The sequence below is a fragment of the Actinomyces minihominis genome (assembly GCF_900187855.1).
In the GTDB taxonomy this organism is placed as follows: domain Bacteria; phylum Actinomycetota; class Actinomycetes; order Actinomycetales; family Actinomycetaceae; genus Scrofimicrobium; species Scrofimicrobium minihominis.
On record NZ_FYEG01000003.1, the window covers coordinates 173,015 to 230,685 of the forward strand.

Sequence of the window (57,671 nt, forward strand, 5' to 3'; positions counted from 1 at the left end):
CCGAGTGGAACCCCGCGAAGGAGGGGCGCTGGAACGGGCGGCTTCGTAGTGGTAAACATCAGCCTCGGTTCCTAGAGAAGTTCCAAAACCTCTTGGCGCCTACCGGTTTCACGCAGCTCACCGGAGTAGTGCGTTGTCACCGTCTCCGAGCCACCCTTGCTGACGCCCCGCATGGTCATGCACATGTGCTCCGCCCTGATGATGACCGCCACGCCGCGCGGTGCCAGAGCCGCCTCCACCGCCTCGGCAACCTGCCTGGTCAGCCTCTCTTGTACCTGGGGTCGGCGGGCAAATCCCTCGACGCAGCGAGCCAGCTTCGACAGTCCCGTCACTCGACCACCCGCGGGCAAATAGGCGACTGAAACCGTGCCGAAGAAGGGCAGCAGGTGGTGTTCGCACATTGAGAAGAATTCGATGTCCTTGACGATCACCAGACCGTCAGCATCAACCTCAAAGGTCTTTTCCAAGTGCTTGGACGGATCCTCGCCCAAGCCACTGAACAACTCTGCGAATGAGCGTGCCACACGCTCTGGCGTCTCCACGAGGCCATCACGAGTCGGATCCTCACCAACCCCGCTTAGGAGCTGGCGGATAGCGTGTTGTACCAGGGCGGCATCGAAGTTTGCGCCGCCCTCAGCCGAGCTGTCCCGTCCGCTCACAACTGTTCTTCCAAGGGTGCGGGAGGGTCAATATCCTTCGGATTCAGCCCGATGGGGTTACCGAGGACTGCCCCCTCGACTGCGCCGTGGTGACCGTAGTTCCACACCTCACGCTTGGGCTGCTTCTTAATATCGACAAAGATCTCTGCCAGACCCTTCTCATCTATCGTCTCAATATCGAGAAGCTTCAGAGCGAGGGTATCGAGGACATGGCGGTTGTTGGTTAGAACCGTCCACGCCTCACGAATGGCGTTGTCGAGCAGTTCACGAACCTGGTCGTCAATCAGGGTGGCCTGGTGGTCTGAGATGTTCAAGCCGCGGCCCTGGCCCATCTCACGACCCACGAACGGATCGGTATCCTGGTGCCCCAGTTTGACAATGCCGACGCTGCTGGTCATGCCGTAGTCGGTGACCATGGCCCTCGCAGTCTTGGTGGCCTTCTCGATGTCATTCGAAGCCCCGGTTGAGGGGTCCCGGAAGACGATCTCTTCCGCAACTCGACCGCCCATCGCATAGACGAGGTCGTCGAGCAGCTGGTTTCGCGTCCTCGAGTAGCGGTCTTCCGTTGGCATCACCATGGTGTACCCGAGGGCGCGCCCGCGGGGCAGGATCGTCACCTTCGTCACCGGGTCCGTGTACTGCAGGGCCGCCGCCGCAACGGCATGACCGGCTTCGTGGTACGCGGTGACGTACTTGTCGTGCTCATTCATGACGCGAGTGCGTTTTTGCGGTCCGGCAATCACCCGGTCAATGGCCTCATCAATCGCCCGCATATCGATGAGGTCGGCATTCGACCTCGCGGTGAGCAGGGCGGCCTCGTTCAGAACATTGGCCAGGTCAGCGCCGGTAAAGCCGGGGGTTCGCTTAGCAATCTGGTGAAGGTTGATGTCATCCGTGAATGGCTTGCCCTGGGAGTGAACCCTCAGGATGGCCTCGCGTCCCTTGAGGTCGGGGGCCTCAACCGCAATCTGGCGGTCGAAACGGCCCGGCCGCAGCAGGGCCGGATCAAGAATATCGGGCCTGTTGGTCGCGGCAATCATGATCACGTTGGTGCGGGCATCGAAACCGTCCAGCTCAACAAGCATCTGGTTTAGTGTCTGCTCACGTTCGTCATTGCCACCGCCAATGCCGGAGCCGCGGTGGCGGCCAATCGCATCAATCTCATCGACGAAGATGATGGCCGGGGCTGCCTTGCGAGCCTTGGTGAAGAGGTCACGGACCCGGGAGGCGCCAACACCAACGTAAAGCTCCATGAACTCGGAGCCAGAAATGGAGAAGAACGGCACCTTAGCTTCACCTGCAACAGCCTTGGCCAGCAGGGTTTTACCGGTTCCGGGTGGGCCGTAAAGAAGAACACCGCGGGGAATCTTGGCCCCGACCGAAGTGAACTTCTCCGGGGCAACCAGGAACTCTTTGATCTCTTCCAGTTCCTCAACCGCCTCGTCCTCACCCGCCACGTCGGCGAAGGTGATCTGCGGATTCTCCTCATTAAACTCTTTGGCCTTAGAAGCAGAGAACGAACCCATCATGCCACCGCGGGTGGAGCGAGACATGAGGAACCAGAACGCACCGAGGATCAGCAGCATGGGGATCATCAGCTGCAACATGGCGCTGAACGCAGAGGACTGCGGGTACATCGCGTTGTAGCCGAGCTTCGGTTCAGCCTTCTCAATCAGGCCCAGAATCTCATCGGTTTGGGCGCGAGCATATGTGAAGGAGATGTTCTTGCCGAGCTCCTTCTCAGGGTCCTCAACCGAGGTGGACTCATGGGTGTAGGACTCTTCCAATACCATGGTGACCTGCTGCGAGCCATCGTTGAGGACGGCGCTGTTGACCGTCTCGGTACGAAGAATCTCCAGGCCCTCAGAGGTGTTGACGACTCCCGGCTGAAGGAGGCGCCAAACCATCCACCCGATCACTAAAAGTGCGATCAGTGGTATGACGATGTAGGGCCAGACCTTTGCCTTCTTGGTCTTCTTCTCCCTGGGCTGAGCTTCTGCCATCGGCTATTCGCCCTCCACTTCATAGACGTGACGAGCCAGGGTCCCGATGAAGGGCAGGTGCCTGTACTGCTCTGCGTAGTCGAGGCCGTATCCGATCACGAACTCGTTTGGAATATCAAATCCCACGTAGTCGACATCAACGTCGACCTGGGCCGCATCGGGTTTACGCAATATCGTTACGATACGAACGGAGTTCACGCCGCGATTGATCAGGTTTTCCTTCAGCCACGCGAGTGTCAGTCCCGAGTCAATAATGTCCTCAACGATGAGGACATTGCGCCCGTGAACGTCAGCATCGAGATCCTTGAGGATGCGAACCACCCCGGAGGTCTTGGTCCCCGCCCCGTAGGACGACACTGCCATCCAGTCCATCTCAATTGGCCGGTGGATCTTCCGAGACAGGTCAACCATTGCCGGTGCCGCCCCCTTGAGGACACCCACCAAAAGCAGGTCGCCGTCGGGGTAATCGCGGTCAATTTCAGCAGCCAGCTCCGTGAGACGCTGGTCAATCTGCTCAGCTGAAATCAGGACTTTCTCGAGGGCGTCGCCCATATCGTTTGCGTCCACACCGCTCCCTTTCGATGTCAGTGGCAAGGTGCCTGGAATTTCGGGGGCTCTAAGGGGTGATGGCCTACGAAATTGCTGCCCCCACTCTAGCGCGTGACCACGGCTTTCCCCCACGCGGTCAAAGAAAAACAGTCTTCTGCGACGTGCAATTGCCCGGAGTTCTCAACCCTAAAGTCGTTCCAATACTAGGGTTTCACGGGTTCTCCGGGCCCGCCAACCCCCCGGGAGTGCAATGCATTTACCCGTTGGCGAACGGGGTCCAGACCGGGCTGCGGTGACCAGTTGGTCGACTGCTTCGACCTGCTCGGCCGTGATCATCCCCTCAGCCAAATCATCCCAGTGCAAGACGAGGACACGACGCCGCAGTGCCGGGGGGAGATCGGCGAGGGGGGTGAGCTCTAGGTGGGCTCCATCGCGCACTCTCGCAAGTTCTTTTTGCGCCAGATCTGCAAGAAGGTCCTCGTCCTCACCTAGCATCTGGGCAACCCGCGCCAGGGCTGGCACCGGGTCCTGCCCCAGCGCCTCGCGCAGGGCCGGCAACACGCTGTGGCGCAGGGCAGTCCGCGGAAGCGGCCGACCAGATGCACCAAGCCAGGACCCCTCGGCAGAGTTGCTGGGATCATCAACCCACTCCAGACCCAACGCCCTGCAGAACCCCTCTGTATCCCCACGACGAATCGTCAGCAGGGGTCGTCCGCGGTAAAGGTGAGGTGAGCTGTGTCCCGTATCTACGTGCTGACGAATCGCCGCAAGCGAACGCGGACTAGCTCCGCGCCCAAGACGCATGAGTACGGTTTCGGCCTGGTCTTCCATGGTGTGCCCGTAGAGGATTTCCACGCCCTCAAGTCCGGAGCTCTCAGCCCACGAGAGCGCGTAATCATCTAGAAGTCTGTGGCGTAGTTGGCGTGCTTCGCCCTCAAGGGGATGCGAGACCTCTGTTTCACCACCCTGTCCCCCAAGGATGACTACCTCCGGTAATCCAGCCGCGCGGAGTCGCCGCTCTACCAGCAGGGCTTCCTGCGCAGACTCGGGCCGTAGGCCATGATCGACGATCGCAGCGGTGTACGGAAGGTTCATCCGTTCGGCGTGGTCGGCCGTCGCAACTGCCAGCGCCAGCGAGTCAGCCCCACCGGACACCGCAAGCACCAGGCCCCTCGCCTCGTCATGGTTACGTCCCAGGTAGTCGCGGATCGCCAGGGAAACCGGTCGCGCCGCTCGAGGTGGGGTTGCTCCCACCACCGCCGAGGGCGTCATCCCGCGACTCAATCCGTCCACCCCGGTCAGCTCTCTGCCAGCGCAGTTACAAAGTCGTCAAGGTAGCTGCGATACCATGCTGCGCCGAAGTCCGGCACCTCATCCGCTCCGACAGCGAAGACCAGCGTGTGTCCCGACTCGGTGGTCACCAGTCCCGCCAGGGAGGCTACGCTGCCAAGCGAGCCGGTTTTAGCCGTCACATTGCCACTGGCGCTTCCCTCTTGGAAACGCTCTGAAAGCGTTCCGTTGACGCCTCCTACGGGAAAGAATCGGGTGAGCGAAATGGCTCCCTGCTCGGTTGAGTTCATGATGGTGTCAGTCAGTGTTTGGGCCTTAACCTTCGTTCTCGAGTCAAGGCCGGAACAGTCGTAGGCCTTGAGCTTTTCACTATCGACCGGGGACTCACTGAGGAAGGACGAGAGTGCTGCGACAGACTCGGCCAAACTAGCCGAGGTTCCCAGGTAGCTGGAGGCTGCAAGGTGGCAGTATTGCTCCGCCAGGGTGTTATCCGAAGTTATGGCCATGAACTCGATCTGGTCGAGGACGGTGGCCGACTCAACCGAGGCAATCCAGGTGGCCGTTGACGGTTGTAATCCCGGTGACACGGAGGTGACCTTGATCCCGCGACTTTGCAACGAGTCTGCAAATGAGTCTGCCACCGACTTGGCTGAGTCCGCGACGAACTCCCACGCCCCGGGGTAGGTCCGTCCTGTATCGATGGCGAACGCCGTGACGTCTCCACCGAAGTCCGTCACCTCCTGCTCCACCCAGCCCGGGGGTCGCAGCGGACCCTCGAATAGCGCCTCCTGGTAGGAGAGGCTCACTTCGGTGACTGCCGCCTGCTTCAATGCAGCAGCTGCCTGCTCGGCCAGATCGTCGAGGCCAGCGCGGCCGTTGACGGCCCCCGCATCCCCCGCTCCGGCGGTGAGTAGCAGATCGCCCTCGCCCCAGAGAAACAGGTCCGAACCCGCAAGTGACACGCCCGTTTTCAGCGTCTGGGCTGGATCCAGCATCGAGAGGGCAAAGAATGTGGTGAGGATCTTCATGGTCGAGGCCGGGGTGTGGGCAGACCCGTCGTTCGCGGCCAACACCACCCGGCCCGTTGAGGTATCAATCACCCGCACCCAGGGGGTCCACTTCCCCGCTTTAGCGACCTCCTCGACCTCCTGCCAAGCCGTGGCGATCAGGGCCTGATCCAGGGGTTGGAGGCTTGGCTCGGCTCCGCTCTGGCCGCCCTCATCAACCGCAATGGTCGGGATGGGGGGCGGAGAAACGGGCGCAGAAAAACCCGAGGTAACCACAAATGGAGTCCAACGACCCACTGTTAGAACAAGCAAAACCAGCACAATGACCAAAATGCTGATGGTTACCCCTACAATTGCGGGAAATGCACGGCGTCGCACTTCGCCTCCTCCAGGTAGGGTGACCGTCCTACATTACTTGAGGGCGCTGGGGCAGCCCATGCCTAACACTCGCAAAGAAGGGTCGACAATGGAGTTCGATGTAACGATCGAGATTCCCAAGGGAAACCGAAACAAGTACGAAATCGATCATGAAACGGGGCGCATCCGCCTTGACCGTCTTCTGTTCACCTCAACCAGGTACCCGGACGACTACGGTTTCATCGACAACACTCTGGGCGAGGACGGGGATCCACTGGATGCCCTGGTCCTTCTTGAGGAACCCACCTTCCCCGGCTGCGTGATTCGTTGCCGCGCCCTCGGCATGTTCCGCATGAAGGATGAGATGGGTGGCGACGACAAGGTCCTCTGCGTGCCCGCCGGAGATCACCGCGCCGCCTGGCGGACAGAGATTGAGGATGTCTCTGAGTTCCACCGCCTTGAGATCCAGCACTTCTTTGAGGTCTACAAGGACCTCGAGCCCGGCAAGTCTGTTGAGGGCGCCCACTGGGTGGGCCGCGAAGAGGCAGAGCGTGAAATCAAAAGGTCGTTCGAACGACTGAAGCACGCTGAGGCCGAAGGCAAGAGCTGGCACTAGTCAGATAGCAAAGAACCGGACCCCCTTTTGAGGAGGTCCGGTTCTTTGTGTTTGGATCAGTTTCGATCAGATACGCACGGCGTTCGGCATGATGCTGGAGACGTGGTAGAGGCCGACGATCTGAACGTTGGAACCCGGCTGGGGTGCGTGCAGAATCATCCCACCCCCCAGGTAGAACGCCACGTGGTAGATGCCCGACTGGGTTCCGTTAGACGACCAGAAGATCAGGTCACCGGCCTGGGCCTGAGAGAACGGAATGTGGGTGCCCCCGTAGTACTGCGCGGATGAAACTCGAGGAATGGTCTTCCCCAGGTTCTGGTAGGCGCGGTAGATGAGGCCGGAGCAGTCGTAAGAGTTTGGTCCAGATGCTCCCCAGACGTAGGGCTTACCAATCTGCGTCTTCGCCCACTCCAGCGCACTTGATGACTGACCGGTTGTGGGCGGCGGGGTCACCGTGACCGGGGGGTCTGGAACGTAAACCGGCGGCGGGGTCACCGTAACCGGGGGATCCGGGGTGGTCACAGGCGGCGGGTTGGTGCTTCCTCCGTTACCCGAACCACCGGAGTTACCCGTGTTGCTGGAACCACCCGAGCTACCCGAGTTACTAGAGCCTCCCGAGTTACTCGAACCACCAGAGTTATTTCCGCCGCCCTGGTTGAGGAGGTCGTCGAGCGCCTCCTGCTCACGCTGCTGCTCAGCCGCTTCGATGCGAGCGGTCTCTAGTTCAACTGAGGTCTGGCGCTTTTCTGCCAGCTGCACGATCATCTGCTGACGCGAAGCATCAACCTCTGCGACAACCTGCTGGGCTGAAGCAGCGGCCGCACTGGCCTGGTCCGAAGCGGCTTTCGCATCTTCGAAGGCAGCTTCCTGCTTCACCTTGGCTTCATCGGCTGCCACCTGCATGAGATCGGCAACCTGCTTCAGGGCCGCAACCTGCTGCATCTGGTTGTCAGCGGCCAGACCGAAGGAGGAGACGGCGTTGCGACGCTGCTCCAGGGTCTTCAGTCCGTCGGCTTCCAGGTAGGGGGCCAGGGCATCCAGGGCTCCGGTGCCGCCTCGCGAGGCCACCTGGGCCACGCTGGCGAACTCCTTCAGACCCACCTCAAAGGCTTCGTAGGACTTCTTAGCTTCTTTTTCTGCGGTCACCACCGCAGCGCTTGCCTCATCCAGCTTGACCTGGGCTTCGTTAGCGGCCTCACCGGCAACGGAGGCAGCCACCTGGGCTTCCGCTGCTGACTGCGCCGCAGCCGCCAGCTGGATCTCAAGTTGCGCCACCGACATCTCGGCGTAGGCAACCTCCTGTTTAGCCCGGTTGACATCTTCTTGCGAGGGGGCCGCGAAGGCGGACTGGGCGCCAAGTGCCGCCCCGAATGCAAGCGCGATCGAAGCGATCAGCCCTGCAGCCTTCTTTGGTTTTGAGGCACCAATGGTTGCAGCTTTTGACTGTGCCAACGTGACCATCCTGAATCTCGACTTCCATTTACCTGCGGCAGTGGAGGCCGTGTCGCATGAACTGAGCATCGACGCAGATACACCAATCCTCACGGCAACCTTTGCAACATTCGCAACACTAGCAACATTCATCCCAACTGCACCAGGTTTTTCGACCGTAATCTCGATCTCTGGAAAGAGATCGGGGGCCTCCTCTACCCTTGGATCATGCGAAACCGACCGAATAATCCCCGTTTGGGAGAGGTTCGAACGCGCCGCAGCCGAGGGCCCGCTTCGAATGAACCATCCGGGCAGTCCGCCCTCACTGATGAGGCCCTGCTCGATGAAGCTACTTTTGATGAGGCCGAGGCCCGACTGACAGACATTGAGGACAGGGGAAGTATCGACGTCCTCGCGCCGTGGGAAGAGTTCGGCCCCCCACCCACCGGCAGCTGGGGTCCCGACGTCCTCGGGGAAGGATTCGAAGCCCAGACCATCCCGCTGCAGCCCGACGAAGAGGGTGAGCTGGTGGCAACCCTGGTGCGGCAGAAGCCCCATGAAGAGCCTGCGGGAAGCACCCAGACCAGGTCCTGGATGCAGGCACTGCACGTTAAAGCGGCGAAAAAGTCCAAGCCCAAGTTCGTCATGCTGCATGTCCACGGCCGCAACGACTACTTCTTTCACCCGGACTCAGCGCAAAAGTTCTCCGAGATGGGCGCTGCTTTCTATGCCCTGGACCTGCGCAAATACGGACGCTCCCTTCGACCCTGGCAGACCATCGGTTACACCCTCAACCTCGCTGACTACGACGAAGAGATCAACGCTGCCCTCGACGTGATTCGACAGGATCACCCCGGCCTCCCAGTTTTCATGATCGCTCACTCCATGGGCGGACTGGTTGCAACGCTGTGGGCGTGGAGGAACCCGGGGGTTCTCTCGGGACTGATCCTGAACTCCGCCTGGCTTGAGCTGCAGGTCCACACCGGTATGCGCAACGCCATTCACCAGGTTGCTAAGCGCGTGGCCCGGATTCGCCCCCGGGCCGCCATCATGGGTGTCTCCAAGAACGACTACTACTTCAGGTCGCTTGCCAGTGGATGGGGTGGCAGCGGGTTCGACGCGCCCGACTACTTTGCCGAGAACCTCGAGGACCGCGCCAACGTGGGTTGGAAGATCATTCCGGAATGGAAACTCCCCTACTCCTACCCGGCCCCGGCCGCCTGGGTGGTAGGGATCCTTGAGGGCCACGAACTGGTCCAGGACCACGTTCACCTCGACTGCCCGGTTCTGGCGATGGCATCGACGAACTACGACCCCTCGGAAGAGTGGACCGAGGCGGTGTTCAACAGTGATGTCGTCCTCGACGCAGATGTCATCACCGAACGCGCCGGGAACCTTTCCGATTCCGTCACGATTGCCCGTTTCCCCGGCAAACACGATCTGCTGCTATCAGACCCACCGGTTCGCCGCGACATCTTCACCACCATTTCCCGGTGGATGAAGTTCATTGGCGAGGACGACTAGGCGCCCCGGTTGACCTCATCGATCGACTCTCGAAGGGTCGGTCCGGCCTCATCTCCAAGGTGCCAGGCAGTCCACCCATCCTCACCGTAGATTCCGGCGGCACGAAGGGCCTGGGTGGGATCGGAGAACGCTCCGGCTGGAACCAGCACGCGACCCTCGAGTGTGAGGACGGCGCCCTCGGGTGTGCGGTGCGCCGGGCGCAGGGACAGCGGGGTATCCGTTCCGAGCATGACTGCAAGTGATCGCAGGCCAACGGGATCCATCCGCACCTCCGCCATAGCCGCCCGCTGCATCTGTGCGCGACGGGCCCTGCGACTGGGCAGGGGGCTGACCGGTTCGGCGACGGCCTGTTCCTGAGCTCGACGACGCGCAAAACGACTGGCGCGGGTCGGCATCCCGCCGGGGGCGGTGGTGGTTGGAACCGACGGCTTGGGAACGGGAACCTGTTCGGCAACTGGAGCGGACTTTTCGCCAGCCTTCTCTGCCTCACGCCGGACCTCGGGATCACGACGACGCGCCATCACATCGGGCGCCGGTTCGCCCTCAACCGAAACGCTTCTGCGGGTGCTGCGCCCCGAGGACTCCAGTGTGGCAACCAGGTTGCCGCTCTCAACCACCGGGGTGAAGCGGTGGTTGTACAGCCTCTGACCGACCGGGTCCACCTCGAGGAAGGCGCGACCGTTGCTGGTGCGCCGCAACGACATCTCGTGAACCTCGACGCCGGAGGAGGACAGGACATCAAGCGCTGGACGTACCTCCGGGGTGATCTCAGCCGCCACGAGAACCATGCGCGGACCGTTGGGAGGCGAGGTCGGCATCGACTCGCGGAAACGAGCCCAACCGGCCTTGAAACCCTCGATACCATGCGGATAGTGGCGGGCCAGATCGGTCCACGACATCGCGGCTGAGTCAGCCAGGCGTGAAAGGGCATCAATCAGAATGTCGGCATCAAGCAGCCGAACGACCTCGACTGCCACCACCTGGCCCGCTGCATCCAGTGCTGTTAGACGAGGAGCATCGCTGGCTTCATCCGAGCCACCCTCCCAGGTGATGGGGAAAAGTGGACGCGAAACTATCTCAAGGACCTGCGAGCGAACCGCCTGCAAGACATCTTCACTGAACCCATCGGGGACCACGTGACCAAACTGAGCTGGGACAAGCCGACCGTTCTCAAGCTCAAAAAGTGCCATCGTCTACCCCTAAAAAGTGCGTAACTACCCCCTATTGTGTCACGCGGAACGCGGCCGTAGTGGCACAAGGGGGCATCCCGCGCAGTGGAGCGCTACCTGGGGCGAGTCGCCACCGCTGCAGGCACCCAGTCCCGAGGCGCAGAGGGACTCTGCCTGACTGGCCAGTCCTCGCCTCTCTAGATCGTCGACCAGGATCTCCACCAGCACCGGACTGACGCCCTCGGCTCCCGCTATGGACGAAACTGTGGCCCCGGTTCGAAGGTGGGCACGGACTCGCTCGGCAAGGGAGAACGGCGCGGTACTCACAGGAAAAGCCGTCCGATCTGGAAGAAACCAACGGAGAGCAACCACGCCACCACCAGCTGGACACCCACAGCCGCTACCGTGAGGCGACCACCGATCTGCCGCACCTGTTCCGCGACGGTGGCGAGGCACGGCGTGTAGGTGAGGACGAAGATCAGGAAGGCCAGGGCTCCGAGCGGGGCCGCGGATCCCGCCGCCTTCTCAAATGAACCCGTCACGAGGGCCGGGAGTGCCCCAAGATCTTCGCCTCCCTCTTCGGCATCGCCAGCATCCTGAACGTCCATGTTGTAGGAGACAACGATCGAGGAGATGACAGTTTCCTTAGCCACGAACCCGGTCATTAGTGCGCCGGTCATGTGCCACTCACCAAAACCCGCAGGTTTGAACACCGGCACCAGCATCTGGGCGGTAGCTCCGTAGGCGGAGTCTTCCATCGGCATCTCGGGGTCGGCGAATCCATATCCCGAGGCCGTGGGGATAGAAGCGAGGAGCCAGACCACCATGGTCATGACCACGATGATCTTCCCGGCCCCCTTGACGAAGGACCACGAACGCAACCAGGTCTTATGCACCGTCGAGAGGATCCTGGGCACACCGTAGGGCGGCAGCACCAGCATCAGCGGTGCCTCGGTCTGGTTCTTCGTGAAGATCGGCCTGAGAGCCAGAGCCCCCAGCACCACCATGGCAATCGACAGCATGTAGAGGCCGAAGATGACGGTCCCCGTGTTCTCCGGGAAGAAGATGCGGGCAATCATCAGGTAGATGGTCAGCCGCGCCGCACAGGAGGTGTAGGGAGTGATCAGGACGGTGACGATGCGCTGGCGTGCGTTTGGTAGGGAACGCACCGCGGCCAGGGAGGGAAGGTTGCAGCCAAACCCCATGATCAGCGGCATAATGACCCGACCGTCGAGGCCGATCTTGCGCATCAGTCGATCACCGAGGAATGCCGCCCGCGCCATGTAGCCAGAGTCTTCCAACAGCGAGATCATCAGGAAGATGATGAACATCAGGGGCACGAAAGAGGCCACAACACCCAGTCCGGTGAGTAGTCCCCCAACCAGGAAACCCTGCACCCAGGTCTGCTCCCAGCCGATCGAGGTGAGGAGCGAGTTGGTGAGGTTTGTTAGCGAGGCGGTCCCGGGAACATCCGATGTGAAAAGACCGTCGAACAGGTCCATGACCGGCGCAACCCACTCCCCCGCGATCTTGAACAGCAACCACATGAGGGCGAAGAAAATGGGCAGACCCAGCCACGGGTTGAGCAGAACGCGGTCGATACGATCGGAACGGGACATCCGGGGTTGATCGAGGACGAGGTGACCCAACTCCTTTTCGACCCCGTCGACCCAGTCAAACAGCTCTTCGGCCTCATCAATCAGCTGCCCGCTCCGGAGGGCCGAGGTCGAATCAACGGCCGCGTGGGCACAGACGCCGGTCTCTTGGCAGTGACAGCTGACCTGACCGACCAGGTGGGCCGGTGTCGAACAGTTCTGAGTGGCGAGGGCGGCGGCCGCTGCGACCTGGTTGTAACCCGGAGCCGTGGGCTGCGGTTGCACCCCCCGCACCCGAGGTCGTAGCTGGAGTCCCCGGGCGAGGAAGTCTTCGACCTCGTCTCTCTGGCGAGAGTTCCTTGAATCCACGGCCATGACGGGAACCCCGAGGGTCTTCTCAAGAGCTTCAATCGAGATGTGCTCGCCCTCGGCCTCAGCCACATCTGTGAGTGTCACCATGGCGACTATGGGCCTGCCGGTGCGAGCCACCTGGGCCAGCAGGTACAGGGAGCGTGTCAGGGCTGTGGCGTCGAGGACGCACACCACCAGGTCGACGGAGCGCCCACTGGCCGGATCGGTGAATGATCCGGCTACCCCCGCCAGGGTGTCGACCACTACCTTCTCATCAGGGGACTGCGCCACCAGCGAGTAGGTTCCCGGCATATCAACAATGCGCGCCCCACCCCGAACCGAGCGTCCCACCGCGACCTCTACGGTCGTGCCCGGAGCATTGACCACCGCCTGGCGCGAACCGGTAATCATGTTGAAAAGCGTTGACTTGCCGACGTTGGGGTTACCCGCCAGGAGAATGGTGGGTTCGCCGGACTCGTCCTTTATTCCAGCGGTTCCCGAAAGTGCAATGGAGTGGGGGCCCGAGGTCGGGGAGCAGTGGGAGCAGCTCACCGGAGCGAACCCGACGGCGCGATGTCCTCAACCAGGATTCGCTGTGAACTGCGGTGGTCAACCGCAATGCGTGTGCCCGCAATGTTGATGACCCGGCCGCCAAAGGCCGCCCGATTTACCACGGAGAGTTCCGCACCCACCCGAATACCCAGTTCCCGAAGGCGCAACTCAAACTCTCGGTCCACGTCGACACTGAGAATCCGCGCCCGACTGCGCACGGGACACTTCGCAAGCTTCATACCCCTATGGTAAGCCTCACCTAAGCTCCCGTATAGATATTTCGTGCAGGTTATGTTGCGTAAATGGGGGATCTCCCCCACACCCCGACTCGTTTGGGCCCTTGGTCCCAAGAATCGCTTGGGAGCAAAGACAGGGGCCCGACCCCCACCTTGCGGCGGAAGATCGGGCCCCAAACTACTGGCTTACTCGCCCTGCATTACGACGGCGCGGCCTGCCTCAAGGCGAGCAACCGGAACGCGGAACGGCGAGCAGGAAACGTAGTTCAGACCCACCTTGTTGAAGAAGTGGATGGAAGCCGGATCGCCACCGTGCTCACCACAGACACCGAGCTTCAGCTCAGGCTTGGTGGAACGGCCGCGCTCTGCGCCCATCTCAACCAGGCGACCCACACCGTTGACATCGATGGTTTCGAACGGTGAAACCCCAAAGACACCGGCTTCGATGTACTCGTCGAAGAAGGCGCCCTCAACGTCGTCACGTGAGAAGCCCCAGACAGTCTGGGTCAGGTCGTTGGTGCCGAACGAGAAGAAGTCGGCTTCACGAGCCAGGTCCATGGCGGTAACAGCCGCGCGGGGCAGCTCGACCATGCAGCCGATCGGAATGTCCAGCTTGACGTTGAACTGCTCCTCAACAGCCTTCAGCTCGGGCTCCAGGAAGGAACGAACCAGCTGCTGCTCACGAATCGAAGCCACCAGCGGAACCATGATCTCCGGGCGAGGATCCAGTCCCTCTGTCTTCAGCTCGGCGGTTGCCTCAGCAATCGCGCGGGCCTGCAGCTTGAAGAGGCCGGGCAGGTAGAGGCCCAGGCGGACGCCACGCAGACCCAGCATCGGGTTCGCTTCGTGGAGGCGGCGCACCTCGGTCAGCAGGCGCTCGTCCTCAGCCGAGATCTCCTCGCCCATTGCCTTGGCAACGGCCGACTTAACCTCGAGGCTGGTGAGGTCCGGAAGGAACTCGTGGAGCGGCGGGTCAATCAGGCGGATGGTCATCGGCAGACCATCCATGGTGCGGAGCATCTCGAGGAAGTCACCCTTCTGGAGAACCTCGAGGGCATCCAGTGCTTCCTGCTGGTCCTCAGAACCGGCTTCGGAGAGAATCACACGCTCAACCAGCGGACGACGGTCACCGAGGAACATGTGCTCGGTACGGCACAGGCCGATCCCCTGGGCGCCAAAGTCAATGGCGTGGCGGGCATCCATCGGGTTGTCTGCGTTGGCACGGACCTCCATGCGACGAACCTCGTCGGCGTGGGTGAGGATACGGTGAACCGAGTCGATCAGCTCAGCCGTCTCAGAGTCATCACCCGCGGCTGCCAGTCCGGCCTCAAGGCCCTCGAGAAGGTAGGTGGTAACTGCAGAATTCTCAACCTCAACCTCTCCGAGGAAGACCTCACCGGTTGAACCATCAATGGTGATGACATCTTCGGTGGTGAGGATGTAGTCGCCGACGCTCACGGTGCCTTCGGCAGCGCGAATGTCGAGGTCGTCTGCACCAACGACACAGGTGGTGCCCATGCCACGGGCAACAACGGCGGCGTGCGAGGTCTTACCACCGCGGGCAGTCAGAACGCCCTCGGCTGCAACCATGCCCGGAAGATCCTCCGGGTTGGTCTCGCGTCGAACCAGAACGCAGGCAATGCCGGCGGCGGCGTAGGCCTCAGCCTGGTCGTTGTTGAAGGCGATGCGGCCAACAGCGGCACCCGGTGAAGCAGCCATGCCCTTGGCGATCAGGGTCTTCTCAGCGGTAGCTGAGATCTGCGGGAACATCAGGTGGGTCAGCTGCTCACCGGTGACGCGCTCCAGAGCCTCATCACGGGTAATCAGCTTCTCGTCGACCAGCTGGATGGCAACGCGGAAGGCGGCGCCAGCGGTGCGCTTACCAACACGGGTCTGCAGCATCCACAGCTTGCCCTCCTGGATCGTGAACTCGATGTCACAGAGGTCCTGGTAGTGGGTCTCAAGCTTGCGCATGATGGCGCGCAGTTCCTTGTACGCCGCGGGATCCTGATCCTCAAGTGCCGCCAGCGGCTCGGTGTTACGGATACCCGCAACAACGTCCTCACCCTGGGCGTTCATCAGGTAGTCACCGTAAACGCCGGAGTGGCCGGTGGAGGGGTCACGGGTGAAGCAGACACCGGTACCCGAGGTGTCACCCAGGTTGCCGAAGACCATGGTCTGAACGTTGACAGCGGTTCCCAGGTCCTCAGGGATCAGCTCGCGGCGGCGGTAGATCTTGGCGCGCTCGGTGTTCCAGGAACGGAAGACGGCCTCAACGGCCATGTCCATCTGTTCGCGGGGATCCTGGGGGAACGGCTTACCCGTCTCCTTCTCAACGATCTCCTTGTACTTGGCGACCAGCTTCTTCCAGTCGTCAGCGGTGAGGTCGGTGTCGGCCTCCTTGCCGAGCTCTTCCTTCAGATCCTCCAGGGCATCGCCAAACAGATCGCCATCAACGTCGAGGACGGTCTTGCCAAACATCTGGATCAGGCGGCGGTAGGAGTCCCATGCGAAACGCTCGTCGGCGTCGCGTGCCAGACCCTTGACCGACTCATCATTGAGTCCGATGTTGAGAACGGTTTCCATCATGCCGGGCATGGAGAACTTTGCGCCCGAGCGAACCGAAACCAGAAGCGGGTGCTCCGAGTCACCGAGTTCGCGTCCCATGGTCTCTTCAACCTTGCGCAGTTCCTTGGTGACCTCGGTCGACAGCTCTTCGGGAACCGAGCCGGACTCAAGGTAGACGCGGCATGCCTCAGTCGTGATGGTGAATCCGGGGGGAACGGGAAGGCCCAGGCGCGTCATTTCTGCGAGGTTGGCACCCTTACCACCGAGAAGATCCTTCTGATCCTTGTCACCCTGGGAGAAGTCATAAACGTATTTGACCATTTGTCGATCAAGCCTCCGTGCTAGTTCGTCGGCGCCGGGAGCGGCTGCCAATTCGTCACAACATTGCGACGCACGAGGGCCAGTTTAGCAATCATTCCCCCCGAGCTATTTGCTCACTTTGTGGCACAGGCCTCTAATCGGGGGACTTTCGCCCTAAACGTACGCAACCCGCGTCAGCTAAGTCATGGAGTCGCAAAGGTTACTTATGGGCATAGAAAAACGCGAGGGGTGGAACCAATCGACTCCACCCCTCGCGCTGACAGGCTGCTAGCCCTCAATCAGCATTTCTACGTCCGGGAAGACCGGATTGACCTCTCCGTTGAAGGAGAACTCGGGCTTGCCATCGACCTCCTGAACTCCAACGGTGACAACGTCACCGGGCTTGATGGTTCCGAAGAGAATCCTCTCAGAGACGGCGTCCTCAATATCGCGCTGGATTACGCGACGCAGAGGACGGGCTCCAAGAACCGGATCGTAACCACGATCAGCCAGAAGCTCGCGGGCCTCATCCGTCAGCTGCAGACCCATGTCCTGCTCCATCATGCGCTTGCGCAGACGGTCGATCATCAGGTCCACGATGGTCCGGATATCCTCGCGGGTCAGCGGCGGGAAGATCACCACTTCGTCTACGCGGTTGAGGAACTCGGGGCGGAAGTGCTGCTTCAGCTCTTCGTTGACCTTGGCCTTCATCCGGTCATAGTCGTGGGTCATTGCGTCGCCGGACTGGAAGCCGGTGATGACACCCTTATTAATGTCGCGGGTACCGAGGTTGGTGGTCATCAGGATGACCGTGTTCTTGAAGTCAACCTTGCGTCCCTGCGAGTCCGTCAGGTGACCTTCTTCAAGAATCTGCAGCAGCGAGTTGAAGATATCCGGGTGGGCCTTCTCGACCTCATCGAACAGCACCACGGAGAAGGGACGACGACGGACCTTTTCAGTCAGCTGTCCACCCTCGTCGTAGCCGACGTAGCCCGGAGGCGCACCGAAGAGACGCGATGCTGTGTGCTTCTCCGAGTACTCGGACATATCCAGCTGGATCAGCGCGTCCTCATCACCAAAGAGGAACTCGGCCAAGGTCTTGGCCAACTCGGTCTTACCGACACCGGTGGGTCCGGCGAAGATGAACGAACCACCGGGACGCTTCGGGTCCTTCAGACCCGCGCGGCTGCGACGAATCGACTGCGCCAGGGCCTTGACCGCCTCATACTGACCGACGACGCGCTTGTGCAGCTCGTCCTCCATCTTGATCAGCTTGGTGGTTTCAGTCTGGGTCAGCTTCACGACCGGAATGCCGGTGGACATGGCCAACACCTGGGCGATGTCTTCCTCTGTGACCTCAAGGATCTCGGTTTCACCAGCTCCGCGCCACTGGGCCTCACGTTCCTGGCGACGGGTGGAAAGCTTCTGCTCCTCGTCACGCAGGCTTGCCGCCCGCTCAAAGTCCTGGTTGTCAATGGCCGACTCTTTGGCCTGACGAACCTCGGCAATCTTGTCATCGAGCTCGCGGATTTCCGGCGGCGCAGTCATACGACGAATCCGCAGTCGGGCTCCGGCCTCATCCATCAGGTCGATCGCCTTGTCGGGAAGGAAACGGTCCGAAATGTAGCGGTCCGCAAGCGTCGCCGAAGCCTCAACGGCCTCATCGGTGATAACCACCTTGTGGTGGGCCTCGTAGCGGTCGCGCAGACCCTTCAGAATGCCGACGGTCTCTTCCATCGATGGCTCATCGACCTTAACCGGCTGGAAGCGACGCTCAAGTGCGGCGTCCTTCTCAATGTGCTTGCGGTACTCATCCAGCGTGGTGGCGCCAATGGTCTGCAGTTCACCTCGGGCCAGCATGGGTTTCAGCATCTGGGCGGCGTCAATCGATCCCTCAGCGGCGCCCGCACCCACCAGGGTGTGGATCTCGTCGATGAAGATGATGATGTCGCCCCGGGTGCGGATCTCTTTGAGGACCTTCTTGAGGCGCTCTTCAAAGTCACCGCGGTAGCGTGAACCTGCCACCAGCGAACCCATGTCGAGGCTGTAGATCTGCTTGCCCTTGATGGTCTCGGGAACATCTCCGTGGATGATCGCCTGCGCCAGGCCCTCTACTACCGCTGTCTTACCCACACCGGGTTCACCGATGAGGACGGGGTTGTTCTTGGTGCGACGTGAGAGGACCTGCATAACCCGTTCCATCTCAGACTTACGTCCGATGACGGGGTCGAGCTTGCCCTCACGGGCCGCCTGGGTGAGGTTACGGCCAAACTGCTCAAGGAGGGCGGAGTTACCGCGCTCCTTATCGCGCACCGGCGCACCGCTGGTTCCCACGGCCTCACGGCCATCGCCCTGGGTCTGGTAGCCCTGCAGTAGCTGCATGACGGCCTTGCGGATCTTCTGGGGATTGGCATCAAGCTTGTGCAGAACCTGGGCTGCAACGCCATCGCCCTCACGCAGCAGGCCGAGCAGGAGGTGCTCGGTGCCGATGTAGTTGTGACCGAGCTGCAGTGCCTCGCGGAACGACAGTTCGAAGACGCGCTTGGCACGCGGGGTGAAGGGAATGTGCCCCTCAACAGGCTTCTCGCCCTCACCGATCAGTTCGGTGACCGCCGCGCGGGCGTCCTCAAGCTTGATACCGGTCATTTCCATCGCCTTGGCAGCCACCCCGTCGGCCTCATGAATGAGGCCGAGGAGGAGGTGCTCCGTGCCGATGTAGTTGTGCTCCAGTCCGCGCGCCTCTTCCTGGGCGAGGACGATGACACGGCGGGCCCGGTCGGTAAATCTCTCGAACATGGCAACCCCCTTGGGATGGTGTGGCCGGTATTTCAGGGCGCTCCGGATATGGTGCGCCGACTACTGACAGAGTAGAGCGCCCCGGTGGTGACGGGGGGAATGTTCGCTGAAGGCGTGGGTTCAGCGGGTATCAACAATAAGCGTGACGGGGCCGTTGTTGATGAGGGCAACATCCATCATGGCGCCGAATCGACCGGTGGCGGTCTCTATCCCGCGCTGACGGAGGGCTTCGACCACGGCCTCGACCAGGGGTTCGGCGACCGGTCCGGGCGCGGCATCGGACCACGAGGGGCGCGTCCCCTTCTTCGTCCTGGCCTGCAGGGTGAACTGGGAGATCACGAGGACGGGAGCTCCCACCGACTCAAGGGACTGCTCGTCCTCGAGGATCCGCAGTGTCGCGATGCGCCGCGCCAGCTTCTCTGCATCCTCAACGGTGTCTTCCCTGTGAACACCAACTAGGGCAACCAGTCCGGGACGATTGATTTCACCGACCACCTCGCCCCCAACTGTTACGGAGGCGCGCAGGGCCCGCTGCAGAACCGCCTTCACTCACTCACCCTGCGCAGTCGATAGGGAGAGACGCGTCCCAGGCCACGAAGTTCGGTGGAGGGGAACTCTTGAATCTCGTACTCGCTGCGAACCGAGGACGAGTCGATGGCGGTCGCAGTCTTGGCATCGGTGAGGATGCTCCAGCGGGGGGCGATATCAACCAGGCGTGCAGCGAGGTTCACCGAGGGGCCAAAGACATCGCCGCTGCGAGAGAAGACATCGCCCTGGATGAATGAGGCACGAACCGGAAGGATGCCCTCCGCCATCTTGAGGCTATCGATAAGACTGGTGACGACTTCGAGGCCTGTTTCGAGGTCATCGGCAATGAAGAACACGGAGTCACCAATCATCTTGACGACCCGTCCCCCGGCAGAGGTGACCACGGTGCGACAGAGGTACTCGAAGCGCTCCACCAGCCCGACCAAATCGGCGCCCATAACCGAGGCGGTGTGGGTGTAGGAGGACATGTCGACAAACCCAAAGGAGCGACTGAGGGGGAAGCGGCGCTTCGAGTGGTCGGTTCCCCGGGCTGCGATCTCTCGCGTCATACGTTCGATGAGTGAGTACATCCGGCGACGCCAGGCGTACACCATCTGTTCTTCCAGGGGCTGCACCATCTGCTGCATTTCATCGATGGCGACGACGCGGGCGGAGGTGTCATCAAGGCCGAGTCGGCGCTCAACCCCCTCAACGAGAGCCTCGATCTCCCAGAGGGCGAGCCGGTCTGTGAGGTGGGCCTGGGCTCGCGCCAGGGAGGCGGCGGTGTTGGGGGCAAGTTTGGCGCGGAGAGTCGCGCTAAACCAGTTCTCAAACACCTCGTAGTCGCGCTCGGTGAAGCTGACCTGGTCGTGTTCACTGGGCGCAAAACCCATCTCTAACAGGTAGGTATGCACCTCTTCGAGAGAAATTCCCGATCGCTCGGCAAAGTCATTGGCAGTTAGGGTCGGTTCGCCTCCGAGCAGGAGATCCCGGTACTCATCCAACGTCCTCGACTCAACCTCGCGGCCCACAAGCTCTCCATTTCCAGCAACCATTCCGAAGTCATCGACCCCACTGCGCATCTCGAGCAGCTCCGGTAGTTCGTGCGCGCGCATCACTTCCGAGGCATCCTTGATGCCCCGATCAACCAGAGGGTCAAGTGTGGCGTGGGTCACTTGCAAAGTGTAACCCTCGTGCTGAGATTCGCCTAGTCAGCCTACCGCCGGTGTCTGGCCATTTACCCCGTAGTGACAGTCAAATCTTCAGGACATCAGCTTAGAACGGAAAAATGGCGGCCCTGACACTTCTTGCCGTCATTGCGCCACATCCCACCGCTCCCCATCCGGGCTGGCCTCACAACGTAGGGTTGATCTATGGAAAATCCAGAAACACCATCACCTCAATCGAACCAACGCAACTGGAGCGAACTGGATCGGGCGGCTAACCGCTATATCCACGACATCGTCGACCTTGATCCAATCGCCGCAACCGACTGGGGAATGGGAGATGATCCCAGCGCCCTACCCGACCTCTCCCCCGAAGGTTTCGCCGCTCGCGCCGCACTCGACGAGAAGTTCTTGGCTGAACTTCCCAACATCAAACTTGAAGATGAGGTCGACCGCATCACCGCCGATGCCCTGATCGACCGCCTCACCCTGGCTCAGCAGTTGCACGCGGGCCGGGAGGATAGCGGCGAACTGAACAACATCGCCTCCCCCCTGCAGGGTGTCAAGGATGCCTTCTCACTCATGGCCACAAAGACAGCTGGGGACTGGGAGGCCGTTTTCGAACGCATGCGTAATGTCCCGCGGGCATTGCGGCAGTACGCCCACTCACTTGCCTACGCAGCCGAGGGAGGCCGGGTGGCAAGCCGCCGTCAGGTCGAAATCGGGATCAGGCAGGCCGCGGCGATCGGCACCCCCGGCTCAAGTGGTGCGTTCTTCGAGCAGCTGGGGCGGCAGTGTCCGGCCGGCATGGCCCGACAGATCGGCGAGAAGAAGATCGATGAAGCCGTCGCTGAAGCCTCCCGTTCATATCTTTGGCTCAGCGGTTGGCTCAAGGACAACCTGCTTCCACTGGCTCCAGAAGAGGACGCTGTCGGCCGTGAACGCTACGAACTGTTCTCCGCCCTGTTCGTCGGAGCCCGAGTCGACCTCGACGAAACCTATGAGTGGGGTCTCGCGGAGCTAGCCGACATCGTCGCGGAGCAGCAGCGCATTGCGGACACGCTCTACGGCAGTGGCACCCCGATCCTTCAGGCTTTCGACAATCTCAATGCCGACTCCCGCTACCAGCTGCACGGTGAGGCCGAACTGCACGCCTGGCTGCAGAGCACCGGGGACCGGGCCATCGCGGACCTCAACGGTAAGCAGTTTGATATTGCCCCTGAACTGCAGGTTCTTCAGGCCCGCATCGCACCCTCTAAGGAGGGTGGGGTGTGGTACACGGGACCGTCAGCCGACTTCTCACGTCCCGGGCAGATGTGGTGGTCCATTCCCGAGGGCGAGGACGTGTTCCACACCTGGCAGGAAAAGACCACCGTCTTCCACGAGGGTATTCCGGGCCACCACCTGCAGATCGGGCAGGCGATGTACGAGGCCGGTTCGCTGAACCTGTGGCGCCGCCTCGGCTCCTGGAACTCCGGGCATGGCGAGGGGTGGGCCCTCTACGCCGAGCAGCTCATGAAAGAGCTGGGCTACATGGCTGATCCGGGCGACCACATGGGCATGCTGGACGCCCAGCGTCTGCGTGCGGCTCGCGTCGTCCTCGACATCGGAGTCCACCTCCGTAAGCAGCGTCCGGATGGGGCCGGAGTCTGGGATGCGGCGTATGCGGAGGCATTCCTGGCCGACAACTGCGCAATGTCACAGGGCCAGCGTGCCTTTGAACTGGACCGCTACCTCGGCTGGCCGGGCCAGGCGCCCTCGTACAAGATTGGCCAGCGCCTCTGGGTCAACCTGCGACGCGACTACATAGCCGCACGCCCAGAGGGTGAGATCTACAGCGACTCCGAGAAGAAGTTCCACACCCTGGCACTCTCGCAGGGCTCCCTACCCATGGATACCCTGCGACGCGCGGTCCTAGGGGGCGCCGCTTGAGCCGGTCGGACCGGGTGCGCCTGGTTCTTGGCTCCAGGTCTCCGGCCCGCCTCTCCACCCTGCGCAATGCGGGGGTCGACCCGATCGTGGTGGTTTCCAACCTCGACGAGGACGCCCTGCTGGCAACACTGGACCCCGCCGCGACTCCCGAGCAGATTGTCGGGGCCCTCGCCCTCGGCAAAGCGATGGAGGTAGCGGAAGGGCTCTCCACCGAAATCAAGCGCGACAAGGTCGACGACAGGACACGCCTGGTCGTCCTCGGCTGCGACTCCATGCTGCACATCAACGGGCGCATGGTGGGCAAACCCCACTCTCCCGAGGTGGCGAAGGAACGCATCCGCGAAATGCGCGGCGGTGACGCGGTGCTGTGGACGGGACACGCTGTAGTTGAGGTTTCCGAGGACGGCGCAGTTGGCTCACCCCAGGTAGCCTCCGCCTCAACCATCGTTCACTTTGGGGACATCTCTGATGAGGAGATTGACGCCTATGTTGCCAGTGGTGAGCCGCTGGAGGTGGCGGGTTCCTTCACCATCGATGGGCTGGGCGGCCCCTTCATCAGGGGTGTGACGGGCGACCCCCACTCCGTCGTCGGAGTTTCGCTTCCCCTGCTTCGCGACCTGGTGTCGAGGCTCGGCATCTTCTGGCCGGACTTCTGGACCAGCAAGTGACCTGGGTCCCACACGGCTAAGGTAGTTACATGAGTGAAATGTTGGCATGGGGCATTGGCCTCGCGACCGTTACCGACTCGGGTAAGACACTTGACGTCTGGTATCCCGAACCACACCTGGGCCCCGCGCCGGAAGGCGGGGATCCAGATCTGCTGGCCAAACTGGCCAGCCTAGAAGCCCGGGATGAAACGCGACGGGTTCACACCTCCGTCGTCCGTGTCACCTCGGATTTGCGGGATCAACCGACCTCAACCGCGGACGCCTACCTGCGCCTGCACCTGCTGTCGCACCGGCTAGCAGCCCCAAACACCATTAACCTCGACGGGATCCGCTCGCGACTGCCGGTGGTGGCGTGGACCTCTGCGGGACCATGCGCGGTAGAGGACTTTGAGGAGACACGGTTCCGCCTGCGGGCCCACTACCAGCACCCAGTTATCCTCACCGGCGTCGATAAGTTCCCGCCCATGGTGAACTACGTGGTTCCCGAGGGCGTACGCATCGCATCGGGTGCCAGGGTTCGCCTCGGCGCCCATCTCGCCGCCGGAACGGTGGTGATGCACGCGGGATTCGTCAACTACAACGCCGGGTCAGTCGGACGCGCCACCATCGAGGGACGCCTCTCCCAGGGCGTAGTCGTCGGAGAGGGAACGCATGTCGGTGGCGGCGCCTCGACCATGGGCCGCGTTATCGGCGCGGCTGACGAACGGGTCAGCCTGGGCAGCAACTGTGTCCTCGGCTCCAACTCCGGCCTCGGCATCCCCCTCGGGGATGACTGCGTGGTCGAAGCCGGTGTCTTCGTCACCGCCAACACCCGCGTCTCACTTCTTCCCGGCGGTGGTGTGGTCCCAGACTCTAACGGTTCCTTCATCAACCCCAAGCTGGTTCCGGCCTCACGCCTCGCCGGGGCCTCAAACGTCCTCTTCCGCCGCAACTCACTGACCGGTTCCATCGAGGCACTGGGACGCGGAGGTTCAACCATCATCCTCGCCTCCGGAGAAGGGGCTTAGCCGCAGGCCCCAGCACCAAAAGGGGCTGTCAGCAACCGATTCCTAGTGGTTGCTAACAGCCCCTTCAGTCTGTCCGAAAAACTAGCCGTCGCGACGGGCCCGTGCGCGCAGCGGCACGTAGTCCCGCATGACCTCACCGCGGTAGACCTGGCGCGGACGTCCAATCTTGGTCTGCGGGTCGTTGATCATCTCTCGGTACTGAGCGATCCACCCGGGCAGGCGGCCGAGGGCGAACAGCGGGGTGAACATCTTCGGCGGGAAGCCCATGGCCGAATAGATGAGTCCCGTGTAGAAGTCAACGTTCGGGTAGAGCTTGCGCTGAATGAAGTACTCATCCCCGAGGGCGATCTCTTCGAGTTCCATCGCAATATCAAGCATCTGGTCCTTCTTACCCAGCCGGGAGAGGACGTCGTGAGCGCTTTCCTTAACGATGGCGGCGCGAGGGTCATAGTTCTTGTAAACGCGGTGACCGAAGCCCATGAGCTTCACTCCGGCTTCCTTGTTCTTGACCCTATCGACGTACTCTTTGACCGAACCACCGCCGCTAACGATCTGGTTCAGCATCTTGAGGACGGCCTCATTAGCGCCACCGTGAAGGGGGCCCGAAAGCGCCCCGATACCGGAGGCAACAGATGAGTAGAGGTTCGCGTCAGAGGAACCCACCAGACGCACGGTCGAGGTCGAACAGTTTTGCTCGTGGTCGGCGTGCAGGATCAGCAGCATGTCAAGGGCGCGCACCAGTGCCGGGTCGATGTCGTAGGACTGGTAGGGCATACCAAAGGTCATGCGGATGAAGTCTTCGGTGTAACCGCGCTGGCTATCCGGGTAGAGCAGGGGAAGACCCGCCGCCCTCTTAGCGATGTACGAGATCATGGTGGGCATCTTGGCGATCAAGAGCACCAGGGCCCGGTCGAGCTGTTCGGGATCGTGTGGATCCAGCGTTTCTTCATAGTAGGTCGCCAGTCCCGCCGTGCCGGCCTGCAGAATAGCCATGGGGTGGCCGTTGTGGGGGAAGGCGGTGAAGAAGGCCTTGAAGTCCTCATGTAGCAGGCGGTGACGCTGGATGCGACGCAGGAAGCTCTCAAGCTCCTGAGCCTTGGGGAGCTCCCCATAGATCAGCAGCCAGGCCACCTCGAGGAATGAGGAGTGGCGGGCCAGCTGGTCGATCGGGTAGCCCCGGTAGCGCAGAATGCCCGCATCACCATCGATATAGGTGATGTCAGAGGCACAGGCCGCGGTGTTGACGAACCCGTAGTCAAGGGTGACATCGCCGGTTGTGGCAAGCACCTTTGAGATGGCGAAACCATCGGAGCCTACAGTCGAGGTGACACGAGGTAGCTCTACCCTTGTGTCCCCAACCGTCAGAAGCCCATCCGGCTTCTTTTCTACAGCTACCTCAGCGTCCAGGTTCTGTTCAGCCATACCCACTGCTCCTATAAGTTGTGTTGTCTTGAGTGCCTGAGCACCAGTCTGCCTCACACCGGCGTTTCGGGTGTTGGCCCGGTCACGATAGGGACGTTCGTCCCACACTGGACGTCGCTAACAGTACAGCCGTGACGCGCACCTCAACACCTCGAAACTACAGCTTACAGGGGTGAATGTGTTTGAAGTCACCTAGTCCTTGAGGTGGTCGTTGATATCCGCCGGCAGCGCTTCGACCACTGGGTGGTCCATCTCGATGACACCGGTTTTCATTGCGCCGCCGGGTGAACCGATGGTGTCAAAGAAATCCACATTGGCCTTGTAGTAGTCCGACCACTTATCCGGCAGATCGTCCTCGTAGAAAATCGCCTCAACCGGACACACCGGCTCGCAGGCCCCACAGTCCACGCACTCTTCCGGGTGGATGTAGAGCATCCTGTTGCCCTCATAGATGCAGTCCACTGGGCATTCGTCAACGCACGCGCGGTCTTTAATGTCCACGCATGGTTCCGCGATGATGTAAGTCATTGCTCCTCCTGAGAACTAGCTTAACCCCCGTGTCCAGATCGCTAGACTTCAAAAATGCGCTCTTTCGAACAACCAGCACCCGATCCGCAGCCCCCTGCGCTTCCCTGGCTGGAGTGGACTGCGGGTCAGCGTGTCGTGGTCAGGTATGTGGATGAGGACGGCAGCACGCGCGACGCCCTCGGCACCCTGGTCGAGACGGAACCCGACCACGTTGTCATTGACGCACGACGAGGCCGAGTGCGGGTTGAAGCCACGCAGATGATCATCGGACGCATCGTCAAACCGCCCCGACCCTGGGGCGCACCCCCGCACCTGGGCTAGGGACAGAAAACCCCCGACCTGAGGGTCGAGGGTCACTGTGTCTAGGAGTGGGTCGCGTCGAGACGCTTCCGACGCGAAGCGTTCCTCGCCCGTTCCGTCTTGTCGAGGTCGACCTTACGGATACGAATCTTGGTCGGAGTGACCTCGACACACTCGTCATCTGAGGCGAACTCCAGGGACTCCTCAAGTGTGAGCTTGCGAGCCGGAGTCATTGACTCGAAGGCATCCGCTGTTGCCGAGCGCATGTTGGTCTGCTTCTTCTCACGGGTGACGTTCACGTCCATGTCATCGCCTCGCGAGTTCTCGCCGACGACCATGCCCTCGTAGACATCATCGGTGGGCTCAACCATCAGGGTGGAGCGTTCCTGCAACTGGACCATCGCGTAGGCCGTTGCGACACCGGCTCGGTCGGCCACCAGGGATCCGGTGGGACGACGAACGATTTCCCCCTGCCAGGGCTTGTAACCGTCGAAGACAGCGGACTGGATACCGGTGCCACGGGTCTCGGTCAGGAACTGGGTGCGGAAACCAATCAGGCCGCGCGCCGGCACCTGGAACTCAAGACGGACCCAGCCGGAGCCGTGGTTGGCCATCGACTGCATCAGTCCGCGGCGAGCAGCCAGAAGCTGTGTCACCGAACCGAGGTACTCCTCGGGAATATCAATGGTGAGGTGCTCCATCGGCTCGTGAACCACCCCGTCGATAACCCGGGTGACAACCTGGGGCTTACCGACGGTCATCTCGAACCCCTCGCGGCGCATCTGCTCGACCAGAATGGCAAGGGCGAGCTCTCCGCGGCCCTGGACCTCCCAGGTATCGGGGCGAGCGGTGGGAAGAACACGAATCGAGACGTTGCCAATCAACTCTCGGTCGAGGCGATCTTTAATCTGGCTTGCCGTGACCTTGGAACCCTTCTCTTTGCCTGCGAGCGGCGAGGTGTTGATTCCAATGGTCATCGAAATGGCTGGCTCATCCACATGGATGGCAGGCAGGGGGTTCGGATCATCCACATCAACCAGTGAGTCACCGATAGTGATGTCCTCAATGCCCGCAACAGCCACGATGTCACCCGCGGTGGCAGACTCTGCGGGTTCGCGCTGCAGTCCCTTGGTTCGCAGGATCTCGGTGATCTTCACGTTCTTCTTGGTCTCATCTCCGCGGATCCAGGTCACGGTATCGCCCTTATGCAGGGTGCCATTGTGGACGCGCAGCAGCGCCAGGCGGCCTAGGAACGGCGAAGCGTCCAGGTTCGTCACCTGGGCTTGCATCGGCGCGCCCTCCTCATAGGACGGGCCGGGGATGTGATCAAGAATCGTGTTGAACAGCGGTTCAAGGTCCTCGTCAGGCAGGGTTCCGTCGTCCGGTTGGGTCTTTGATGACAGACCAGCCTTCGCCGAGGCAAACAGGATCGGCGCGTCCAAAACCTTATCCACATCAATGTCATAGCCGTCGTGGACGAGGTCGTCAGCAAGCGAAAGCAAAAGCGTCTGGGTCTCATCGACGACCTCGGAGATACGAGCGTCGGGGCGATCAACCTTGTTGACGACGATGATGACCGGCTTGTTGGCCTGCAGGGCCTTGCGCAACACGAAGCGTGTCTGAGGCAGCGGCCCCTCGGAGGAGTCAACAAGCAGGACAACCCCATCGACCATGGAGAGGCCTCGTTCGACCTCACCACCAAAGTCGGCGTGACCCGGGGTGTCGACCACGTTGATCGTGATCTCCTCAAGACTGCCGTCGTCGGGGTTCTTACGCCTGTAATTCACCGCGGTGTTCTTCGCGAGAATGGTGATTCCTTTTTCGCGCTCAAGGTCGCCTGAGTCCATGACCCGTTCCCCGGTGGATTCCTGGGACTGGTGTTCGGTGAAGGCGCCTGCCTGCCAGAGCATGGCATCAACCATGGTGGTCTTGCCGTGGTCGACGTGGGCGATGATTGCGAGATTACGGATATCGGGACGTACGGGCATTGAGATGCCTCCCCCAGAGGTTGCTACACGAGTAAAAGTTCGGATCTCAGTGGAAATATCTGCACTCAGGGATGACTGTGCACCTCCGAGTTCAGTTCCGCTGAAGCCGAAAACCCAGTCTAACGGCCAGATGTCGCATGAATACAGGGCCACCGGGGTTACGGCGTGCGAGCTTCGACACCACGGGGCCTAAACTTCAGGGATGAACTACCAGTTGGTCTTCCGTTCTCGATACGGTCAGCTCGCAGCCTGGGGCCTTCTTGGCTTCAGCGTTTTCTTCCTCGGCATGGTCTGGTACATGGATGGTTTCGTCCAGATGCTTGCGGCCCTTCCCTTCCCGATCGGCCTCGTTTACTTCTCATGGTGGATCTGGTCTTTCCCCGCCGTGATTGCCGATCGACGTGGAATTAGGGTCCGCAATCAGATCCGGACAGCAGACATCTCCTGGGATGCCCTGGCGAAAGCCGAGGCTCGCTGGGGCCTCTACCTCTACGCCACCCCGGATAAGGTTGAGGTCAAACCCTCTCCTCAGGAGGCAGTCACCAAGAGGGAGGCGGGGCGGCCTCTCACCATCGGTGATGTCGACCCGGTCAACCTTGATCCCGATGACCTGGCGAGCAAGAAGGCAATCTACGCCTCTGCCGTTCCGGCCCGGGGAGGTTTCAAACACGCCACTGATAAGGGCGCCCCGAGCATCCCGCCCCTTGAGTTAGAAAGCCGCAACCACGTCGTTGTTCGCACCACCCCGTTGGTGGTGGCACGCATCATCGAAGAGGAAAAGTTCTATCTGGATAACCCTGAGAAGCGGCCTGAGAGCCATGCCTCCAAGGAAGCCTTCGAGATTGAAGGGGCTGACTTTGCAGGGTTGAAACTTCGCTACAACTGGCTGCAGATCGGCGTCTTCATCGTGATTGCTGGCTACTGGCTCTGGCGCATCTTCTCCATGTAGCACCCACTCGTTTTGGATAGCAGAAGGCCCCGAGTCCGTTCTTTCGAACAGGCTCGGGGCCGACTGCTTTAGTCACCGGGCGTGGGCGAAACCCGCCTAAGTGAACGGTTGGCTACTTGAGGAAGCCGACGTTCTCACCCTGGATCGAAGACATGCCGAATGCACCGTAGTTAGCAAGGTTGGCCGGAACAGCGGTCATTTCCATGCGGCGGTACAGGGGCAGGATCATCGTGTTCTCCCAGATAATCTGGTCGACCTCGTTAGTCAGCTTGAGGCGAGTTGCGTGATCGGGCTCAGAGGCAATCTCTGCCGACAGTTCATCAATGCGCTCGTCACAGATGCGTGCGTAGTTCTGGCCCTCAGGGGCAAGCGCGTTGCAGGAGTAGAGCTGGTTGATGTTGGCCATCGGGTACGGGGTACCCTGCCATGCGAATGAGGTTACGCCGAAGGTGCCAGCAAGTACCTCATCGAAGAAGGTCGCGGTCTCAACGTTGCGGATGTTGACCTTAACGCCGATCTGCTTCAGCTGAGCCTGCAGCAGCTCGCCCTCGTTCTTCGAGGTGGAGACATCAGGCATCATCATGTAGTCGAACTCGAGGGTGGCGCCGTCCTTGGTGCGGTACTCAGCACCATCTTCGAGAACCCAACCCTGCTCGTCGAGCTCGGTGCCCGCACGCTCAGGATCGTAGGAGTAATCGGTACCGTTGTCCTGGTAGCCTTCCTGGCCGGGCATGAAGAAGTGGTTACCAAGGACGAGTTCCGAAGGAACCAGATCCGGGATACCGGAGAGGTCGGACTCGGTGATGGCAACACGGTCAACGCCGCGGGCGATCGAAGCGCGAAGGTCCTTGTCCTGGAGGACGCCTGACTCACCGTTGAAGGTGAAGTGACGCCACTGCAGGCCACCGGCGCGGCGGATCTCGCCGTCGGCGCGGGTAGCGGCCTCAAGGTATTCCTGAGCGGAAATGATGCCGGTCAGAACGTCGATCTCAGAACCAGCAAAAGCGGTTCCGGTTGCGGCGGAGTCCATGACGCGGAAGCTCAGGGAGTCAAGCATGGGCTCTTCGCCCCACCAGGTGGGGTTCGGCTCAAGGGTGATGACCTGCTGGGCAACGTCAACGTTGGCGACCTGGTATGAACCGGCCAGCCAGTCGTTGTTCGGCTCGTCCCAACCGTCGTTGAAGGTATCGGCGTCAGAGACACCGGCAGCCGGGTAAACGGTCGAGAGTGCAGCGGACCAGTCCGGGAAGATGGTCTTGTAGGTAACTACGACCTCGAACTCATCGGCGCCCTGCTCGACACTTGCCATGTCGGAGAAGCCGTCGGTCGAAGCGCAGAGGAACGCATCATTTTCGCCGTTGCAGGCATTCCAGGTGGCCTGGTAGTCAGCAACGGTGATCGGGGTGCCATCGCCCCAGACTGCGTTCTTGTTGAGGCGCAGGGTTACGACCTGGTCCTTGTCAGCACCGTCGCCATCCTGAACTTCGTAGCTCTCTACGTAGTTGGGGTTGACATCGAACGTGCCATCGCCCTGGTAAATCCAGTTGTTGGGAGCAATGAATGTCGCCATGGTCGAGGAGAGGTCAACCTGGTTGCCATTGACATTCAGGGTGTTCCAGGTGGTGGGCATCGAGCTGATAGCAAAACGCAGGACGCCGCCCTTTTCGAGATCAGCGCGGTCGTGAGCGTTGATGTTGACTGCTGGTACGGCTTCGGATGCACCGTTTTCCGAACCACTTGCGTCACCGGACTGGCCGCTGGAACCGCTGGAACAACCAGCAAGACCCAGGGCAGCTACGGCGGCGGTTGCTGCGAAGACACGCAATGAGCGTCGCATCAAAAATCCTCCATATTGAATCGTGTACAGACCTGACCACCTTAGGCGGCCATGCAGAACCGGCTCGCCCGAGAGGGGCGAGCCGGTGCGTTTTGAGCCTAAACCGTGACCAAATACCCACAATTTGAGAGGGCGGCCACAGAAATTAGCGGTTTTCTGCTGCCTCCTCGTCCAAATCGTGGACAACATCGGGGACGAAGGGGTTAAGCGGTTCCGGGTAGTGACATGCGGTCTGCATGTCATAGGAACCCTCGCGCGGCTTCAGCTCCGGGCGCTCGTCAATACACAGCTGCTGCTTGTCTTCAGGAAGCAGCTTGAACAACGGGCACCTGGTGCGGAAACGGCAACCCGAGGGAGGGTCAGCTGGTGAGGGCAGGTCACCACTCAGCAGGATTCGCTCCCTGGAGCGCTCAAGGCGGGGGTCGGGGATCGGAATAGCGGAGAGCAGAGCCTGGGTGTAGGGGTGCTGCGGGGCGCGGAAGACCTCTTCCACGTCACCCTTCTCAACAATGACACCCAGGTACATGACCGCAACCCGGTCGGCAATGTGACGCACGACGGAGAGGTCGTGGGCCACGAAGAGGTACGACAGTCCCAGCTTGGCCTTGAGCTCATCCAGCAGGTTGATTACACCAGCCTGAATCGACACGTCCAGGGCCGAGACGGGCTCATCAAGGACCAGCAGCTTCGGCTCTAGAGCCAGGGCCCGGGCGATGCCGATGCGCTGACGCTGACCGCCAGAGAAGTGACGGGGGTACCGGTTTAGGTGCGCGCGCTCAAGACCAACAAGTTCGATCAGCTCTGCGATGCGCTCCTGGATCTGGGTCTTGCTGTAGCCGTTGTACTTGAGGGGCTCAGCCAGGATCTCAGAGATCGGCATGCGTGGATCAAGCGAGGCCATGGGGTCCTGGAAGACAACCTGAAGATCCTGACGGACCTTCTTGCGATCAGACTTACCAATCTGCGCGGTATCCCTACCCAGAACCACGATCTTGCCCTCTTCTGGGGCATGCAGGTCGAGGATCTCGAGAAGAGTGGTCGTCTTGCCACAACCGGACTCACCCACCAGACCCATGGTCTCTCCGGCCTTGATACGGAAGGAGATTCCGTCGACGGCGTGCACCGAGCCAATCTGTCGCTTGAAGACCGCACCCTTCATCAGGGGGAAGGTCTTCACGACGTTGGTGAGCTCAAGGATGTTCTCACGTTCATCACGGCTGCGGCGCCCCGCCATGCGATCGATGTGGCGGGGAATCGGGTAGATATCCTTGTAGTGCCAGCCGTGCTCCGCGATCTCATCCTGACGGATACAAGCTGCACGGTGAGGTAGACCGAAGTCAGGGCCACGATCTTCACCCGCGGCTTCGACGCGGGCTTCCTCTATCGCTAGTACGGGCTCGGACAGAAGCTGTAGGGTCGGTTCGCCCTGCAGGCACGCCTCAACGGCCATGGGGCAGCGCGGCGCGAAGGGACAGCCCGTGGGCTTCTTCAGCATCGAGGGTGGGTTACCGTCCAGGGTCGCTAGGGCCGAATCTGACTTCTCATCCGGACGAGGAAGAGCGCCAAGTAGGCCAATCGTGTACGGCATGTGGGGGCGGTAGAAGACTTCGTCAACCGGTCCGGACTCTACGACCTTGCCGGCGTACATAACGGAGACCTTGTCGGCCATGCCCGCCACGACCCCGAGGTCATGGGTAATCATGATGACGGCAGCGCCGGTTTCTCTCTGCAGTGTGCGAAGCAGGTCGAGAATCTGCGCCTGGATCGTCACGTCGAGAGCGGTGGTTGGCTCATCCGCAATAATCAGATCGGGATCGTTGGCAATCGCCATAGCAATCATGACGCGCTGGCGCATTCCCCCGGAAAACTCGTGGGGGAACGCCTTGATACGAACCTCTGGGTTCGGAATCCCCACCAGACCAAGAAGTTCGATCGCGCGGGCTTCCGCATCCTTTTCAGACATCTTCTGGTGGATCTGCAGCGCTTCAACCAGTTGCGTTCCGATGGTGTAGACCGGGGTCAGAGCTGAAAGTGGGTCCTGGAAGACCATCGAGAGCACCTTGCCGCGAATCTGCGACATGTAGGCGTCTGACCTGCCGAGGATCTCGGTTCCATACATCTCGATGGAGCCCTCAACCTTAGCGGCCTCATCAAGCAGACCCATGATTGCCATTGAGGTGACCGATTTGCCCGAACCGGACTCACCAACAATGCCCAGTACCTCTCCGTTGCGCAGGGTGAAGTTCACTCCACGAACCGCGTGAACCGGGCCGTCCTCGGACGGGAAGGTCACCTTCAGGTCCCGAACGGACAAGACGGGGACGCCCTCACCTCGCTCAGGAAGTGCTGAACTTTCAAACACAGGCTGGTTCTTGTTCCGCCGGCTCACAGTTTTCCTCCGGACTTAGAAGTCGGGTCAATGGCATCGCGCAGACCGTCACCGATGAAGTTGATGCACACCAGCATCAGGGTGAGGACCGTCGCGGGTGCCAGGAAGGTCCATGGGAACGAAGTCGCCATTGCCTGACCATCTGCCAACAGCACACCAAGTGATGTTTCGGGCGGCTGAACCCCGAAACCAAAGTAGGACAGGAACGTCTCCATCATGACTGCCGCCACCACGGCAAGTGTCGCGTCGATAATCAGGTAGGACGAGACATTCGGCAGGATGTGCTTGGTAATTGTCGCCCACGACGGGACAGACATGTACTTAGCAGCGCGCACATAGTCCAGGTTGGTAACCGACAGCGTCATTGAACGAATAACGCGAGAAGTCAGCATCCAGGAGAAAGCTGAGAGCAGGAAGATAAAGGTCAACGTCGAGCCCTTGCTGCCACCCATGCGCTGCGTGATGATCGCAATCAGTAGGAAGGACGGAATCACTAGCAGGAGGTCGATGACCCAGAGGACTGCCTTGTCGTACCACTTGCCAAAGAAAGCTGCCGAGGCACCGACTAGGGCCGCAACAACGGTCTGAATTGCCGCTACAGAAAGACCGATCACCAGGGACTTACGCAGGCCTGCAACAGTCAGGGCGAACATGTCACGCCCGGTCTGACCGGTTCCTAGCCAGTGCTCAGCTGACGGGCCCTGGAGGAAGTTGGAACTATCAACTTCTCGGTAGTCCCACGGGCTCAGGTACGGGCCGATGAGGGCGAAGATAACGATGAAAATGAAGCCGATTAGACCGAACATCGCTGTCTTAGACCGAGAGAAGCGGCGCCAGATGAGCTGCCCACGAGTCAGGGGCTTGGAGCCACCACCCTCGGCAAGCAGAGCATCGTCATCAGCCACGGCCCTGTCCGCTTTAGCAACAAGGACCGGGACTGCACCGCTGTCTGCCTGCTGCTCATAGGGGGTGGTCAAGCCATCCGGGTCGAGCCCTAGCTCACCGGCGGGGTCAGGCTGACTGCCCCGCGTGTTGTAACCCTCTTCTTCACGCCTAATGGGTTGAGAGTCGAACTCCGGGTGCGAAGGATCGCTGCTGTTCTTGTTATCTTCAAAAGCCACAGTTTCTCCCCTCCCTAACTAACGCGCACGCGCGGGTCGGCCACAACAGTAAATACATCTGCAAGCATCAACCCAAAGAAGGTTGTCGCAGCTGAGAACGCAACCACCGCCACGGTGCCATTGATGTCATGGCCAGTAATTGAGGTGACGGAGAAAATTCCCATGCCGTGCCAGGAGAAGATTCGCTCTGTAATCGTCGCTCCCGTGAACAGTCCCGCAATCACAAAGGCGAAGTAGGTCGCCATGGGGATAAGTGCTGTGCGGAGGGCGTGCTTGCGAACTGCTGCCCCCTTACGCAAGCCCTTGGCACGAGCGGTTCGCACATAGTCGGCACCAAGGGTGTCAAGCATGAGGTTGCGCTGGTAGCGCGAGTAGGTGGCAATACCACCAAGCGACATCGAGATGGTGGGCAGCAGGAGGTGCTGCAGACGGTTAACTATCTCTGCACCGGGATAGTTACCGATATTTCCGGTCTCGCCGACAAACTCGAAGAATCCCGTACCGGTGGCCTGGTTGAACCGAACAGCCATGATCTGCAGGAGGGTCGCAATGACGATGGTCGGAGTGGAGATGATGATAAGCGATATCAGGGAAACTGCACGGTCCGAGAACTTGTGCTGGCGGGTGGCACTCCACGCACCAAGGGCAACACCGCCGATGATGCCCACAAACGAACCGATGGTGATGAGGCGAACTGAAACCCAGATCCTGGTGGCGAGAATCTTGTTGACGTAGTCACCCTTAGGCGTACGACCCCAGTCCCAGTGCAAGACGACATTTTGCAGCCAGGTCCAGTACCTCTCAAGAAGAGGAATGTCGGGATTAATGTTGTATGCCGTCAGCATGGCGTTAACGGAATCAACATCAAGGTTGGGGTTGGTGAAGTCGAACTGCGTGCGCGGGTTAAGCGCCGTGCCTGCCAGAAGATAGGCAAGGGAGACTGCTATGAAGAGCAGCACCAGGTAGTTCAACAACCGCCTGAATAGGTAACGGTACATAAGGCCAAGTCTTTCCGTGTTCCCCGCAACGGGCACAAATCCGCCTGGGCTGGACATCGTCAGACACCAACGCACGCAGAACTGGTTGCGAAGTGCCCTCCAGAATAGCGCGGGCGCGGGCATTGTCAGCAACTGTTCTGTGCAAAACGCGATTCTGCACAGTGCATTCAGCAATTAGAGTACATAGATATGTCGCAGATACCCCACTCGGTACCGCGTCCCAGTCGAGGTGTGAACTCGGGACGAACCGGAGCCCTTGTCCTCCTGATGATCCTTGCTTCCATCGTGACAGCCTCTAGCCTGCGGCCGGGTGCAACCTCGATCGGACCCGTGCTCCCAGAGCTAATTGCCTCCCTCCAAATGAGCGGTATCACCGCCGGTGTGCTAACAGCCCTTCCTGGGATCTGTTTCGCAGTAGTGGGATTGCTCTCTAACCGTCTCACCACTTGGACAGGTATTGCGGGAGCCCTTGTTATTGCGACCTTCGTCTCTACCCTAGGTTTGGTCTCTCGGGCGCTCACTGACTCCTGGGTTCTCTTCCTAGTGTTTTCCACCATCGCGCTCTCGGGGATGGCCATTGGTAATGTCGTGCTACCCGCCCTCATCAAAAAGGAGTTCCCCCGCAGGGCTGCGCAGATGGCGACCACCTATACAACGTTCCTCGCAGTTGGCGCCACCGTACCGACCTTCCTCACACCCGTTCTGGCAACTAGCGGAGATGAGCGGCTGGGAGTTGGGGAGGGGTGGCGGCTTGCTATCGGCGCCTGGGGCAGCATCTCTCTGGTGGCATTCATCCTCTGGCTCCTCCTCTATATCCGCGATCGACAGCTAAGGCAGAAGGAATCACCACTGCCAGCGGCCGGACGGACCGGCCGACCGGCTGTTTGGCGTTCGAGGACGGCCGTGGCACTCATGTTCTTCTTCGGCCTCCAGTCCATGCAGGCCTACATTCAGTTTGGATGGGCCCCAGCCGCCTACCGTGCAGGAGGCCTCGATCCAACAGCCGCTGGGCTCATGCTGTCGATCATCGCCCTCGGGGGAGTGCCCGGCGGTCTGCTCATGCCCATGCTGGTAGCCAGAGGGCGGGGATTACGAGGTCTAATCTCTCTCTTTGGCGTCCTTCTCGCAGTCGGATACCTGGGGATTGCCTTCCTTCCCACCACGCTTCCATGGGTCTGGGCAGTCTGCCTTTCCATCTCTGGGTTCTGCTTCCCAACGGCCCTCACCCTGATCATCGAGAAAACGGACAACGCCACCACCACCGCCGCCGTCTCCGGGTTTGTCCAGCCCATCGGGTACCTGCTCGCCGCGGTGGGTCCCCTGCTCGTGGGGGTCATTTTTGGGGCGTTGGGCAACTGGACCCCCATCATGCTCGTCCTCGCCCTCACCGCCGTTCCGATGACCCTGGCCGGAATCATTGCTGTTCGAGGACGAACCGTGGACCACGAGTTGGAAGAGAAAACACACCGCCACTAGGACACAAAGTTCGTCCTCCTGCCCTAATGGAACGCTAATCAACGGGTGTCTCGAAGCCCTGTTGGGTAGTCTGTCCCATGTAGCGACCACAAGGGAGTGGAAATTGCAGACTTCAGAAGCATTCACCGTGCCCTGGGAGACCGGGGTTTGGACGAACACGCCAGAATCAGTTCGCGACGGTGCGCTGGGACTCTCTGTCACTGCCAGTGCGATGTCTGACGCCTGGAGTGGGCCCCACAACTACTGGCAGGCAACCTCGGAGAATGCGCTGGTCACCAAACTGCTGCCGAATCAGGCCATGGAGGTATCGTTCATCGCCGATATGACGGAGCAGTACGACCAGGCCGGCATCTTTCTCGCGGTGGATGAGACCACCTGGGCGAAGGCCGGCATGGAACTTGTCAAGGGCCAACTGCGTCTGACCGCAACTGTGACCAGAGGCCAGTCTGACCGGTCAATGTGCAGGGTATCCGACTGGAACGGGCGCCTCATTCGGGTTCGAGCTGCCTGGAGTGACAACTTGATGGCAATCTACGCGGCCGTCGACACCGACCCCTTCAAACTGGTCCGTCTCTTCCCCATGAATGAGGGGCTGACACTGGTGGCTGGCCCCTACGTGGCTTCGCCCCGTCGTGGCGACTTCACCACCACCTTTACCGCCTGGCGCATCACCGGGTCTGATCTAGATGAAAGCTGATCGTAACTGGTGGCGGTCAGCGGTCATCTACCAGGTTTATCCGCGGTCATTCCAGGATTCAACCGGCTCCGGCATGGGCGACCTCGCCGGGATCACCCGGAGAATCGACTACCTGGCCGGTCTCGGCGTGGATGCACTGTGGCTCAGTCCCTTCTACCCCTCCCCGCAGGTGGATGCTGGATACGATGTGGCGGCCTACTGCGATGTCGACCCGCTTTTCGGTAGTCTGGCTGACTTCGACCTGCTTCTCGAGGCCGCCCATAACCGCGGTCTGCGCATCCTCATCGACCTCGTCCCCAACCACAGTTCTGACCAGCACCCACTGTTCCAGGCCGCGCTGGCTTCCCCTCCCGGCAGTCCGCAACGCGCGATGTACCACTTCGTCGATGCCGACCCGGAGAAACCTCTGACACCCCCGAGCAACTGGACCTCCGTGTTTGGAGGCCCCAGCTGGACGCTGGTGAAGGGCGTCGAGGGCGAGCGTGACCAGTGGTACTACCACCTCTTTGCTGCCGAGCAGCCTGACTTTAACTGGGAGAACACCGCGGTACTCACCTTCTTCGAGGACGTTCTGCGCTTCTGGCTGGACCGTGGTGTTGACGGGTTCCGCATCGATGTCTCCGACGCCCTCATCAAGAACACCAACTGGCCCAACACCGAAGGCGGCTGGCCCGACATTCCGAAGGACGACAGCAGTCCGGTCCATGACATCTACCGCCATTTCCGCGGCATAATCGATGACTATCCGGAAGCGATGGCCGTCATTGAGACCGGCGCCGAGGACGACATCGTCGCCCTCTTTCTTCGGGAAGACGAGATGCACCAGGCCTTCAACTTCCGTTTCCTCAAAACAGGGTGGAACGGAGGCCAGATCGCCCATGCCGTAGAAGAGTCAATGGCGGCATACTCGACGGTGGGAGCCCCCACCACCTGGGTCACGGACAATCACGACACCACCCGTTCGGTAACGCGCTACGCCACGGGAACTTCACTGTCCGGGGCCTACGTACCCACTGCTCATGACGATGAGGACGACTTTGATCCTGGCGAGGGAAAGCGCAGAGCCCGAGCCATGTCGGTCCTGCTACTTTCCCTTCCCGGCAGCGCCTACATCTATGCCGGGCAAGAGTTGGGTTTGCCCGAAGTTACAGACCTTCCCTATGGGGTACTGACTGACCCGGCCTTTTTCCGTACAGGAGGTGAGGTCCGAGGTCGTGATGGCTGTCGTGTTCCCCTCCCCTGGTCGGGCACAGCGGCGCCCTTCGGGTTCTCAGATGAGGCCGAAGTGACGACCTGGCTGCCGCAACCCGCCGAGTGGGATGCACTGACAGTAGAACGCCAAGAAGACGATCCCGCATCGATGCTGAGCCTCTACCGTCACCTGCTTCAGCTTCGCCGTAGTTTTACAGCTCTTGGAACCGGGCTGGTGCAGTGGGTTCAAACTCCGGAGGAGACGGCAACCACCGACATCATGCACATTCGGTTCCACCCCGCCGAGCCGGAGTCTTCACCCGACCAGGCGACTATCGACCTCATTATGAACTTTGGCCCCGAACCAGTTGGGCTGCCGCCGGAGACAGCCGACGAAACCGTGCTCGTCAGCAGCGCCCCCCTGGAGGGAGCTGTGCTGCCCGGGGAGTGCTGCGCACTCTTTATCCGGTCAACGGCAGTTCCCTCGAGTTAGGCACTCACTTCAGAACGCAGGATTGATGCCACTTCACGGACCGAGTCTGCAGCGGCTAGCTGTTTAACAACGGTGGCTAGTGCACCCTCTGTGGCGCGGTGGGTAAGGATGGTGAGGACTGCGGTGCCACCTTCTTCGCGGCTGCCGTCTTCAGATCCTTCCGAAGCATCCTTCTGATTGACGGACTTGATGGAGATCCCGTTGTCTGCAAAAACTCCGGCCACCTCGGCAAGGACACCTGCACGATCAGCGATTTTTAGCTGCACCTGGTAGCGGGTAACGGCCACCGAGGCGTCAAGAACCGGCAGGTTGGCGTAGACCAGCTCACAGGGAGCATTGCCGCCATGAGCGATGTGGGAAGCCGCTGCGACAACATCGGAGAGGACCGCGGTTGCGGTCGGCGCCCCGCCTGCACCCTGACCGTAGAACATCAGGCGCCCGGCCGATTCGCCGTCAACCACAATCGCGTTGAAGGGACCGTGGACATTCGCAAGGGTGTGATCGCGCGGAACCAGGGTGGGGTGAACACGAACTGAGATGCCCTCAGACCCATCTTCCTGGGTGATTCGTTCGGCAATTGCCAGAAGCTTGATGACATTGCCACCGGCTTCGGCTTCCGCGATGTCGTCCGCGGTGATCTTAGAGATCCCCTCAACCGCCACATCTTCGATTGAAACCCTGGTGTGGAATGCCAGCGAGGCAAGGATTGCGCACTTTGCAGCTGCATCCAATCCTTCAACGTCGGCGGTCGGGTCAGCTTCGGCAAAGCCCAGCCTCTGGGCTTCCGCCAGCGCATCCTCATACGATGCGCCGGTCTGTGTCATGGCATCAAGGATGAAGTTGGTGGTTCCGTTGACAATGCCTAGCACGCGCAGGATCTTGTCACCAACCATTGACTCTCGAAGGCCGTAGACAACGGGTACTGCACCCGCCACCGCGGCCTCGTAGTAAAGGTCGGCGCCGCCGGCGGTCGCGGCCTCATGGAGTTCCGGTCCGTGGGCCGCAATCAACGCCTTGTTTCCGGTCACAACAGTCTTACCCTTTCGCAGGGCATCAAGAACTAAGGTCCGCGGCGGTTCGATACCACCGATCAACTCGATGACCAGGTCGGCACTATCAATGGCAGCCTGAGCATCGGTTGTCAGCAGAGCCGGATCAATCTCCGCGTCCCGCGGAGCTGAAACATCCCGGACCACGACTGACTGCAGGTTCAGTTCTGCCCCGGCGCGCGCCCGCAGATCCCTGCCCTGCTCCTCAATCAGTCGAATCACCTGGGAACCGACGGTGCCCGCACCCAATACCGCGACGTTTACTGTTGCCATCTTCAGTCCTTCGTGACGAGGTCGCGGTAGGGACGCATCCCATCGCATCCCTACCGTGTTTGGCGCTAGGTTACGCGGAAGTGGCGTCCCCCTGCTTAAGTGGATCAAGTTCTGGTTTTCCGAGGTCCTCAGTTACTTCAAACCCGGCGATCGTGGCGAAGTAGTCGCGGGGGGTCTCTGCGCGGCGAATCATGCGGAACGATCCATCCTCTTCGAGGAGAACCTCTGCTGAACGCAGTTTGCCGTTGTAGTTGTAGCCCATGGAATGTCCGTGAGCCCCGGTGTCATGGATAACAACCAGGTCACCAATCTCAATCTCTGGGAGTTCACGGTCAATCGCGAACTTATCGTTGTTCTCGCAGAGTGATCCGGTGACATCGTAGACATGGTCGAGCGCAGCATCTTCCTTACCGGCCACGGTGATGTGGTGGTAAGCGCCGTACATGGCGGGTCGCAGCAGGTTGACGGCGCTGGCATCCAGACCCACGTACTGCTTGTGAATGTCCTTGTGGTGCAGGGCGGTAGCGATCAACCAGGCATTCGGACCGGTGATGAACCGACCCAGTTCGGCGACGACCGCCAGATCTTTCATTCCGGAAGTCCCTATGGTCTGCTCGTAGGCGGCGTGAACCTTGCTTCCTATGTACTCGAGATCGGCGTTGGGCAGTCCCGGCTTGTAGGGTATGCCGATTCCACCGGAAAGGTTGACCAGGAAGAACTCTGCATCGCACTGCTTATGCAGGTCGACTACCAGTTCGAAGAGAATCTTGGCCAGGGTCGGGTAGTAGTCGCTGTCCGTGGTGTTCGAGGCGAGGAAGGAATGGATACCGAAGCGCTTGGCACCCAGCTCTTTGAGGCGATTGATCGCGACGGGCATCTGCTGAGGCGTCAGCCCATACTTGGCCTCTCCGGGGTCTCCCATGACCGTGGTGCCCAGCTTGAAATCCCCACCCGGATTAAAGCGAAGGCAAATATCCTCTGGGATCCCCCCATTTTCTGCGAGGAAATCAATGTGGCTGATGTCGTCCAGGTTGATAATGGCACCCAGCTTGCGTGCCAACTGGTACTCCTCAGCTGAGGTCACGTTGGAAGAGAACATGATTTCATGGCCCCGAAAGCCCATGGCATCCGCTAGAAGCAGCTCAGTGTAGGAAGAGCAGTCCACCCCGCAACCCTGGTCTTTGAGCAACTGAAGAATTGCCGCATTCGGGGTTGCCTTGACCGCAAAGTACTCTTTGAAGCCCTGGTTCCAAGAAAAGGCCTGCTGCAGACTGGTGACGTTCTTTCTAATTCCAGCAGCATCGTAAAGGTGGAACGGGGTGGGAATCTCTGCGGTGATCTCCCGTAGCTTCTCAAGGCTTGGGGCTGTGCGAGGCATAAGTGGTCCTTTGTCTAGCAGGTATGAAGGTCTAGGGTCGATGGCTCCGGTGGAAAGCGGGAAGCCCGCCAGCTGCGCTAGGCGCTGAGCTGTGGAAGTAGGCCGGTGAGCCGCGCGACTGCTTCCTGAGTGGTCTCGAAAGAACCAAACGCGCTGAGCCTGAACTGCCCCTCTCCGGCGGGCCCAAACCCGACCCCGGGGGTGCCGACAACCTGGGCGTTGTTGAGGAGGAAGTCAAAGAAGGCCCACGAGTCCATTCCACCGGGGCACTTGAACCAAACATAAGGCGAGTTGTCGCCGCCGACCGCTTCGATTCCGGCACCCAACAGTGCCTCACGGATCAACGCGGCATTGCGCAGGTAGTAGTCCACGGCTTCTTGAACCTGCACCTGCCCCTCAGGTGAATAGATCGCAGCCGCCGCCTTCTGAACGATGTAGGGCGTTCCGTTGAACTTGGTGGCCTGACGGCGGTTCCACATGGCGTTAACCGAGACCCCATCGATTACCAGGGCCTTCGGAACGACGGTCCACGAGCAGCGCAAGCCGGTAAACCCCGCGGTCTTCGAGAAGCTTCCGAACTCAATCGCAACCTCCTCAGCCCCCTCAATCTCATAGATGCTGCGCGGAATGGAGTCATCGGTGATGAAGGCGCGGTAGGCGGCATCAAAGAGGATGACAGCCCCGTTATCCCTGGCGTACTGAACCCATCCCCCCAGCTCATCACGCGTCAGGGTGGTGCCGGTGGGATTGTTGGGGTAGCAGAGATAGATCAGGTCAACCGGCTCGGTTGGGAAGGGGGGCTTGTACCCATTTCCTTCATTACAGGGCAGATAGACCAGGTTGGTCCAGCGGTTACCTTCATAGTCACCGAGGCGCCCGGCCATGGCATTGGAATCGATGTAGACCGGGTAGACCGGATCGGCCACCGCCACCTTCGCATCAGCCGCGAAGAGTTCCTGAATGTTCCCTGTATCAGACTTTGCCCCATCTCCGATAAAGACCTCATCAGAATCGAGAGAGACCCCAATCGCCTCATACTCGCCCTCAGCAATCGCTTCCCGGAGGAAGGCATAGCCCTGTTCCGGACCGTACCCGGCAAAGGTCGCAGACTGCGCCTGCTCTTCAACCGCGTCATGGAGGGCAGCCACCACCGCGGGAGCCAGCGGCAGCGTCACATCACCGATCCCTAGGCGAAGAACCTGCTTATCAGGATGGGCCTTCTGGTATTCACTGACCTTTTTGGCGATATCGCTGAAAAGATACGAGGCCGGAATCTTCTGAAACTCTGTGTTTAGCACTGACATCCTCTTCTAACCCAACAGGTCTTCCATGGTGTAATAACCAGCCGGCAAGCCGGCCACAAACGCAGCTGCACGCAGCGCGCCAAAACCAAAAACATCGCGGGACTGGGCGACGTGCCTTAGTTCAACAACCTCATCATTCAAAAGGAAGGTCACCGTGTGCTCCCCGACTACTGTCCCACCCCGCACCGAGTGCACCCCGATCTCATTACCGCGGGCTCCGACCTCGTCGGGACGGCGGCCGTAGACGAACTGTCGCGACGGATCCGTGGAGTCGCGGACGGCTTCCGCAAGCGTCAATGCCGTTCCCGAAGGCGCATCTACCTTGAGGCGGTGGTGCGCCTCAACCACCTCGGTGTCCACCGACCCCAGCATGGCCCCGGCATTTTCCACTAGGCGCCGCAGAACATTGACCCCCAGCGATAGGTTCGAAGAACGAAGAAGCGGCACTTTCTCAGCGGCTTGACGAATCTGCTCTATCTGCTGGGCATCGTGGCCGGTAGCTGCGATAACCAGGGGCTTCCCCTTCTCAACCGCAAACTTGAGCACCTCGTTCAGGGCGTCGGCCCGCGATGAGTCAATCACGACATCAAAGTCGGATGCCACAGATGCCTCTTTGAGCGACCTATAGAGAGGTATCGCCAGAGCGTCTTCACCCCGGGTTTTTACCAGGTGCTCATCCACTGCGGCAACCACCTTGACCTGGGTTTCAGTATCCATTTCCGACGCTGCGATAATCGCCTGTCCGAGGCGCCCGGCCCCGTAGACCACCACCCGTGTCATGCCTACCTCCAACAACTCAAGTCCATACGATGTCACCTTTGTTAGGGTAACAATGCCCTCCGACAGGAACGGTGTCCGTCCAGCCACACCCTGTGGGCCCCTGCGACAAGCCGGTAGGATCCGAACTATGAAGCCGGACCAATCAGCGCAGGAACCTGGAGAAACACTCGTTCTCTCTGCACACGACTACCCTGCAAACATGCCGCTACCCCGGTCATTCTATAAGCGGGAAACCCTGGTGGTCGCCCAGGACCTGGTGGGCTGCTACCTCCACCGCCGACTCCCCGAAGAGCTCGGCGGGGGGATGCTGGTCGGTCGCATTTCCGAAACCGAAGGGTACCTGGGTGAGAAGGACGACGCCGCACATACGGCCCGCGGGCGTACCAGAAGGAACGCGGTCATGTTTGGTCCACCCGGCCACGCCTACGTCTACCTCATCTATGGCATGTGGTGGAACCTCAACGCGGTCACCCGTCCCGAAGGCACAGGTGAGGGCGTCCTCATCCGCGGAATCCACCCGGTCGAAGGAACCGAGACTATGCGAGAGCTGCGCTTTGGTCGCAAGAATATCGCTGATGGTCCTGGCAAACTCTGCCAGGCGCTAGCTATAACCGGGGCTGACTACGGCACCGACCTCACCGGTGGGGACATCTTCATTACCCCCCGCACTGAACCCCTGGTTGAGTTTCGTTCCACACCGCGGATCGGAATCGACTACGCCTCAACGAAGCATGAGCCTTGGCGCTTTATTGATAGGCGAGAAAAGCGGAAGTAGCCGCGTCAACCGGAACTAGAAAACGATGGTCTGGTTTCCGTCACGAATGACTCGGTCCTCCGCGTGCCAGAGGACCGACCGTGCCAGCACCTGGCGCTCCACATCTGCCCCGCGTCGCGCCAGTTCCGTCACGCTGTCCGCGTGGGTGACCCTCACTGTGTCCTGATCGATAATGGGTCCCTCATCAAGGTCCTCCGTGACGTAGTGGGAGGTGGCGCCTATGAGCTTCACCCCGCGTTCCTTCGCCTTCAGGTACGGGTTGGCCCCTATGAAAGCCGGCAGGAACGAGTGGTGAATGTTGATTACCGGAACCCCGACCTCACTCAGAAAGTCACCGGAGAGAATCTGCATGTAACGGGCGAGGACTATGAAGTCGACGTTTCCGCGCAGCAGTCCGAGGATCTGTTTTTCCGACTTCGACTTGTCGGGCCCAGCCTGCGAGGGAACGTGGAAGAAGGGCACCCCAAAAGAACGCACGTCCTCGGCAGCATCAGAATGATTTGAAATCACCATGGGGATGGAAACAGGCAGTTCGCCGCGCCTACGTCGCCACAGCAGATCCAGTAGGCAATGGTCCTGCTTTGACGCCAGAATCGCCATGCGCTTGGGAACCGACTGGTCCCTCAACTCCCACTTCAACCCGAATGGCCTCAGGGTGTCGTCAATGTCCTCACGGAGCTCCGGTAGAACCGCCGAGAGACCGTCCTTGTGGAAAACCACCCGCTGGAAGAACTTGCCATCGCGTGTTTCATCCGCGTACTGATCGAGGGCGATGATGTTGCCGCCGTTGCGGGACACCATTGCCGTGACTGCGGTGACGATACCGCGCGAGTCGGGTCCGTGGACCGTGAGACAGGCGTGATTCTGCGGAAGGGAAAGCGGTGAGTGATGCATGAGCACATTGTGCCCGTTACGAGCTCCTGTTTGCCACCACTGCATAACCAGTGAGCAAAATGGTCGCCAGCAAGATACCGATGACCCACTGGATGAGGACGGAAGCCCCCATTTCAAAACCAAGCCATCCCCCGAGGCCGTAGCCTGCAACACCGAGGAACACCGTCCACCCCATTCCACTCCAGCGGGTCCCGGGAACGAACATGCTGGCGACGATTCCAATGACGACGCCTACCACCATCATCCACAGCAGGTTCAACACAGCTACTCCTTAAACGGCCTGGGACGGCCTCGACGCCAGCCAGACAGCGATTGAGATCAGTACCAAACCTACCAACTCTGCTACGGAGGGAATCTGCCGCAGCGCCACGGCCCCCACCAGTGTGGAGGTAGCCGGAAGCAAAGCCGTCAGGAGGGCGAAGGTGGGCGCCGACAGTCTCGAGAATGCCACCGACTCAATCGAGTAGGGAATGGTTGAGGAAAAGAGGGCCACTCCGACCAGTGAGAGAATCAGCGTCCACGTAAACACGGATCCCACTGCCAGAGGTTCGGCAACAACAGGCCCCCACAGGAAAGGCAAGAAAACAACGCCCGCGGCTGCGGTTCCAACCGCCAGGGAGGGCCCCGGTGGAGCAGACTGCGAAATGTGCGATCCAAGCAGGATGTAGAGAGCCCATGCGGCGCCTGCGCCAAGCCCGAAAAGGAACCCCTCAAGCACCCGGGGATCCGTCAGGTCGAGGCCGAGCCCCCCGATTAACGCCACTCCCCCAAATGCGATCAGCGCGGCGATTCGAGGCGCCCATCCTCGTCCTCGAAAAACTGCCACCATCACCGGGCCGACGAACTCAACGGAAACTGCGACCCCGAGGGGAATGCGCGCAATCGACTCGTAGAAAACAAGGTTCATTCCAGCTAGTGCCAGCCCAAACAGGACGGATGTGAAAATGGTGCGTCCTGTCCAACTCACCTTCCACGGGCGCCAGATGAGAATCATGCCGAGGGCGCCGATCGCGACCCGCCACCACACCACCGCACTGGGATCGAGGACCCCAAAAAGGCCGATGGCTATTGCCGCACCAACATACTGAAAAAGCGCTGCGGCAATGAAAAGGGCAGGTGGGGGTATCAGTCCGCCGCGCCAGAAGTCGGCTGATCGTCCCGTCGACTGACGGTTCAGATGTCTTCGGACCCTTCTGCGACAGGCTCAAAGTTCAAGGCTACCGAGTTCAGGCAGTAGCGCAGACCCGTGGGGGTCTGCGGGGCATCCTCGAAGACGTGTCCGAGGTGCGAGTTACAGTTCGAGCAGCGGATCTCGGTACGCGGGTATCCGAGCAGATAGTCCGTGTCCTCTGTGATTGCATCAGGTTTCGCGTTGAAAAACGAGGGCCAACCACAACCCGCATCAAACTTCGTTGAGGCATCGAACAGTTCCTGCCCACAGCCCTTACAGAAGTAGGTTCCAGGCCGCTCCTCGTATAGCAGCTCTCCGGAACCTGGACGTTCTGTCGAAGCCTGCCTGAGAACCTGGAACTCCAGAGTCGACAGACGCTTCCGCCAGGTCTCTTCATCCAGTTCAAAAGCCACAGCCGTCCTCCTTAGTTCACGTCCTCATTCTTCGAGGACGAGGCATCCGGTTCAACGGTAGTCTTCTCGGCATCTCCCCCGCCAGGGGTGTCCGCTGCAGCCTGAACCTCTGCCGCCTTCACCACGTCCTCATCGAAGAAACCGGACTGCGGAATGGACTCTTCTTCCTTCTTTCTCTGTATGGCACGCAGGGTGCGATGCCACAGCGTCTCCTGCCCCGGCCCCGCGAACAGTGCGGAACGGCGGTGTCCATCGGGAGTGCCGGAGAAAAGGCGGGTCCCGCTTGCGGAGTCGTTCCGGCCCGTGTTGAACAGCGCCGCATGGACCTTGTGGGCGGGCTCCGGTGAGGTGAACACCGCGTCTGGATCGGGCTTGACCAGCTCCTCCTTCGTGAAATCACCACCGCCGTAGGGACCGGTCATCGAGGGTCCGGTGAGCATCTGCTTGTCAACGGCATCCGTGGCCATAACGGGGCGTTCCTGTGAACCCTGCGATGTGACCAGCCGTTCCCGCGGCAGGGCCCAGGGCGTGTTCTCGCGAACCCACCCCACCAGGTTTTCGCGTAGGTAGGCGCGCAGGTCCTGCAATCGAGCCCAGTTCTCGCCGGAAACAGTCACCCGCAGTGTCATGTAGGGTCCGGTGAGGTCATAGACCTGCAGGCTCCAGGTCCGACCGTCCCACAGGTCCGTAGCCTCCAGAAGGCGCTGTAGTTCCGCGCGTATTTCTGCCACTGGGGCAGTCCAGTCGACCTGGATACTAAAAGCAGCCAGCTGCGCGGGTGACTTACGGGTCCAGTTCTCAAACCCCTTACTGGTGAACTCACTGGAGGGAAGGATCATGCGGCGCTCATCCCAGATCCGCACCACAACGTAGGTCAGCGTGATCTCTTCAACTACGCCCGGCTGCTCCTCTCCCGGGACCACGATGTTGTCCCCCACCCGCAGGGCATCGGTGAATGCAAGCTGTAGTCCAGCAATGACGTTCCCCAGGGTGGTTTGTGCCGCCAAACCCGCCACGATCGACATCAACCCCGCGGAAGCAAGGACAGACGCCATGGGAGCGCGGGCCGCGGGAAAGGTCAGGAGGACGAGGATGATTGTGAGGCTAACGACACCCCACTGCGACACGCGACGCAGGATCTGGGCCTGAGTGGCGAAGCGGCGCATATCCCGCCCGGTGCGAACATCCGAAAGGATCGCCTTATCCCCAAGGATGGCAAGGCCCGCATAGAATGTCCAACCGCCCAGGAGGATTATTGCCACCAGCAGCACATGGGCAACATGCTGGTACCAGTCTGGTGGTTCGGGTGGCGTGGTGAGGGTAAACCCCATCCACGCCCCCAAACTAATGAACATCAGGGATACCGGTAGTGAGGTACGTCGCTTAAGGTCACCAAACACCAGGTTCTTTCGTAGACCAAGCGAAAGAACAACGGTGACGACCAATGCGATGAGGGCGCCTATCAGGGCGCCGATTACCATGCCCGCGAAGGGCCATTGGCCTGTGCTCAGGGATTCGACAACCTCGTCAACACTTTCCATGGGCCCAGCCTACGGAACCACGGCATCACTTACATTCTGAAAGCCTCAACGAAGTGGATTTGTAGAGAGCTGATCGGTCACGTATGCTTTCCTTCTTGGAGAGAGAGTTTGAGAAAACAACCTTTCCAGGCCCCCATCGTCTAGAGGCCTAGGACACCGCCCTTTCACGGCGGCGACACGGGTTCGAATCCCGTTGGGGGTACATCTTCCAGGGTGCAGTTGGTGATCTAAACATCATCTTCTCGATTTGGGAGAGTGGTTGTTCAACTACTAGAATGATCACAGGCCACGATCTGGAAACAGATTGGTCTTGAAAGAAGTTCCGATTTCTTTCAGGTTAGGCCCCGTAGCGCAGTTGGTTAGCGCGCCGCCCTGTCACGGCGGAGGTCGCGGGTTCAAGTCCCGTCGGGGTCGCGGAAAGTCGGCTTTCAGAGCCGACTTTTGGCTCTGTAGCTCAGTTGGTAGAGCGTTCGACTGAAAATCGAAAGGTCACGGGATCGACGCCCGTCGGAGCCACAAGAACCCGGTAGGTCTTAGGACTGCCGGGATTTTTGCATTTCATCTCTTCCCAAACTTGGTACCATACTGATACCGTTATTGCATGGCTATGCAATTACGACTACATCCCGACGAAGACGCGATGCTCGAAGAGATCGCAAAAAACCTCGGTCTCTCCAAGAACCAGACCGTTGCCACCCTGGTTCGAGGAGAGTGGGAGGCGCAGCAATCACGCACAGTTACTGACAATCTTCTTGACTCCATTTCTGCCCGGCGCAAGAACCTCCTGGAGAGACTCGCTCAGTGACTGTTAGCCTCTGGTGGCCACGTACCGAAGACATCCAGGAATGGCTTCAGAGGCAGGGGTTCTTCTCCAGAGATTGGGGGCTCCTTGCCTCTGCACTTGACCGTCCTCTTACTGTCATCGCAGGACAGGAGATGTACCCAACTTTTTGGTTCAAGTTGGCTGCATTGCTCGATTCGATCCAGAGAAATCATCCCCTGCTTGACGGAAACAAGCGGCTGGGCTTTCTACTTGTCGCGCTGATACTCCAAGCCAACGGGTTTGATGATTCCACTGTTAGCGACGATGAGTGGTACGACCTAATCATTGAGGTCGCGTCAACGCGTATGGACACTAATCAGTTAGCCCAAAGACTCGAAGGCATGCTTAACTCGCCCTGAAACATGTCCATCATTTCTTAACGTGTAGAAGGGGCCGGGTATACAGTCCCCGACCCCCTCTACGAGTGCGCCCTAACCGACTAGCGGGTAGACGGAAGCGAACCCATTTGGCACGTCCTGTGATGGAACGTCCCAAACACGGACTACACGGTCCTTCTTGATGTACCTGGGCCAGCCCGGATCACCGGTGCGGATGAACTGCACGGCCGCATGGTGAAGCTCATCAGCCAGGCACTGCGGCGGAGCATCTCCGGCCAACGGAGCCATCGCGGGCCCATCCAGGCAGTCAAAAAAGAACGGCACGTCGAGGCAGTGCTCGGCAAACCCGAAGGTTCCCGAAGGCCAGGCAAACCTGTATACCCAGGTCGGGGCATTCCTGCGCGCAGCTATTGCTTCGAGCATGGGAACCTTGAACATGCGGTCTGTCAGGATACGCCCACCCAGGCGGTAGTTACCGGCCTCAACAACATCCTTGTTTGCTGCCAAGTACGCCTTGCGCGCCTTCTTGGGAACGCCAAGTTGCCGAAGCAGAAGGGGTTTGGGAACCCACTTCAACTTGCTCTCCATCTCTGCAAGAGCCATCGTGAACTCGTCATCCGTGGCACCGATGACCAGATGCTTGTCCGCGCCAACCCCCTTCTTAATGGAGTCGATGGTGCGCCTGGGGATCAGGGTGCCATCGACAACGGGACCCAGAGATAATCCCTCTTTGAGGATTTTCTCCATTTGGGAGGGGTCAAGGTTACTCAGTTCCTTCTGAACCTCAAGGAGCTTCTCTTCACTAACTGAGCTGAACCCTGCCAGGTCGTTGGAAACCCCCAGCTTCTCGGCCATCTTGGCGGCAAACTCTTTCGCCGCTTCGGTCGAGACGTCGGGAATCGGACTGGAAATGGCGTAGACCTGATGGAACAGGTCCTGCGCCGCTTCGACTCCCAGCAGAGTCAGCACTGCGCCACCGCCGGCTGACTGTCCTGCGATTGTGACCCGACCGGGGTCACCCCCGAAGTCCGCGATGTTGTCCTGCACCCACTGGAGAGCGGCCATCCAGTCGAGGACACCACGGTTGGCGGGAGCGCCCTCTACCCATCCGAAGCCATCGAAACCCAGTCGGTACGACGCGGTCACGGTGACGACATTATCCCGATTGAAGTTACGACCGTCGTACCAGGGACTGGCGGGTGAGCCCGCGAAGTAACCGCCTCCATGAATCCACACCAGGACTGGAAGCCCCGTCCCGGCCTCTGCCTTCTTGGGTGAGGGCGTAAAGACGTTGACATTCAGCGTGCTCTCACCGGGAATGCTGGGTTCAGGAATCAGCGTTACCCCCGGGTCACCCCTCTGTGCGGTGGCACCGAACTCTAGGGCGTCTAGCGTCCCTGTCCACGGTTCCTTCTTAACTGGCGCCTGGAAACGAAGGTCACCGATGGGCGGTTCGGCAAAAGGGATCCCAAGGAACGCTGCTGACCGTGGGTTCGCACCCTCCCCCGTCGTTTCCTTCCATCGCCCTCGGACAACACCCGAACGCGTGGCGACCTCTACGAACTCGACTGGCTGAGTCATTCTTACCTAACTCCTTGCTCCGGTTGGGTTAAGTAAACCTCCCACGAGATTCATCGCGGGAGGTTTACGGACTTGAAGTGCTCGATCTTCTCCTCAGGGAAGTCCAGCGAACCGGAATGGAAGAAGTTCTCGAAGATGGTTGGCCACTCCTCGTAAGGCGCATCGACTCGAAGTATCGCGAGGTCGACCTCGGGATGCAGGGCCAGGCGAATTCCCACCGCGGTGTACTCCTGGCGTGCAATATCTCCAAAGGTCTCAGTCAATGCAGGATCGGCGATTGCTCCGAAACCAATCGGTTCCGGCCACACTGAAAAGCTGCCAGCCAGCATGCCTGCCAGCGGGTTGTTGCTGTATGAGTGGCGAGGATCCGTGGAGATGGTGATGGGGATTCCCAGCCTTGTCTCCTCAGCCATTTTCTGAATCGCGTTGTGCCAACGAGCCATCCCCTCTGCTGTGTCAGCAGCGGTGAGGATGTTGAAGTGGTTCATCTTCCTCTTATTGATGTACTTATCGGTACTTGGGAGGCCGAACTCGGAGTCGCCCTCGGCAAGTTCTCCGTTGGGACCGATGGTGATCATGTTCTGGAAGAACAGGCCGGCCTTTTCCTCCAGGGTCATCTAACTCAGAAGGATCTCTACGCGATCATCAACGCTGCGACCGGGGTCAAGATAGTCGCGGTCGACCGAATCTGCCTCGACCTCGACCCCGAATGGATCGTACGAACAGCCACAGCAGTGGCCGATGGTTTGCAGTCTGCTTGGTTACTGGATCCAACGATAGACATGCCCGCGGACCTGCAGAAGTTCCTCAACCTCATTACGGAGAAGCCAGAGTAGGCCGAGCACCAAGCTCTGGCGAAACCTCTGCGCCCCCGGCTAGCTCCCGGATCTACTGAGCCTCACTCTGCTCGACGGGTTCTTGGTGCGTTTCTCCCTGGTGGGCCAGCTCCAACGCCTCATGATCGGCCTCGGCCTCGCGAATCACGGCTTTAACCCGCAGACTCACACTCTTTGAACCGGATCCATCCCTGGCGATGGACTTCAGCAGGCCCGCGTGTGATTCAGCATGACCGGCTAGGTAGAGGGCATCTTCCATGTTGTCGACCAGCAGGGCCGATCCCGAGTGCTCCCCCACCAGCCCCATGCGTTCCACCAGGCTGCGATACTGCTTCGGCAGACCCTTGATGATGACCAATTTGCCGCGTCGGTTCAGATCCCCTGACAGATCCGCAAGCGCCTTGGCGCCGGTGGCATCCATGACACCGATCCTGGAGAGTCGCAGGATAACTACGTCAACACCACTGAGTTGCGAAATCTCGGACTCGATTCGGTCAGAAACGCCAAAGAACATCGACCCGTCCATGCGGAACACCGCCACTCGGGGACCAGCACCGTGGTTTTCACGGTAAACGCCGGAGTGGTTGGCGAAGTGCCGCAGAACCAGGACCCCGGCCACCAGAACCCCGATGACGATGGCCCAGATGAGGTCGAGGCCGATGGTGATGGTCGCCGTGATGACGAAGACCAGGGCGTCTGAGCGGGTCGAACGCATGATCTGCATGATGGTCTCCCCCGAGACCATCTTGAAGGTGGTCACCATCAAAACCGCTGAGAGTACGAAGAGCGGGATGAACGAAACCAGGCCGGATGCTGCATAGACGACGATCAGAAGTAGAAGTGCGTGGGTGATGGCTGCCAGCCTCGACCTAGCCCCACTTCTCACGTTGACGGCTGTGCGGGCAATCGCCCCTGTTGCAGGCATTCCCCCAAATAGTCCCGAAGCAACGGAAGCCAGTCCCTGGCCGAACAGTTCCCGATCGGGCTCGTATGTTCCGCCCTGCATCATTCCGGCTGCGATACGCGCCGAGAGGAGGGATTCTATTCCTGCCAGTAGGGCGACTGCAGCTGCCGCCGGTAGCAACCTACCCACTATCTCCAGGTTCGCTGCGGGCAGCACGGGTGCGGGTAGCGACGAGGGAATCTCACCGATCAGCGCCACGTCCCAGCGCGCCAGCCACAGCAGAAGAGTTGCCACCACGACCACCACAAGGGATGAGGGCACACGTGGGGCGAAGCGTTCCAAGGCAAGGATGAGAAGGATTGATCCGGCGGTCAGACCCAGGGTGAGGGCGGCGTTGGGCCAACTAGCTGAGAAGGCAGCCTGGAAAGCTCCCTGCAGACTGTTAAGTCCGGGAATCGGTTCCACCCCGAAGGCAGCGGGAACCTGCTGCATGAAGATTGTGACTGCGATTCCCAGTGTGAAGCCCTCAATCACCGGCCAGGGGATCAGCGAGATCGCCCGGCCCAACCCGAGGATTCCACCAAGTATCACCATCAGCCCCGCCAAGACGGAGAGAAGGGGCAGCACCCCCACACCCTCGGCAGCCACAATCGGGGCGATGATGACCACCATGGCGCCGGTGGGGCCGGAGACCTGGACCCGCGACCCGCCAAAGACAGCCGCAACGAAACCCGCGACTATGGCGGTGATCAAGCCGGCAGCCGCACCGACCCCGGAAGAGACTCCGAAGGCTAGGGCTAGCGGCAGCGCCACCACACCAACCGTGACTCCGGCTATGAGATCTTTTCGCCAGGAACGCCGCATCTGGCCAACGTCTGACGGTCGAGGTAGAAGCCCACGTAAATGTGTGAGTACCGGTGACAAAAGGATCCTTCCAGAGGACGCAAAGGCGCCCCGCAGGGCTACGATTGGTGGGTGAAGTGAACACCCAAGCTTAGCCAGCCTCGGTGACATAGGGAAACGCGCACCCCCGGGAACACGCCAGAAAGTCCTGGTTCCACCCCTCTGGCAATGCGAAACCAGCATGAATCCCGTCATCCACACCTCCGCCCTTACCAAGAACTTTGGAACAACACGGGCTCTCGACGGCCTGGACCTAGAGGTTCGGCAGGGCGAAGTCTTGGGGTTGTTGGGGCCCAATGGGGCCAGCAAGTCCGCCACCTTGCGGATCCTGCTCGGTCAGCTTCGCAAGAGTGGTGGAGACGCAGAGGTGTTCGGATCCGCCCCGTGGACCAAAGCTGTCGATCTGCACCAAAGAGTCGCCTATATTCCAGACGACGTAGAGCTGTGGCCAAGCAGCAGGGGAAGACCGTCCTCCTCTCCAGCCACATCCTGGCGCAGGTGGAGGTCCTGGCCGACCGCATCTCAATCGTCCGTGACGGCCGCATTGTGGAAACTGGAACTATCTCTGATCTGCGACACCTCTCTCGCACTTCCGTGGCGGTGGAACTAGCGACGTCTTCGTCGGGCCTCGCAGAAGATAAGCCCTTATCTTTTGAATGAGCCCTTCCGTTTCAATAGACTTAAAGCATCGCGAGGCGCCCCGGCGCAACACGCCAGACGGACCAAACCAATGGAGTGAAGGAGAAGGAAATGGCAGAACACATCGATCACGGCCCAGGACCATTCGTAATCAATATTGAGGAAGCAACCCTCGAGAATGAGAACTTCCGTACGGCGATCTGGACGGGCAAACACCTGCAGATGACCGTCATGAACATCCCTGTGGGCGGCGACATCGGCCTGGAGATCCACCACCATGAGGACCAGTTCCTTCGCGTCGAACAGGGTCGTGGCCTTGTCCGCATGGGCCCGAAGGAAAACGAGGTTACCTTCGAGGCTGAGGTCAGCGACGACTGGGCCATCCTCATTCCGGTTAACACCTGGCACAACGTCATCAACATCGGTGATGAACCGCTGAAGGTCTACTCAATCTACGGTCCCCCGCACCACGCGAAGGGCACCATCCACAAGACCCAGGCCGACGATATCGACTGATTCGTCCAGTACCTCGGGCGGCGCTTCCCTTACCAAACGGTGGGTTAGTGCCGCCTGAGGCGTTTAACCACCACCGCCGAATGCCTTCCCTGCAGACGCGTCAGGATCACGGAAGCTGCCCGATCGCCCTTGAGCTTGAGCCCCTTGCGGAACTGATCCGGCACAATGTCGACCCCACGCTTGAGTATCTCCAAGGAACCGACCTCATGTATCCGCAGGTACTGCTTCAGTTTCTTGATTGGCATCGCCTCGATCACCTCAAACGCCGTGGCGAGCGGGCCGACCAACAGGGTGTCCCCCGTCAGGTAGGCCATTCCCTCTGAAACCGGTCCAGCTTCAAGCTTTCCGGCGAGGACGTGGAGGCCGCCGGAACGGATCACCGCCCCGTCTGGCTCATAGATGTAGCGCCCCAGTTCCACCGGAGTCATCGGCACCACCGGCGAGGTCGGTTCGTCCGTTGCCACCAACTCGACCATTTCACCGTCACTGATGATGAGGGCGGAGCGACCCGGCCTGGCCGCAAGCGCCCCGAACCACAGCCCGGCCTCGACAACGTCTCCGTTCACAGAAACCCACTGGACGTGCGCGTCCTCCGGAAGGTCCGGGTAGGCAATACCCGGCGCCACCTTTACCCCCAGGTTAGGAACTACGTTGCGGATCGCCAGGACCCGGTCGAAGGGTGGGGAGTAGTCAGCGGGGTTGAAGGTGCGTCCCCGGGCTCCGCGCCGAGCCGGATCGGCAAAGACCCCGTCAAAGTCCGTGAACTCAATGTCGAGCCCATCCCCGTTGACTACCTGCGCGTTGGGAAAAACAGAGAGATTATGCGTGGCACACCCGGCGGTAACTTCATCAAACTCGACGGCGGTCACCTCCAGCCCGGCGCGGGCGAAAGCCATTGAGTCGGCCCCAACTCCACTGGTAATGTCCGCGACCGTCCGGCAGCCCGCGCGTGCAAAGCGGGAGGCGTGAAGATCAGCCACAACCGCCCTGGTCGCCTGCTGCACCCCCGCCACGGTAAAGAGCATGCGCCGTGCATCCTCACCGAACTTCGCCTCACCCCGGGCCCGCAGATGCTGCTGTGTGAGGGCGGAGGCGACCAGGTCCGGTTCATACCCTTCGGCACGCAGCCTGCGTGACAGCTCTTCGACACCGCGGGGATCGTAGGGCGGAAGCGAGTCAACCAGGGCGAGAGCCTGCGGGTTCAGCAGGTGAAAGACACCATCCATAGTCGGTATTCTGTCAGGTGATCCCCCCGTTCCCCATCGGAGGCGCGCCCTTGTACTCGACGCTGTTAGCAATGATCTACCTGGCCTTCGTGAGCCTTGGCCTGCCGGACTCCCTGGTCGGTGCCGGGTGGCCGGTCATGCATGGGGATCTCGGGGTGCCGACCTCTTACGCAGGCATCATCACCATGCTGATCGCGGTCGGAACCATCGTCTCTAGCCTGCAGTCCGACCGGCTGACCCGCAGGTTCGGGACCGGAGTTGTCACCACCACCAGCGTCGCCCTCACCGCAGCCGCCCTGATTGGTTTCTCCACCGCTTCCGAGTTCTGGATGCTGCTGATCTGGACCATTCCCTACGGGCTGGGAGCCGGCGCGGTTGATGCCGCCCTCAACAACTACGTGGCTCTGCACTACTCCTCAAGACACATGAGTTGGCTGCACAGCTGCTGGGGGGTTGGTGCGGCAATCAGCCCGTTCATCATGAGCTACTCGCTTACCCAGGGGCTCGGCTGGTCATCTGGCTTCCGCGTCGTCGGCCTCATCCAGATCATCATTACCTTCCTTCTGCTTGCCGGGATTCCCCTGTGGAACAAGGTCAACCCACCCGTCGTAACCAAGGCTGACGATAGTGATGA

Annotated in this window: 52 protein-coding genes and 3 tRNA genes (2 of these 55 running past the window's edge); 20 read left to right on the forward strand and 35 right to left on the reverse strand. The window is 60.4% G+C overall.

The window, feature by feature from the left end; all coding sequences use genetic code 11:
* The 6 genes from folP to CS903_RS04750 form a co-directional block, all read right to left on the reverse strand.
* Positions 1-59, reverse strand: partial view of a dihydropteroate synthase gene (gene folP, locus CS903_RS04725; protein ID WP_099332405.1) — the 5' portion only. Its footprint begins 772 nt before the window's first position; only the first 59 of its 831 coding nucleotides appear in the window; its start codon is at positions 57-59; its stop codon lies off the left edge, out of view.
* Positions 60-71: 12 nt separating this feature from the next.
* Complete coding sequence (gene folE / locus CS903_RS04730; RefSeq protein WP_099332406.1) at positions 72-659, reverse strand: GTP cyclohydrolase I FolE; 588 nt, start codon at positions 657-659, stop codon at positions 72-74.
* Positions 656-2,662, reverse strand: coding sequence for an ATP-dependent zinc metalloprotease FtsH (gene ftsH / locus CS903_RS04735; protein WP_099332407.1), 2,007 nt, complete (start codon positions 2,660-2,662; stop codon positions 656-658). The genes folE and ftsH overlap by 4 nt, the downstream gene beginning before the upstream one ends.
* A 3-nt stretch (positions 2,663-2,665) precedes the next feature.
* On the reverse strand, positions 2,666-3,229 hold the full coding sequence (gene hpt / locus CS903_RS04740; protein ID WP_099332408.1) for a hypoxanthine phosphoribosyltransferase: 564 nt from the start codon (positions 3,227-3,229) through the stop codon (positions 2,666-2,668).
* 168 nt (positions 3,230-3,397) lie between these two features.
* Positions 3,398-4,504, reverse strand: a complete 1,107-nt coding sequence (tilS, locus tag CS903_RS04745) for a tRNA lysidine(34) synthetase TilS (RefSeq protein ID WP_129587597.1) — start codon at positions 4,502-4,504, stop codon at positions 3,398-3,400.
* A gap of 5 nt (positions 4,505-4,509) precedes the next feature.
* Positions 4,510-5,784, reverse strand: coding sequence for a D-alanyl-D-alanine carboxypeptidase (locus tag CS903_RS04750; RefSeq protein WP_164996677.1), 1,275 nt, complete (start codon positions 5,782-5,784; stop codon positions 4,510-4,512).
* A 190-nt stretch (positions 5,785-5,974) separates the two neighbouring features.
* On the opposite strand from CS903_RS04750, the gene CS903_RS04755 reads away from it, so the two are divergent.
* Complete coding sequence (locus tag CS903_RS04755; RefSeq protein WP_099332411.1) at positions 5,975-6,481, forward strand: inorganic diphosphatase; 507 nt, start codon at positions 5,975-5,977, stop codon at positions 6,479-6,481.
* Between the two features lie 66 nt (positions 6,482-6,547).
* Here CS903_RS04755 and CS903_RS04760 read toward each other — a convergent pair whose 3' ends face one another.
* On the reverse strand, positions 6,548-7,933 hold the full coding sequence (locus CS903_RS04760) for a C40 family peptidase (protein WP_129587598.1): 1,386 nt from the start codon (positions 7,931-7,933) through the stop codon (positions 6,548-6,550).
* Between the two features lie 207 nt (positions 7,934-8,140).
* Between CS903_RS04760 and CS903_RS04765 the strand changes: the two genes are divergently transcribed.
* On the forward strand, positions 8,141-9,436 hold the full coding sequence (locus tag CS903_RS04765; protein ID WP_099332413.1) for an alpha/beta hydrolase: 1,296 nt from the start codon (positions 8,141-8,143) through the stop codon (positions 9,434-9,436).
* On the opposite strand, the gene CS903_RS04770 is transcribed toward CS903_RS04765, so the two are convergent.
* The 8 genes from CS903_RS04770 to CS903_RS04800 form a co-directional block, all read right to left on the reverse strand.
* The gene (locus CS903_RS04770) at positions 9,433-10,626 is read right to left on the reverse strand and encodes a hypothetical protein (RefSeq protein ID WP_099332414.1); all 1,194 of its coding nucleotides are present in this window, start codon (positions 10,624-10,626) and stop codon (positions 9,433-9,435) included. The genes CS903_RS04765 and CS903_RS04770 overlap by 4 nt on opposite strands.
* A 39-nt stretch (positions 10,627-10,665) precedes the next feature.
* Positions 10,666-10,932, reverse strand: a complete 267-nt coding sequence (locus tag CS903_RS09295; RefSeq protein ID WP_129587599.1) for a hypothetical protein — start codon at positions 10,930-10,932, stop codon at positions 10,666-10,668.
* Positions 10,929-13,103: a ferrous iron transport protein B gene (gene feoB / locus CS903_RS04775; RefSeq protein WP_242491760.1), complete on the reverse strand. Its 2,175-nt coding sequence runs from the start codon at positions 13,101-13,103 to the stop codon at positions 10,929-10,931. Before feoB ends, CS903_RS09295 begins: the two co-directional genes overlap by 4 nt.
* Positions 13,100-13,342 (reverse strand): FeoA family protein, encoded by a 243-nt coding sequence (locus CS903_RS04780; RefSeq protein ID WP_099332415.1) that lies wholly within the window; start codon positions 13,340-13,342, stop codon positions 13,100-13,102. Before CS903_RS04780 ends, feoB begins: the two co-directional genes overlap by 4 nt.
* 183 nt (positions 13,343-13,525) lie before the next feature.
* Positions 13,526-16,228, reverse strand: coding sequence for a pyruvate, phosphate dikinase (gene ppdK / locus CS903_RS04785; RefSeq protein ID WP_099332416.1), 2,703 nt, complete (start codon positions 16,226-16,228; stop codon positions 13,526-13,528).
* A 267-nt stretch (positions 16,229-16,495) separates the two neighbouring features.
* Positions 16,496-19,003 carry an ATP-dependent Clp protease ATP-binding subunit gene (locus CS903_RS04790; protein WP_099332417.1) on the reverse strand — a complete coding sequence of 836 codons (2,508 nt, stop codon included), beginning with the start codon at positions 19,001-19,003 and terminating at the stop codon, positions 16,496-16,498.
* Between the two features lie 120 nt (positions 19,004-19,123).
* Positions 19,124-19,552, reverse strand: a complete 429-nt coding sequence (gene dtd / locus CS903_RS04795) for a D-aminoacyl-tRNA deacylase (RefSeq protein ID WP_099332418.1) — start codon at positions 19,550-19,552, stop codon at positions 19,124-19,126.
* Positions 19,549-20,706 carry an adenylate/guanylate cyclase domain-containing protein gene (locus CS903_RS04800; RefSeq protein WP_242491761.1) on the reverse strand — a complete coding sequence of 386 codons (1,158 nt, stop codon included), beginning with the start codon at positions 20,704-20,706 and terminating at the stop codon, positions 19,549-19,551. The genes dtd and CS903_RS04800 overlap by 4 nt, the downstream gene beginning before the upstream one ends.
* A gap of 198 nt (positions 20,707-20,904) precedes the next feature.
* Between CS903_RS04800 and CS903_RS04805 the strand changes: the two genes are divergently transcribed.
* Genes CS903_RS04805 through CS903_RS04815 form a run of 3 tightly spaced genes read left to right on the forward strand, consistent with a single transcriptional unit; the run spans position 20,905 to position 24,304 of the window.
* Complete coding sequence (locus tag CS903_RS04805) at positions 20,905-22,629, forward strand: DUF885 domain-containing protein (protein ID WP_099332419.1); 1,725 nt, start codon at positions 20,905-20,907, stop codon at positions 22,627-22,629.
* Positions 22,630-22,643: 14 nt separating this feature from the next.
* Positions 22,644-23,297: a Maf family protein gene (locus CS903_RS04810; RefSeq protein WP_099332420.1), complete on the forward strand. Its 654-nt coding sequence runs from the start codon at positions 22,644-22,646 to the stop codon at positions 23,295-23,297.
* 29 nt (positions 23,298-23,326) lie between these two features.
* Positions 23,327-24,304, forward strand: coding sequence for a DapH/DapD/GlmU-related protein (locus CS903_RS04815; RefSeq protein ID WP_099332421.1), 978 nt, complete (start codon positions 23,327-23,329; stop codon positions 24,302-24,304).
* A gap of 81 nt (positions 24,305-24,385) precedes the next feature.
* Here the strand turns inward: CS903_RS04815 and CS903_RS04820 are convergent, their stop codons facing one another.
* Together CS903_RS04820 and fdxA are read right to left on the reverse strand one after the other, a co-directional pair.
* Positions 24,386-25,726 carry a citrate synthase gene (locus CS903_RS04820; protein WP_099332422.1) on the reverse strand — a complete coding sequence of 447 codons (1,341 nt, stop codon included), beginning with the start codon at positions 25,724-25,726 and terminating at the stop codon, positions 24,386-24,388.
* A 192-nt stretch (positions 25,727-25,918) separates the two neighbouring features.
* Positions 25,919-26,254 (reverse strand): ferredoxin, encoded by a 336-nt coding sequence (gene fdxA, locus CS903_RS04825; protein ID WP_099332423.1) that lies wholly within the window; start codon positions 26,252-26,254, stop codon positions 25,919-25,921.
* A gap of 54 nt (positions 26,255-26,308) precedes the next feature.
* On the opposite strand from fdxA, the gene CS903_RS04830 reads away from it, so the two are divergent.
* Complete coding sequence (locus CS903_RS04830) at positions 26,309-26,575, forward strand: hypothetical protein (RefSeq protein ID WP_099332424.1); 267 nt, start codon at positions 26,309-26,311, stop codon at positions 26,573-26,575.
* Between the two features lie 41 nt (positions 26,576-26,616).
* On the opposite strand, the gene typA is transcribed toward CS903_RS04830, so the two are convergent.
* Positions 26,617-28,542 (reverse strand): translational GTPase TypA, encoded by a 1,926-nt coding sequence (typA, locus tag CS903_RS04835; protein ID WP_099332425.1) that lies wholly within the window; start codon positions 28,540-28,542, stop codon positions 26,617-26,619.
* A 202-nt stretch (positions 28,543-28,744) separates the two neighbouring features.
* On the opposite strand from typA, the gene CS903_RS04840 reads away from it, so the two are divergent.
* Complete coding sequence (locus tag CS903_RS04840; protein ID WP_099332426.1) at positions 28,745-29,491, forward strand: hypothetical protein; 747 nt, start codon at positions 28,745-28,747, stop codon at positions 29,489-29,491.
* A gap of 112 nt (positions 29,492-29,603) precedes the next feature.
* Here the strand turns inward: CS903_RS04840 and CS903_RS04845 are convergent, their stop codons facing one another.
* The 4 genes from CS903_RS04845 to CS903_RS04860 form a co-directional block, all read right to left on the reverse strand.
* Positions 29,604-31,328, reverse strand: a complete 1,725-nt coding sequence (locus tag CS903_RS04845) for an ABC transporter family substrate-binding protein (protein WP_099332427.1) — start codon at positions 31,326-31,328, stop codon at positions 29,604-29,606.
* 145 nt (positions 31,329-31,473) lie between these two features.
* Positions 31,474-33,690 (reverse strand): dipeptide ABC transporter ATP-binding protein, encoded by a 2,217-nt coding sequence (locus CS903_RS04850; RefSeq protein ID WP_242491762.1) that lies wholly within the window; start codon positions 33,688-33,690, stop codon positions 31,474-31,476.
* 23 nt (positions 33,691-33,713) lie between these two features.
* Complete coding sequence (locus CS903_RS04855; RefSeq protein WP_370737649.1) at positions 33,714-34,622, reverse strand: ABC transporter permease; 909 nt, start codon at positions 34,620-34,622, stop codon at positions 33,714-33,716.
* Between the two features lie 230 nt (positions 34,623-34,852).
* Positions 34,853-35,836 carry an ABC transporter permease gene (locus CS903_RS04860; RefSeq protein ID WP_099332429.1) on the reverse strand — a complete coding sequence of 328 codons (984 nt, stop codon included), beginning with the start codon at positions 35,834-35,836 and terminating at the stop codon, positions 34,853-34,855.
* Positions 35,837-36,025: 189 nt separating this feature from the next.
* Here CS903_RS04860 and CS903_RS04865 point away from each other — a divergent pair, with 189 nt between their 5' ends.
* The 3 genes from CS903_RS04865 (at position 36,026) to CS903_RS04875 (ending at position 39,693) form a co-directional block, all read left to right on the forward strand.
* Entirely contained in the window at positions 36,026-37,312 is a 1,287-nt protein-coding gene (locus CS903_RS04865) for an MFS transporter (RefSeq protein ID WP_099332430.1), read from the forward strand.
* A gap of 103 nt (positions 37,313-37,415) precedes the next feature.
* A complete protein-coding gene (locus CS903_RS04870) occupies positions 37,416-38,009 on the forward strand; it encodes a DUF1349 domain-containing protein (RefSeq protein WP_164996678.1) in 594 nt (197 codons plus the stop codon).
* Entirely contained in the window at positions 37,999-39,693 is a 1,695-nt protein-coding gene (locus tag CS903_RS04875; RefSeq protein WP_099332432.1) for a glycoside hydrolase family 13 protein, read from the forward strand. Before CS903_RS04870 ends, CS903_RS04875 begins: the two co-directional genes overlap by 11 nt.
* Here CS903_RS04875 and CS903_RS04880 read toward each other — a convergent pair.
* The 4 genes from CS903_RS04880 to dapB form a co-directional block, all read right to left on the reverse strand.
* Complete coding sequence (locus CS903_RS04880) at positions 39,690-41,015, reverse strand: homoserine dehydrogenase (protein ID WP_099332433.1); 1,326 nt, start codon at positions 41,013-41,015, stop codon at positions 39,690-39,692. The genes CS903_RS04875 and CS903_RS04880 overlap by 4 nt on opposite strands.
* 70 nt (positions 41,016-41,085) lie before the next feature.
* The gene (locus CS903_RS04885) at positions 41,086-42,393 is read right to left on the reverse strand and encodes a diaminopimelate decarboxylase (RefSeq protein WP_099332434.1); all 1,308 of its coding nucleotides are present in this window, start codon (positions 42,391-42,393) and stop codon (positions 41,086-41,088) included.
* A gap of 77 nt (positions 42,394-42,470) precedes the next feature.
* On the reverse strand, positions 42,471-43,691 hold the full coding sequence (locus CS903_RS04890; protein WP_442316362.1) for an LL-diaminopimelate aminotransferase: 1,221 nt from the start codon (positions 43,689-43,691) through the stop codon (positions 42,471-42,473).
* A gap of 12 nt (positions 43,692-43,703) precedes the next feature.
* The gene (gene dapB / locus CS903_RS04895; protein WP_164996679.1) at positions 43,704-44,513 is read right to left on the reverse strand and encodes a 4-hydroxy-tetrahydrodipicolinate reductase; all 810 of its coding nucleotides are present in this window, start codon (positions 44,511-44,513) and stop codon (positions 43,704-43,706) included.
* Between the two features lie 163 nt (positions 44,514-44,676).
* Between dapB and CS903_RS04900 the strand changes: the two genes are divergently transcribed.
* Positions 44,677-45,252, forward strand: coding sequence for a DNA-3-methyladenine glycosylase (locus CS903_RS04900; RefSeq protein WP_099332547.1), 576 nt, complete (start codon positions 44,677-44,679; stop codon positions 45,250-45,252).
* A 15-nt stretch (positions 45,253-45,267) separates the two neighbouring features.
* On the opposite strand, the gene purU is transcribed toward CS903_RS04900, so the two are convergent.
* The 5 genes from purU to CS903_RS04925 form a co-directional block, all read right to left on the reverse strand.
* A complete protein-coding gene (gene purU, locus CS903_RS04905; RefSeq protein ID WP_099332548.1) occupies positions 45,268-46,146 on the reverse strand; it encodes a formyltetrahydrofolate deformylase in 879 nt (292 codons plus the stop codon).
* A gap of 16 nt (positions 46,147-46,162) precedes the next feature.
* A complete protein-coding gene (locus CS903_RS04910) occupies positions 46,163-46,408 on the reverse strand; it encodes a hypothetical protein (protein WP_099332437.1) in 246 nt (81 codons plus the stop codon).
* A 9-nt stretch (positions 46,409-46,417) separates the two neighbouring features.
* Positions 46,418-47,176 carry an EamA family transporter gene (locus CS903_RS04915; RefSeq protein ID WP_242491763.1) on the reverse strand — a complete coding sequence of 253 codons (759 nt, stop codon included), beginning with the start codon at positions 47,174-47,176 and terminating at the stop codon, positions 46,418-46,420.
* Between the two features lie 143 nt (positions 47,177-47,319).
* Entirely contained in the window at positions 47,320-47,730 is a 411-nt protein-coding gene (gene msrB / locus CS903_RS04920; protein ID WP_099332439.1) for a peptide-methionine (R)-S-oxide reductase MsrB, read from the reverse strand.
* A gap of 11 nt (positions 47,731-47,741) precedes the next feature.
* Positions 47,742-49,271, reverse strand: a complete 1,530-nt coding sequence (locus tag CS903_RS04925) for a mechanosensitive ion channel family protein (protein WP_099332440.1) — start codon at positions 49,269-49,271, stop codon at positions 47,742-47,744.
* A gap of 129 nt (positions 49,272-49,400) precedes the next feature.
* Between CS903_RS04925 and CS903_RS04930 the strand changes: the two genes are divergently transcribed.
* From CS903_RS04930 to CS903_RS04945, 5 genes are all read left to right on the forward strand, one after another.
* Positions 49,401-49,473: transfer RNA gene (locus tag CS903_RS04930), tRNA-Glu, on the forward strand.
* A 138-nt stretch (positions 49,474-49,611) separates the two neighbouring features.
* A tRNA-Asp gene (locus CS903_RS04935) sits at positions 49,612-49,685 on the forward strand.
* A gap of 29 nt (positions 49,686-49,714) precedes the next feature.
* Positions 49,715-49,787, forward strand: a tRNA-Phe gene (locus CS903_RS04940).
* A gap of 85 nt (positions 49,788-49,872) precedes the next feature.
* Positions 49,873-50,076: a hypothetical protein gene (locus CS903_RS09300; RefSeq protein ID WP_129587600.1), complete on the forward strand. Its 204-nt coding sequence runs from the start codon at positions 49,873-49,875 to the stop codon at positions 50,074-50,076.
* The gene (locus CS903_RS04945; protein ID WP_242491764.1) at positions 50,073-50,453 is read left to right on the forward strand and encodes a type II toxin-antitoxin system death-on-curing family toxin; all 381 of its coding nucleotides are present in this window, start codon (positions 50,073-50,075) and stop codon (positions 50,451-50,453) included. The genes CS903_RS09300 and CS903_RS04945 overlap by 4 nt, the downstream gene beginning before the upstream one ends.
* 72 nt (positions 50,454-50,525) lie before the next feature.
* Here the strand turns inward: CS903_RS04945 and CS903_RS04950 are convergent, their stop codons facing one another.
* Entirely contained in the window at positions 50,526-52,013 is a 1,488-nt protein-coding gene (locus CS903_RS04950) for a carboxylesterase/lipase family protein (RefSeq protein ID WP_099332441.1), read from the reverse strand.
* Between the two features lie 50 nt (positions 52,014-52,063).
* A complete protein-coding gene (locus CS903_RS04955) occupies positions 52,064-52,501 on the reverse strand; it encodes a glycoside hydrolase family 3 N-terminal domain-containing protein (protein WP_207203755.1) in 438 nt (145 codons plus the stop codon).
* Here CS903_RS04955 and CS903_RS09455 point away from each other — a divergent pair.
* Positions 52,493-52,849: a hypothetical protein gene (locus CS903_RS09455; RefSeq protein WP_207203756.1), complete on the forward strand. Its 357-nt coding sequence runs from the start codon at positions 52,493-52,495 to the stop codon at positions 52,847-52,849. The genes CS903_RS04955 and CS903_RS09455 overlap by 9 nt on opposite strands.
* Positions 52,850-52,901: 52 nt before the next feature.
* On the opposite strand, the gene CS903_RS04960 is transcribed toward CS903_RS09455, so the two are convergent.
* Positions 52,902-54,617 (reverse strand): SulP family inorganic anion transporter, encoded by a 1,716-nt coding sequence (locus tag CS903_RS04960; RefSeq protein ID WP_207203757.1) that lies wholly within the window; start codon positions 54,615-54,617, stop codon positions 52,902-52,904.
* Positions 54,618-54,837: 220 nt separating this feature from the next.
* On the opposite strand from CS903_RS04960, the gene CS903_RS04965 reads away from it, so the two are divergent.
* Complete coding sequence (locus tag CS903_RS04965) at positions 54,838-55,266, forward strand: ATP-binding cassette domain-containing protein (protein WP_099332444.1); 429 nt, start codon at positions 54,838-54,840, stop codon at positions 55,264-55,266.
* A gap of 140 nt (positions 55,267-55,406) precedes the next feature.
* The gene (locus CS903_RS04970) at positions 55,407-55,811 is read left to right on the forward strand and encodes a cupin domain-containing protein (RefSeq protein ID WP_099332445.1); all 405 of its coding nucleotides are present in this window, start codon (positions 55,407-55,409) and stop codon (positions 55,809-55,811) included.
* Positions 55,812-55,855: 44 nt separating this feature from the next.
* Here the strand turns inward: CS903_RS04970 and CS903_RS04975 are convergent, their stop codons facing one another.
* Positions 55,856-57,037, reverse strand: a complete 1,182-nt coding sequence (locus CS903_RS04975; RefSeq protein WP_099332446.1) for a class I SAM-dependent methyltransferase — start codon at positions 57,035-57,037, stop codon at positions 55,856-55,858.
* Positions 57,038-57,087: 50 nt separating this feature from the next.
* On the opposite strand from CS903_RS04975, the gene CS903_RS04980 reads away from it, so the two are divergent.
* On the forward strand, positions 57,088-57,671 hold the beginning of the coding sequence (locus tag CS903_RS04980) for an MFS transporter (protein ID WP_207203758.1). 625 nt of this gene lie beyond the right edge of the window; only the first 584 of its 1,209 coding nucleotides appear in the window; it begins with the start codon at positions 57,088-57,090; its stop codon lies off the right edge, out of view.

Bases quoted from the DNA above. Each gene is read 5' to 3' on its own strand.
- purU (WP_099332548.1), bottom strand. From the start codon at position 46,146: ATGCATCACTCACCGCTTTCCCTTCCGCAGAATCACGCCTGTCTCACG.
- CS903_RS04765 (WP_099332413.1), top strand. From the start codon at position 8,141: ATGCGAAACCGACCGAATAATCCCCGTTTGGGAGAGGTTCGAACGCGC.
- CS903_RS04965 (WP_099332444.1), top strand. From the start codon at position 54,838: ATGAATCCCGTCATCCACACCTCCGCCCTTACCAAGAACTTTGGAACA.
- CS903_RS04865 (WP_099332430.1), top strand. From the start codon at position 36,026: ATGTCGCAGATACCCCACTCGGTACCGCGTCCCAGTCGAGGTGTGAAC.
- CS903_RS04885 (WP_099332434.1), bottom strand. From the start codon at position 42,393: ATGCCTCGCACAGCCCCAAGCCTTGAGAAGCTACGGGAGATCACCGCA.
- CS903_RS04950 (WP_099332441.1), bottom strand. From the start codon at position 52,013: ATGACTCAGCCAGTCGAGTTCGTAGAGGTCGCCACGCGTTCGGGTGTT.
- CS903_RS04880 (WP_099332433.1), bottom strand. From the start codon at position 41,015: ATGGCAACAGTAAACGTCGCGGTATTGGGTGCGGGCACCGTCGGTTCC.
- ppdK (WP_099332416.1), bottom strand. From the start codon at position 16,228: ATGGTCAAATACGTTTATGACTTCTCCCAGGGTGACAAGGATCAGAAG.
- CS903_RS04925 (WP_099332440.1), bottom strand. From the start codon at position 49,271: ATGGAAAGTGTTGACGAGGTTGTCGAATCCCTGAGCACAGGCCAATGG.
- CS903_RS04755 (WP_099332411.1), top strand. From the start codon at position 5,975: ATGGAGTTCGATGTAACGATCGAGATTCCCAAGGGAAACCGAAACAAG.
- typA (WP_099332425.1), bottom strand. From the start codon at position 28,542: ATGCCCGTACGTCCCGATATCCGTAATCTCGCAATCATCGCCCACGTC.
- CS903_RS04820 (WP_099332422.1), bottom strand. From the start codon at position 25,726: ATGGCTGAACAGAACCTGGACGCTGAGGTAGCTGTAGAAAAGAAGCCG.
- fdxA (WP_099332423.1), bottom strand. From the start codon at position 26,254: ATGACTTACATCATCGCGGAACCATGCGTGGACATTAAAGACCGCGCG.
- CS903_RS04975 (WP_099332446.1), bottom strand. From the start codon at position 57,037: ATGGATGGTGTCTTTCACCTGCTGAACCCGCAGGCTCTCGCCCTGGTT.
- CS903_RS04780 (WP_099332415.1), bottom strand. From the start codon at position 13,342: ATGAAGCTTGCGAAGTGTCCCGTGCGCAGTCGGGCGCGGATTCTCAGT.
- CS903_RS04845 (WP_099332427.1), bottom strand. From the start codon at position 31,328: ATGCGACGCTCATTGCGTGTCTTCGCAGCAACCGCCGCCGTAGCTGCC.
- CS903_RS04970 (WP_099332445.1), top strand. From the start codon at position 55,407: ATGGCAGAACACATCGATCACGGCCCAGGACCATTCGTAATCAATATT.
- CS903_RS04960 (WP_207203757.1), bottom strand. From the start codon at position 54,617: ATGCGGCGTTCCTGGCGAAAAGATCTCATAGCCGGAGTCACGGTTGGT.
- CS903_RS04830 (WP_099332424.1), top strand. From the start codon at position 26,309: ATGCGCTCTTTCGAACAACCAGCACCCGATCCGCAGCCCCCTGCGCTT.
- CS903_RS04805 (WP_099332419.1), top strand. From the start codon at position 20,905: ATGGAAAATCCAGAAACACCATCACCTCAATCGAACCAACGCAACTGG.
- CS903_RS04815 (WP_099332421.1), top strand. From the start codon at position 23,327: ATGAGTGAAATGTTGGCATGGGGCATTGGCCTCGCGACCGTTACCGAC.
- ftsH (WP_099332407.1), bottom strand. From the start codon at position 2,662: ATGGCAGAAGCTCAGCCCAGGGAGAAGAAGACCAAGAAGGCAAAGGTC.
- CS903_RS04955 (WP_207203755.1), bottom strand. From the start codon at position 52,501: ATGAACCACTTCAACATCCTCACCGCTGCTGACACAGCAGAGGGGATG.
- CS903_RS04770 (WP_099332414.1), bottom strand. From the start codon at position 10,626: ATGGCACTTTTTGAGCTTGAGAACGGTCGGCTTGTCCCAGCTCAGTTT.
- CS903_RS04860 (WP_099332429.1), bottom strand. From the start codon at position 35,836: ATGTACCGTTACCTATTCAGGCGGTTGTTGAACTACCTGGTGCTGCTC.
- CS903_RS04900 (WP_099332547.1), top strand. From the start codon at position 44,677: ATGCCGCTACCCCGGTCATTCTATAAGCGGGAAACCCTGGTGGTCGCC.
- CS903_RS04840 (WP_099332426.1), top strand. From the start codon at position 28,745: ATGAACTACCAGTTGGTCTTCCGTTCTCGATACGGTCAGCTCGCAGCC.
- CS903_RS04790 (WP_099332417.1), bottom strand. From the start codon at position 19,003: ATGTTCGAGAGATTTACCGACCGGGCCCGCCGTGTCATCGTCCTCGCC.
- CS903_RS09300 (WP_129587600.1), top strand. From the start codon at position 49,873: ATGGCTATGCAATTACGACTACATCCCGACGAAGACGCGATGCTCGAA.
- CS903_RS04875 (WP_099332432.1), top strand. From the start codon at position 37,999: ATGAAAGCTGATCGTAACTGGTGGCGGTCAGCGGTCATCTACCAGGTT.